We start from the raw sequence: 57,671 nt of genomic DNA, 5'->3' as shown, positions 1-57,671 counted from the left end.
GGAAACGACGCCCGGGGAGGAACGTCGCCGCATGCTCAGAGCGATCGGTCTGGACGAGACGGACGAGTCGGCGTACCGGGCACTGGTGTCCGTGGGCGCCGCCGACGTACCCGATCTCGCGCGGCGGCTCACGCTCGGGGAGTACGACACGGAGCGGGTCCTGCGCCGGCTGGAGCGGCACGGTCTCGCGGCCCGGTCCCCGGCCCGGCCCGGCCGCTGGGTGGCCGCACCGCCCGGAGCGGCCCTGGGCGCGCTGCTCGCCCGGCAGCGGCACGAACTGGACAATGCCGAGCTCGCGGCCAAGCTCCTCGCCGACGAGTACCGGGCTGCCGCCACCGAGCCCGCCGTGCACGACCTGGTCGAGGTGGTGACCGGCGCGGCGGCGGTCACGCAGCGGTGCCTGCAACTCCGGCTGGGCGCGAGCGAGGAGGTGTGCGCGCTGGTCACCGGGAACCCGGCGGTCGTCCCCGGGGTGGAGACCGACGCCGAAGAGCAGACCGTGGACCGAGGCGTGCGCTACCGCGCGGTCGTCGAGCGGGCCGTCCTCGACCTGCCCCACGGGGTCACCGAGCTGTCCGCCGCGCTCGGCCGGGACGAGCGGGTGCGGGTGGCGGACCGGGTACCGACGAAGCTGGTGATCGCCGACCGGACGCTCGCCATGGTCCCGCTCACCTCGCGCACCGCCGAGCCCGCCGCCCTGGTGGTACACGCGAGCGGGCTCCTGGAGCTGCTGTCGGGCCTGTTCGAGTCGGTGTGGCGGGACGCGCTGCCCCTCCGCCTCGGCGGCGGCCCGATCACGGAGGACATACCGGACGGCCCCGACGCCACCGACCTGGAGATCCTCTCCCTGCTGCTCGTCGGCCTGACCGACACGAGCGTCGCCAAACAGCTCGACCTGGGCCTGAGGACCGTACAGCGCCGGGTGAAGCGCCTGATGGAGCTGACCGGCGTGACGACCCGGCTGCAGCTGGGCTGGCACGCGTACGAGCGGGGCTGGGTGACCCGGGAGGAGCAGCGCTGACCCGCGCGTTCTCCCGTGCTCCGGCACCCTGGGCAGATGGGAGCGTGGGAACTCCTGCTGGTCGGCGTGGTCATCCTGGTCGGCCTGTGCGGAGTGCTGGTGCCCGGGGTGCCGGGGTCCTGGTTCGTGTGGGCCGGGGTCCTGTGGTGGGCGCTGACCGACGCGCGGACGGCCGCCTGGATCGTGCTCGTCGGCGCCACCGTGGTGCTGCTCCTCTCCCAGGCGGTCCGCTGGGGCCTGCCGCCCAGACGGTTCCGCGAGGGCGAGGCCACCCCCCGAATGGGGGTGTACGCCGGAACCGGCGCACTCCTCGGCTTCCTCCTGATCCCGGTGATCGGCGCGATCCCCGGCTTCGTCGCCGGCCTCTACCTCGCCGAACGGCTCCGCCTCGGCCGCCACGGCGAGGCCTGGGCCGCCGTGCGCACGGTGATGCGCTCGGGCGGCTCCAGCGTGCTGGCGGAGCTGCTCGCCTGCCTGATCGTGGCGGCCGCGTGGGTGGGGGCGGTGATCTGGACGTAGTACGCGCAGCAGCCCTCCTGCGTCACCTGCGGGGAGCGGCCGCCGCGGTCACGTCGGCCAGGGCGACCGTGTCGGCCATCGCCTTCATGCCCGCGTCGTTGAAGTGGAGGTGGTCACCGGGGTCGTAGGCGGTGCGGATGCGGTCCGGCCGGCCGGGGTCACGGACGGCCCGGTCGAAGTCCGCGACCGCGTCGAAGATCCCGCCGGTGCGGATGAGGGTGTTGACCGCCTGACGGACCCGTTCGCGGGCCTCCGTGTAGGAGCGGTGGCCGCGGTACGGGGTGATCGTGCCGCCGATGACGTGGACCCCACGGGCGTGGGCGCGGCTCACGATCTGCCGGTACGCCGCCTCGAACACGGCCGGGTCGATGGCGTTCGGGGCGTCCTTGATGTCGTTGATGCCCACCATGACGACCAGCGTGCGCACCCCGGCGCGGGACAGGGCGTCGGCGTCCAGCCGTTCCAGGGCGCTCGGGCCCACGCCGGTGCGCAGGAGCCGGTTGCCGGAGATCCCGGCGTTCAGGACGCCGAGCCGGCGGTGCGCGGGCAGGGTGCGCAGGCGCTCGGCGAGGCGGTCGGGCCAGCGGCGGTTGGCGCTGAACGTGGAGCCGTTGCCGTCCGTGATCGAGTCGCCCAGTGCCACGACACTGCCCGCGGCGGGCGAGCCGAGCACGTCCACACCGGTCACGTAGTACCAGTTGCCGATGGTCTCCGTGTACGCCATGCCGTCCTCGTCGGCTGCCCGGTCGCCCGCCCTGGCGACGAAGTTGGCCTGGAGGGCGGTGCGGTGGTAGGTCGCCGGGCCGGAGTCGACCGGGGTGTGGAGGGTGACGAGGAGGTTGCTGTTCTCCGGGATGCGCAGCTCGACGGGGTCGGTGACCCTCTCCTCACCCGCCGGGATCGTAACCGTCCGGGCCCCGCCGAAGGTGGCCGTACGCATCGACCCGGGGACCGCGTCGGGGCTCTTGGGTGCCTCTTCCCACTGCAACGCGACGGTGACGCCGCCGAGTCGCAGGGGTTCGGACCCGAGCCGGTTCGACACCCGGACCCGGGCGGCCGTACCGCCGACGCTGACGTGCACGACGTTCCGGATGGAGGCGCCGGGGAGGGCGGGGGCCGTACCGGAGGCGGCGGCTGCCCAGGTGCCGGTCCAGCGCTGGGAGGCGGGGGTGGCGGGGGACGCGGAGGCTGTGGGGGTGGCGGGGGCGGTGCTCGCGGTGAGGGCGAGGGCCAGGCCGGCCACCAGGGTGACGAGGAGATGCCGGGCGGAGAACGCGCGGGTCATGTGGGCTTACCCTTCGCTCAGTTGAAGCGACGCAAGCCTCGCACCGCGCATCCCGCCACCCTCGCCTCTGCCGCGCGCCGTCACACCTTTGGGTGCACATGTTCTACTCCGGCCGCCCTACCGCCGCTCCCTCCAAGGTGAGCAACCGCACCTTCCGGTCGAGCCCGCCCGCGTAGCCCGTGAGCGACCCGTCCGCGCCGATGACCCGGTGACAGGGCCGGACGATGAGCAACGGGTTGGCGCCGATGGCACCGCCGACCGCCCGGACGGCGGCGCGGGACGCACCGATCCGCGCGCCGATCTCGCCGTACGTGGTGGTCCGCCCATACGGCACGTCGTCCAGCGCGGCCCAGACCCGCTCCCGGAAGTCGCTGCCGCGGGTGCTCAACTCCAGCTCGAAGTCCTTGAGTTCACCGGCGAAGTACGCGGCGAGCTGTTCCTCGGCCGCCCGGAAGAGGTGCGGGGCGTGCCGCCACTCGGGCTGCGGGGTCCGGCCGCCCTTCTGGCCGGGCACGGAGAGGGAGGTCAGGGCGCCGGACTCGTCGGCGGTGAGGAGGAGTCGGCCGACGGGGCTGTCGACGTGGGTGTAGGAGGTGGTGGCGTGGTGGGTGTTCACGGTCGGCCTTCTTCCCGTTCCGGTTCTCGTTCTTGTGCCCGGTCGCCCGCTGCCCCGAGGTGTTGGAGGGCGTAGGAGCGCCAGGGACGCCAGTTGTCGGGGATGTCCTCGTCGGGCGGTGCGACGTCCGGGTCGCCGAGGGCGCGGGTGCGGATCACGGCGACGGCGCGGGCGTCCATGCCGGGCAGCGCGAGGAGCGCGGCTCGGGCGTCGTCCCGGTCGGCACCCGGGTCGAGGCGCAGGGTGCCGTCGGCGAGGGCGGTGGTGAGGGCGCCGAGGGTGCCGCCGGTGTGGGCGAGGGCGGACGGTTCGGGGAACACATGGGTGAGCGTGCCGCACGGGGCGTCCAGCGTCTTGCCGTACGCCTGTACCAGGCGCTCGGCCTGTGCCGTGCCCACGAGGGCGCGTACCGCCAGTTCGTCCGGATCGGCGGCGCCGGGCGACCGCAGGCCGGGCCTGGCCGCGACCAGCGGGGCGAGGCGCGGATCGGCGCCGAGACGCTCGTCGACGGCGTACGGATCGGCGTCGAGGTCGAACAGGCGCCGTAGCCGCTGGACGGCGGTGGTGAGGTCGCGGGGGTCGGTGAGGTGGAGCCGGGCGTCGAGCCAGCCACCGGGGTGGCCCTTCGCGCCGGTCCCCCGCCCCGGCCCGCCCGCCCGTTCGTCGACCGCGGCGACCGCGGTGCCGTACGGCAGCCGCAGGGTGCGCCGGTAGGTGCGGGCGCCCCGGGCGCCGCTCAGCTCCTCGATGCCCAAGGCCGCCTCCTCGGCCAGCAGGTCGAAGACGGCGGTGGACTGGTACGGGCCCCGATACGCGAGCCGCAGCTGGATGCCCGCGGCCGGGATGCCCGCGGCCGGGATGCCCGCGGCCGGGGTGGCCGCCCGCCGCCGGGTGGACCCGCGGCGGGGTGCGGCGGCGCGCAGCTCGGTGGGTGTGGCGTCGTACACGGCCCGGATCGTGTCGTTGAACTGCCGCACACTGGCGAACCCGGACGCGAAGGCGGTCTCCGTGACCGGCAGCTCGGTGGTCTGCAACAGCACCCGCGCGGTGTGCGCCCGCTGCGCCCGGGCCAGCGCGACGGGCCCGGCGCCGAGTTCGGCGGTGAGCTGCCGCTGGACCTGCCGTGCGCTGTACCCCAGCCGCACGGCGAGCCCGGCGACACCCTCCCGGTCGACGACGCCGTCCCCGATCAGCCGCATCGCCCGGCCCACGACGTCCGCCCGTACGTTCCACTCGGCCGACCCCGGCACCGAGTCCGGCCGGCACCGCCGGCACGCCCGGAACCCCGAGCTCTGCGCGGCGGCGGCCGTCGCGTAGAACCGCACGTTCTGCCGCTTGGGCGTCACCGCCGGGCAGCTCGGCCGGCAGTAGATCCCCGTCGTCTCGACGGCGAAGAAGAACTGCCCGTCGAACCGGGCATCCCTGCTCCGCACCGCCTCGTACCTGGTCTCTTCGTCGATCACGCCTTCCAGTCTGCGCGACCGCCGGGGACGGGGGCTGGCGGAAATCGGACAGGGCATCCAGCCCGTCCGGCGTTTGAGGACGAGGCCGAAGGCCGACAGTGGGGGTCTGGGGGCGGCAGCCCCCCAGGGAGGGGAACAGGTAAGGGCGGCGGGGGCGAAACCACCCGACGCCCACCCCAGGCACCGGGTGCCCTACCGCCGATGCCCCCTCTTCGCCTCCATCGCCGCGCGCCCCTCCGCCCCCCTCCGCTTCCACTCGCGCCGCATCTCGGCGCGCATCCGCGCATCGCTCTTGGACACGATCCACTGGTTCTCGCGCAGCAGCTTGCGATAGCTGTCGAGCCGCCGCTGCGGCAGCTCACCGGACTCGACGGCGCCCAGCACCGCACACCCCGGCTCGGCCGCGTGGGCGCAGTCGTGGAACCGGCACTCCGCCGCCAGTTCCTCGATCTCGGAGAACACCTGGCCGACCCCGGTCTCGGCGTCCCAGAGCCCCACGCCCCGCAGCCCCGGCGTGTCGATGAGGACACCGCCGCCCGGGAGTACGAGCAGGTTGCGCGTGGTCGTCGTATGGCGGCCCTTGCCGTCCATGTCCCGCGTGGCCTGTACGTCCATGACGTCCTCGCCGAGCAGCGCGTTGGCGAGGGTCGACTTGCCCGCGCCGGACTGACCGAGCAGGACGGACGTACCGCCGGAGACGACGGCGGCGAGGACGTCGACGCCGTCCCCGGACGTGGCACTGACCGACAGCACCTCCACGCCCGGCGCTGTCGTCTCCACGTCCCGCACGAGGTGCGCGAGGGTCACCGGGTCCGGCACCAGGTCGGCCTTGGTGAGCACGACCACCGGCTGCGCGCCGGACTCCCAGGCGAGCGCCAGGAAGCGTTCGACCCGGCCGAGGTCGAGTTCCACGGCGAGCGATACGGCGACGAGGGCGTGGTCGACGTTGGCCGCGAGGACCTGTCCCTCTGAGCGCTTGGACGACGTGGACCGTACGAACGCCGTGCGCCGGGGCAGCAGCGTGCGTACGTAGCGCGGATCGCCGCCTTCGGGATCGACGGCGCCCCAGTCCCCCGTGCACACGACCTTCATCGGGTCGCGCGGCACGACGAACTCGGTGTCGGCCCGCGCGGTGCCGGCCGGCGTGACGACATCGCACTGGCCCCGGTCGACCCGTACGACACGGCCGGGCAGGAGACCCCGCTCGGCATAGGGGGCGAACTCGGCCTCCCAGCCCTCGTCCCAGCCGTACGGGGCGAGCGGGTGCGACGAAACAGAGGAAGCCGAAAGAGAGGAGAAATTCAAGGGAAACCCTTCACAAGGGCGGCCCCGGCCGCGCGCTCGACGAGCGCGCCGATCAAAGACGATCAAAGAGAGGAGGTCAGCCGGCGGCCACGGAGGTGGAGTGGACGAACTTCTGGATGCGGGCAGCGCCCATCACGGAGACAGCCATCGGTCACACCTCCCGTTCTTCGAACTCGTGGCTCTTCACTCGGCCGACCTCGGCGGCAGCCGACGGTCGCCGCGAGATTCGCACTCACCTTAAGGAGTGCGTGCGGCCGTGCGCCACTGAATTTCCCGTGCCTTGCGACAACTCGCCTTACGAGAACGCGCCTTACGAGAGTCTGACGCGGTCCCTGTTACCCACCCGCCGCATCACTCCCACTGGTCACTCTTGTCCCGTCGGCCGCACAGAGAGCGCAGACAGCGAGAGAGCAGCGAGAGAGCAGCGAGAGAGCAAGGAGCCAGATGTGAACACCCACAGCGCCCGCCGAGGCCACCGCGCGAAGTCCAAGTCGCGCCGCATCATGATCGGCGGCGGTGCCCTCGCCACCGCCGTGGCGGCCACGGTGGCCGTGTCCGTGGCGTCGGCCGACCAGTACGCCGGTACCGCGGCCGGGGCCGATCACGCCGTGTTCGTGCAGGGCAACGAGTTGGACGGCAACACCATCCATGTGTTCGCACGGGACGACCACGGCAGGCTGAAACCGGCGGGTACCTACGAGACCGGCGGCCAGGGCGGTGACCAGATCGACGCCCCCACCGACTCACTGGCCTCGCAGGGCTCGCTCGTCTACGACGACCGTTCGGGGATGCTGCTCGCGGTCAACGCGGGCAGCGGCACGGTGACGTCGTTCCGGGTCGAGGGGCAGGAGCTGAAGGACCGCCAGGTCGTGGACTCCGGTGGGGAGTTCCCGGCCAGCATCGCGGTGCGCGGGAGGGTCGCGTACGTCATGAACGCGGGCGGTGAGGGCAGCGTCCAGGGCTTCCGGATCACCGAGGAGGGGCTCAGGCCGTTGCGCGGGTCCCACCGCTCACTGGGGCTGGACAACGAGGACATACCCCGCTTCGACACCTCGCCCGGCGAGGTCGAGTTCACTCCGGACGGACGCAATCTGGTGGTCACCACCAAGGGCAACAACACCGTCGAGGTGTTCCCGATGAAGCGCAACGGTCTCCCGGCCGTCGCCGAGCCGGTCGTCAACGAGTCCGTGGGCGGGGTGCCGTTCGCGATCTCCTTCGACGGGACCGGAAAGCGGATGCTGGTCGCCGAGGCCGAGAAGTCCACGGTCACCACGTACAAGGTGAAGCGCGACGGCAAACTGAAGGTCCTTCAGCAGCCGCTGGCCAACGGCCAGGAGACCCTGTGCTGGCTGGAGCGCGCCGGCAACTACTTCTACGGCGGAAACACCGGCAACTCCACCGTCACCGGCTACCGCATGGACGAACACGGCAGGCTGGCGCTGACCAACGACGTCGGCATCGCGACCCCGCCCTCCGCCAACTCCCAGGGCGTGATCGACCTCGCCGTGACGGAGGACGAGAGGTTCGTCTACGTCCAGAACGCCGTCTCCGGCACCGTCGACGGCTTCCGCGTCGAGGCCGACGGCTCCCTCACCAAGGTGACGACGGCCGAGGGCCTGCCCGTCTTCGAGGAGTCCGGCATGGAGGGCATCGCCGCGGTGTGAGCCGGGCGAGCCGCTCCGGCCACGCCCCATGCCCGGGTGGCAGCCCCGCGCCCCTTCGTGGGACCGGCTGCCACCCGGGCAGTGCCGATCCTGGCGATGAGACGCAACTCACATGAACCGATGCGGTTTTTACCCGCAGCGGTGATTGTTTCCCGTGTTGCATCCGTATTCCCACCCGACCGATGTACCGCCCCGACACACATGGTCCGCCCAGGCGCGGCGGCCGCCGGGGCGGCCCACCCCTGCAAGGAGGCCCGATGCCCATCTCGCGGAACATGGGAACCGTCCTCGTCAGCGGCGCCCTGCTGCTGACCGTCGGCGCGCTCGCCTACCCCGCGACGCTCGGGATCGTGAACAGCGCGACGGACTCGGAACGCATCGTCGACCACGACAACCCCTACGGGCCCCTGACCGAGGCCGACCGCGACTTCGTCGTCCAGGTGCGCGCCGCCGGGCTGTGGGAGTACCCCCTGGGCGAGATGGCCATGGAACGCGGCACCACCCCGGAGATGAGGGAAGCAGGCGAGCACCTCGTCGTCGGGCACGCCGGCCTCGACGAGATGTGCCGCAGGATCGCCCCCGAGCTGGAGATCACCCTGCCCAACCAGGCCAGCCCGCAGCAGGAGCAGTTCGTGGCGAGCGTCGGCGCCGAGTCCGGCATCCAGTTCGACTCCTCCGCCGTCAACATCATGCGCGTCACCCACGGCAAGATCTTCCCCGCCATCGCCAAGATCCGCGCCACCACCAAGAACACGCTGGTCCGCGAGCTCGCCAACCTCGCCAACGACACCGTCCTGGACCACATCACCGTCCTGGAGAAGACCGGCATGGTCAACTTCGACCAGGCCAACTTCCAGCAGACCGCCGCGCCCAAGCTCCCCGAGGACATGACCACCCCGCCCCCGCCCCAGCGCGGGGCCCCCGTCGTCGTCCTCACGCCCCGCCCCGATCTGGACGTCAACACCAGGAACCCGTCGCCGCCCACCCCCACAGCCGCCTCGACGAACGCCGGATGACCGGCCCCCGGCCCGCCCACGGCGACCCGGCACCCACCACGGGTTCAGCCGCGGGCCACGGCGCGGCCGAGCCTGAAGGCGCGTACGACCGCGAGCGCGCACCCGGCGGCGAGGGCTGCGGCCGTCGCGGAGAGGTCGCGCAGCGGCTTCGTCCTGGCCGCCCCGGTCTCCACGCCCCGCGGCGGCACCCGGCCCTCCGGGTCGTACACGACCGCGAGCGCGTCGCCCGGCTGGGTGCCACGGCCGCAGCCGCGCCAGATGCGGACCCCCAGCGGTACTCCGTGGCGGTCGGCCACCGAGCAGAGATAGCGGTCGCGCCCGGTGGGTGTCAGTCGGCCGCCCTCGACCGACGTGACCACCACGGACTGCACCTGGCCCCGCTCCGCCAGGACCACACCCGCGGCGACCTGCGGAGCCTGGGTCGCCAGGGCCACACCGAGCACGGCGACGATGCCGATCAGCGCCCGTCCGGCCCGTACGACGGCGAGATGGAGGGCGAGCGCGGCGACGCAGAGCAGGCCCGCCTCACCACTGGCGAGCGCGGGCACGCCGGTCCAGGCACCGGCGACCGCCGCGCCGACGATCGTCGCGGCGCCCAGGGCGCCCGTGAGGAGCCCTTTTCCGGCCAGCCGCCACGGGGGCAGGCCGACGAACTCCGCGGGACCCCAGACCGTGGCCCTCAGGTGGGCCATCAGGTCCGGCTCCACCGCCGGTGACGGTGGGCGCAGCCGCTGTATGCGCATCTCCACCCCCAGCGTTCGTCCGTGTTCGAGAGCCTTCGCGTCCTGATGCTCCCGGCGGTCGCCCGCGCCGCTCGTTTCCCTTGCATTATGCAAAACGCGCCGGGGTCATCAGGGTGCTGCCGTCGCATTCGTCGCACTCGTCGACCTGATCGCCCAGCCGTCCCCCCTGGCCTCCCCCGCCTCAACACCATCGCCCTGCTGGAAAGGGGCAGACGATGCCGGATTCCGGCAGTGAAGGGTGCGTCCACGTGCGCGGAGCTGGCATATCAATGCCGCGTCAGCAACGTGTAGGGTGCCAACCGGTGTGCCGGGAAGCCTGGTCGGCGGTCTTGAGACAAGTCTCTCAGGACTCTTTTTTCTCTCCACCTCATCGCCGATCGGGGGTTGTGGTCATGGTGCTCGTCGTGGTCTTCGGAGTGGCACTGCTCATAGCGGTGCTTTTGTCCGGTCTCGCGGCCCGAACCGTGCTGTCCACCTCGTTCCTCTTCCTGGTCGGCGGTGCGCTCGTCAGCGACGGGTTCCTCGGGCTGATCCACATCACGGCGGACAGCGAGATGGTGTCCGTGACGGCCGACCTGGCCCTGTTCGCGGTGCTGTTCACCGACGGTATGCACGTCTCCTTCCCCGCGCTGCGCGCCAACTGGAAGAACCCGGCGCGCGCCCTCGGGCTCGGCATGCCGCTCGCGTTCGTCGGTATGGCGCTGATCACGCACTTCCTGGTCGGCCTGGACTGGACGACGTCGTTCCTGGTCGGCGCGGTTCTGGCGCCGACCGACCCGGTGTTCGCCTCGGCAATCGTGGGCCGCAAGGAGGTCCCGGCGAAGCTGCGCCAGTTGCTGAACGTGGAGAGCGGCATCAACGACGGGCTCGCGCTGCCGGTGGTCCTCATCTTCATCGCCGCGGCCGGGCCGACCCGTGGGCACGTCGAGTCCTCGCTGCCGATGATCCTGCTGGAGCTGGTCCTCGGGCTGGTCTTCGGTGTCGCCATTCCGCTGGCCGTCATCGCGCTCGTACGGTTCCGGTTGCTGGGCGCCGAGCCCAAGCTTCAGCCGCTGCTGCCGCTGGCGATCGGTGTGACCCTCTACGCGACCTGCCACCTCACGCACGCCAACCCCTACCTGGCGGCGTTCTCCGCGGGTGCCATCCTCACCGCCTACTCGCCGGAGGCGAAGGAGGCGTTCGAGCCGCTCGGTGAGGCGCTGGCCGAGCTGGCCAAGTTCGCGGCGCTGCTGGTCTTCGGCGCGCTGCTGACCCCGTCGCTCTTCGGTGACCTGTCCTTCGGCGGCTATGTCGTGGTCGTCCTCGCCATCCTGCTGATCCGCCCGGCCTCGCTGCTGCTCTCCCTGATCGGGACCCGGTTCACCCGGCAGGAGAAGCTGGTGGGGGCCTGGTTCGGCCCGAAGGGCTTCGCGTCGGTGGTGTACGGGCTGCTGGTGCTGCAGGCCGGGATCCCGCAGGGCCAGGAGGCGTTCACTCTCATCGCCGTGTGCATCGCTTTCTCGATCATCGCGCACAGCAGCACCGACGTACCCATCGCCCGCCTCTTCCACGTCGACGAACTGGTCGCCGCGGACGAGAACGGCGACAAGGGCGAGAAGGGCGAGAAGGATGACACGGGCGATAACGAACCCCGTAACGCCACGAAGGAGACCGGCCCTGTCGGCGCGTGACCTTCGTCGGGTCCCCGCCCGTCCCTGTCCGATGACAGCGGCGGGGCCCTGCAGACGGGCGGCGGCCTGACAGCCGCCCGTCTGCAGGAACGACTCATCGAACGACGCATCGGAGAAACGTGAACGGCTGGGAGAGTTGGGCGGCTATCGCCGTCTTCGTGGCGACGTACGCCCTGATCATCAGCGAGAAGATCCACCGTGTGGCCGCCGCGCTGGGCGGCGCCGCGCTGATGCTGGCGATCGGGGCGACCGACGACGAATCGGCGTTCTACTCCGAGCACAGCGGTGTCGACTGGAACGTCATCTTCCTGCTCATGGGCATGATGATGATCGTCGGTGTGCTGAAGACGACCGGCATGTTCGAATACCTGGCGATCTGGGCCGTGAAACGGGCGCAGGCCAAACCCTTCCGGGTGATGGTCATGCTCGTCGTCATCACCGCCGTGGCCTCGGCGCTGCTCGACAACGTCACCACGGTCCTGCTGATCGCCCCGGTCACCCTGCTGGTCTGCGAGCGGCTCTCGCTGCCCGCCGCCCCGTTCCTGATCGCCGAGGTGCTGGCCTCGAACATCGGCGGCATGGCGACCCTGGTCGGTGACCCGCCCAACATCATCATCGCCAGCCGCGCGGACCTGAGCTTCAACGACTTCCTGATCCACCTGGCACCGCTGTCCGTGATCCTGATCGTGGTGCTCGTGGCGCTGTGCCGCTTCCTGTTCCGCAAGGCCTTCGTCTACGACGAGAACCGCGCCGCCGAGGTCATGGCGCTGGAGGAGCGCGAGGCCATCGAGAACCCGCGCCTGCTCGTCCAGGGCCTCGTCATCCTCGCCCTGGTCGTCGCCGGGTTCGTGCTCCACCCGGTGCTGCACTACGAGCCCAGCGTCGTCGCCCTGCTCGGCGCCGGCCTGCTCGTCGCGGTCTCCACCGCGGAGACCGGTGAGGTCCTCCGCGAGGTCGAGTGGCCCACTCTGGCCTTCTTCGCCGGTCTGTTCATCATGATCGGCGGTCTGATCGAGACCGGCGTCATCGGTGAGATCTCCCAGTCCCTGGCCGGCGCGATCGGCGACAACGAGATGGGGGGGCTCGATGCTCCTGCTCGGCGCCTCTGCGGCGCTGTCCGGCATCGTGGACAACATCCCGTACGTCGCCACGATGGCCCCGATCACCAGCGACCTCGTGGGCGCGATGAGCGGGGACGGCACCCACGTCATGTGGTGGGCGCTGGCCATCGGCGCCGACCTCGGCGGCAACGCCACCGCCATCGGCGCCAGCGCCAACGTCGTCGTGCTCGGCATCGCCGAGCGCAACCGCCAGCCCATCTCCTTCTGGCAGTTCACCAAGTACGGCCTGATCGTCACCGCCGTCACCGTCGGGCTCTCCATCGTGTACGTCTGGCTGCGCTACTTCGCCCTGGCCTGACGGGGAAGAACCCGGCAAGGAAGTAAAGGGAAGCAGAAGACGACGACGAGGACGTGAGGGGCGGCATGGCCGTGTTTCCTCTTCAGGCACGCGAGGCCCCGCGGCCGGGGCACATGATCGTGTGCGGTGACGACGCGCTCGCCGAGCGACTGGCCGCCGAGCTGCGCGCGGTGTACCGGGAGCGGGTCACCCTGGTCGTGCCGTCCGCCCGGCGGGCCGACCCCGCCGCCGGGCCTGCCGCCCGGGCCTCCGCCCTGCTCGGCCGGGTGCAGGCCGCCGTGAACCGCTCGTCGGGCACCCTCCCCGACGGGGAACCTCAGGCCCCACGGCTCCTGGAGGCGCCCGACCTCGACGAGGAGACCCTCGCCGAGGCGGGCGCACGGGAGGCCGCCGCGCTGGCGCTGGTGTACGACGACGACGAGGTCAACATCCGTGCCGCGCTGGCCGCCCGCCGGCTCAACCCCCGGCTGCGCCTGGTGATCCGGCTCTACAACCGCAAGCTCGGCCAGCACCTGGAGGAACTGCTCGACCAGGCCGCCGCGCTCGCCGTACCCGGCTTGGACCCGGAGGCCCTGGACACCTCCACCACGGTCCTGTCGGACGCGGACACGGCGGCGCCCGCGCTGGCGGCCACGGCGGTCGCGGGCACCAGCAAGGTCGTACAGGCCGACGGGTTGCTGCTGCGTGCCGTGGAGCGCACCCCGCCCGGCCCCGGCGAGACGGCCGACCCCGGTCTGTGCACGCTGGCCCTGCTGTCGTCGACCACCAACGACCCGGCGGGCGCGGAGGGTTCGGACGCCAGCGGGCAGGAGGGGCCGACGCTGCTGCCCGACGACCGTACGGTGGCCGCCGCCACCGACCGCGGCACGGTGGTCCTGGAGACCGTCGCCCACACGGGGTCCACTCCCCCGCCCGGCCGCCTCGTGGGCCGGGGGCTGCCGTTCGGACGCCTGTTCTCACCCCGGCTGCGCTGGTCGCTGGCCGGGCTCGTGACGGCCGTACTGGGGCTGGCCGTGGCGACCTGGCTGACCACCGGCGGGCATCCGCTGCACGCCGGGTACGTCACCCTGCTCGACCTGTTCGCCATCAACGACCCGGCGCTCGACGATCCCACGGCCCGCCAGGTGCTCCAACTACTCTCCGGGCTGGCCGGGTTGCTGCTCCTGCCCGTTCTGCTCGCCGCCGTCCTGGAGGCGCTCGGCACCTTCCGTACCGTCTCGGCGCTGCGCCGCCCGCCCCGCGGACTGTCCGGCCACGTCGTGCTGCTCGGCCTCGGCAAGGTCGGCACCCGGGTGCTGGGCCGGCTCCAGGAACTCGGCATCCCCGTGGTGTGCGTCGAGGAGGAACCGGAGGCGCGCGGCATCCCGCTCGCCCGGCGGCTGCGCGTGCCCACCGTCATAGGCGATGTCACCCAGGAAGGCGTCCTGGAGTCCGCCCGGATCGAGCACGCCCACTCCCTGCTCGCGCTCACCAGCAGCGACACCACGAACCTGGAGGCGGCGCTCTACGCGCGCTCGGTCAAGCCGGAGCTGCGCGTGGCGCTGCGGCTGTACGACGACGACTTCGCCGCGGCGGTCTACCGCACCCTGCGCGCCGCCCACCCCCATGCCCTCACCCGCAGCCGCAGCGTCTCCACCCTCGCCGCGCCCGCCTTCGCCGGGGCCATGATGGGCCGGCAGATCCTGGGGGCCATCCCCGTCGAACGCCGTGTGCTGCTCTTCGCGGCCCTCGCCGTCGGCGGGCACCCTCAGCTGGAGGGGCGCACGGTCGCCGAGTCGTTCCGCGCCGGGTCCTGGCGTGTCCTCGCCCTGGACTCCTCGGCACCGGACGAACGCCTGCCCGACCTCGCCGCCACCCCGGTCCCCGACGGGGCCGTCCAGTCGGCCGGTCTGCTCTGGGACCTGCACCCCGGCTACGTCCTGCGCCCCCAGGACCGGGTGGTCCTCGCCGCCACCCGCCAGGGCCTGGCGGAACTGCTCGGCCGGCACCCCCGGCTGCGGTCGCGGCCGACCGACGCGTAGGCCACCGTGGGGGTCCTCGGGGTTCCTCCCCTGTGCTCTCGGCCGCGGTGACCATGGCGTATGTTTCGTGTCCATGGCCTGGCACGTACACGTTTTTCCGTACGACGCCGAGCACAGGAAGTTTCTTCACAGATGACGTACGGATGAGGAGCCTGTCGTGCGCGCTCGGGACCTGGCGGTCGGGTATGAAGCGGTGAGCGTCGACAGTGACGCCATGGAGGCGGCCCGGCTGCTGGCCGAGCACAAGCTGCCCGGCCTGCTGGTTCTCGACGAGGACGGCGAGCCGCAGGCGATTCTGCCCGCCTCGCAGATGATCAAGGTGCTGGTGCCCACGTACGTGCTGGAGGATCCGACGCTCGCCGCGGTCGTCGACGAGAAGCACGCCGACCGGCTGTGCCAGGCGCTGGCCGGACGCCGGGTCGGGGACGTGCTGTCCAGCGAGGCGACCAAGCCGCCGACCGCGGACGCCGACGACACGGCGCTGGAGGTGGCCGTGCTGATGGCACAGGTACGCAGCCCGCTGGTGGCGGTGACGGAGAAGGCCAAGGACGGCACTCATCTGCTGGGCGTGATCACCGCGTCGCATCTGCTGCACGAGCTGCTGGGCCGGACGGGCGCGACCAGCACCAGCAACGGCTGAGCACGGCCGCGCCGAGCACGGCGGCGAGGGCATTCGATCGGGCTCGGCCGCGGGGGCGTTCGGTCACGGTCGCTAGGCATCGGGCTCCGCCGCGAGGACACTCGATCGATCACGGCCGCAGGGGCATTCGGTCACGGTCGCTAGGCATCGGGCTCCGCCGCGGGTTCATTCGAGCTCGGCGGCCCTGGCGATCCCGCGCCAGGCCTCGGCGTCGACGCGGTGCCCCAGCCGCTCCAGCACCGGCGCGCCGCTCCGCAGGGTGCCGCGCTCCAGGGAGCGGCGGGCGCCCTGGTCGAGTGCGTGCCACAGGAGCGGGTTGGCGACCAGGACCCGGGGGTCCAGCACCAGCCGTGCGCCGGAGGTGTCGCTCAGGACCAGCCGCTGGGCGACGCCCTCGGATATCTGCACGGTCACCAGCTGGTCGGTGCGCACCCGGTGGTGGGTCAGGAAGCCGCGCGCGTCGAGACCGTCGTCCGTCGCGCTCACCCTTGGTGGCGTCAGGATCACCAGGAGCAGCAGGGCGAGCGCGGCCCACAGCGCGGTACGGGCGCCGGTCAGCCCCACCAGCAGCCCCCAGTCGAGCAGCGCCAGCAGCCCGAAGAGCAGCGCCCCGCAGAGCACCGCGCTGCGCAACTCCCGCTCCCAGTAACGGTCGTGCACCACTCGGGCGGTACCCACAGGCCGGGCGCCACCGACCGAGGCACCCTTCTTCGCGTGCCGTTCCATGGAAGCCACATTAGGCACGGCACGGGCTCATGTCTCCGGTTGCGACAACTGACCGCGCCTACGGACCGGGGCTCAACTCACCGCTCTCCCGCGCCGGGTGCCGGGCGCACCGCGTGGCGGGCCGCCGGGTTGGCCATGAGGTGGCGCGGGTCGGCGGCCCGGGTGATCGCCGACTCGACGGCGGCGATCCGGTCGCCGAGCAGGCCGAGGGCGGCGACGGCCCGGACGAGCGGGTCCTCCTCCGGGCCGCCGAGCGTCTGCGCGCGGACGTACGCCGACTTCAACTCGGCCCAGCGTACGGCCTGTTCGGCGGTGAGCGTGCCGCGCAGCTCGGCCAGCTTGAGCAGGTTCGCCTCGGCTCCGGTGGTGAGGGTCTGGGCCTCGGCCGTGTAGTGGTCGTCGAGGACGGCGGCGAGTTCGGCGTCGTTCATGACCGGCTGGACGCGCTGGGCGATCTTGTTCATGTTGCGGTAGGAGCCCTGGAGTTGGAACGGCGGCTCCGTGCGGGTGGCGTCGGTCTGCGCGGCGGAGGCGATGTACGCGGCGTTGACCGCGAGGACCGTCGCGCGGGCCGTGAGCAGATGGCGCAGCACGGCGAGGACGCGCTCCAGCTCGGCGGGCGCGTACGGGTGGGCCAGCCGGTCGGCGCGGGCCGTGGAGTCGCCCTCGGCGAGGCGGATCAGCAGGTCGAGGTCGGCGCGGTCGCGGCCGGCGAGCGGGGCGAGGACCGGGTTGGCGGTCAGCGCGTTCTCGATGAAGCTCAGCGCGAAGACGTCCTCCTTGCCGGTCAGTACGTCGCCGAGGTTCCACACGTCGGCCCGGTTGGCGAGCATGTCGGGCACCCGGAAGCGGCTGCCGGACTCGGTGTAGGGGTTGCCGGCCATGCACACCGCGAAGCGCTTGCCGCGCAGGTCGTACGTGCGCGGCTCGCCGTCCCGTACGCCGTCGATACGGCGCGTGGCGTCGCACAGCGGGATGAACTTCTGCAGCAGTTCGGGCGAGGTGTGCTGGATGTCGTCGAGGTAGAGGAGGGTGTTGTTGCCGGTCTCCAGCGCGAAGTTGATCTTCTCGATCTCCTGGCGCGCTGTGGCGTTCGGCGCCTCGGCGGGGTCGAGCGAGGTCACAGCATGCCCGAGCGCCGGCCCGCTGATCTTGACCAGGACGAGGCCGAGCCGGTCGGCGACGTACTCCAGGAGCGTCGTCTTGCCGTAGCCGGGCGGCGAGACGAGCAGGAGCAGGCCTCCGGTGTCGGTGCGCTTGTCGTCCCCCGTCGTGCCGAGCTGCTTGGCGAGGTTGTCGCCGATGAGTGGCAGGTACACCTCGTCGATGAGCCTGCCGCGCACGAACGCCGACATGACCCGGGGTCGGTGGTCGTCCAGGCGCAGCCGGGAGCGCTCGGCGGCCACCAGGGCGGTGCGGCGGCGCTGGTAGGCGCGGTGGCCGGGTACGTCGTGGGCGCGGAAGTCACGGGTACGGGCGAGGAGTTCGTCGACGCGGACCGTGAGCGTGCGGCCGGTGATCCGGGGGTGGCTGCCGAGCAGCCCCGTGACCGTCTCGGTCAGCGGCGCGTCGGACTCGTGGCGCGCCAGCTCCGGGCAGAGCTCGGCCGCCACCGCCTCGGCCAGGTCGCCGGGCGCGATGTCCGTACCGGTGGACGCGGTGTACGAGGACAGCCACGCCTCGACGAGCTGTCGCCGTGCGGCCAGGTCACCGAGGGCGGCGAGGTCCTCGTCGTACGCCGAAGTCCCCACCGTACGGCGGAACTTGTCGAGCAGGGTGCGGGCACCGGCGCTGATGACGAACCCGTCGGGGCCGCTGGTGAGCTCCTCGAAGAGGTATGCGGCGGCCGCGGCGCATCGAGCGGGTGCCCCCGCGGTTGCGCCGCCCGGGAGCGCGGATGCGGCCTCCGCCCGGATCACCGCCCCGGACACACCGACCGCCCCATCCGCGACACCGGCCTCCGCGACGGGCACGGCCCCGGGCGCACCTCCCGCGCCCGGGGACCCGGCCGCGGCACCGACCGCTCCGCCGACGGGCCCGGCCGACGCACTGGTCGTCGTGCCACCGGTCACCGCTCCGGACGGACCCCAGGCGGCCCCGTCGGCGCCGGGACCACTCCTCGAAAGCCCCCCGGCGGCGGTGCCGCCCCAGTGCGCGATCGCCTCCGCCATCTCCCCCTGCAGGTCCGCGATCGCGGGCGCGAGCCCGAACGTGTCCCGTGCCCGTGCGAGCGACACCGCGCGCCGCTGCCAGCCCTCGCGGGCTTCGGCCGTCGTGGCGTGGGCCCAGAAGAGCTGGGCGGCGGCGCGGGCGGCTGGCTCGTGGCGGAGCGGGCCCACGCCCTCGTGCAGACGCAGGAGAGCCGTGAGGATCAGGACCGCGTCGTGGTCGTGGACGCCGCGCTCGTACCCCTCGTCGTACGCCTCCTCCGCCGCCCGGCGCACGAGCGCGGGCAGGTCCTCCGCCTCGGCCAGCGCCGCGACCCCGTGCTCGTCGAGGAGCCGGGCCGCGAGGTGCTCGGCGCGGTAGACCGACGGGGACTCGGAGGGCAGGGGGCGGTCCCAGTAGGGGCGGGTCGCGGCGAAGTCGGGGTCGGTCACCGGGGCGCGGTAGTCCGTGCCGGTCAGGGCGAAGACGAGGCCGTCGGCGCCCGGGACCAGGGTGAGGTCGAGGGGCTGGGTGTTGACGGCGAAGCGGTGGTTGCCGAAGCGGAGGGTGCGGCCGCCGTCGGTGTAGAGGTCGGTGCGGTCGCGCAGGGCGCGGGTCGCCTCCTGCCGGGCGGACTTGAGGCGGCCCTGAAGCTCCTCCGCCCGTACCTGGTCGCCGAGTTCGCGCAGCTCGTCGGCGATACGGCGGACCTTGGCGGTCATCGGGTCCGAGGTGAAGTACGTGGCGACGGCGTCCGGGTCGGCGAGCGTGGCCGTGCGCCGGGTCACCGTCTCAAGGACGCGGTTCGCCGAGTCCGCGAGGCGCTCGGCGCGGCGGGAGCGGGCGTCGGCGAGGGTCTGCTTGCGGGCGGAGAATGCCTCGTAGACCTCGGTGCGCTTGTCGGTGAGCTCGCCGAGGAAGTCGTCGAACTCGGCGAAGCGGGACTCCAGGTTCTCCAGCCGCACCAGCATGCCGGCCAGTTGGTCGTCGCACGCCTCAGGGCTGTCGGCGGCGGCGAGGGCGCCGGTGACGGCCTGGCCGAGCAGCGCGAACTCGGCGGCGAACTCGGCGCGCCCCTCGTGGTCGAGGAGTTCGCGGCGGTGGCCATCGAGGGTGGCGCGGGCGCGGTTGGCGCCGCCGAGGACCTCGGCGATGCGCTCCAGGATGGAGGTGCGCACGGTGGCGTCGCCGATGTCGAGCCCGCCGACGACATCGGTCACCGTGCGCAGTCCGTCGGCGAGTTCGTCGAGGCGGGCCGCGACGGGGGCGGCCTCGGCGACGGTGGCGATCTGCTCGGCGTCCGCGACGAGCCGATCGACGTCCTCGTGGTGGCCGGCGAAGGCGTCCTCGCGGGCCAGGAAGGCGACGGCGCGCTGCCCGAAGGAGGCGAGGTCGGCCTCGACGTCCGCGGCGAGTTCGTCGATGCGGTCGGTGTCCGCGTACCGCATCTCCTTCAGGGTCAGCAAGTGGCCCTGGGCGTGGCGGAGTTCGGTCAGTCCCGTCACCCAGGCGGCGGCCTCGCGCGGGGCCTCGCCACGCAGCCTGCGTACCACCGTGGCGATGCGGGCCGCCGTCTCGCCGAGCGCCTCGGCGGCCTGCCGGGTGAGCGCCTGGACGGTCTCGAACTCGCCGAGCACCTGCTCGGCGGTGACCCGCACCTGCTCCAACGGGTCCAGCAGGTCCCCGAGTTCGGGCTCGCCCAGCCAGTGGTACGAGTCCGCCGCTCGCACGCACGCGGCGGCCAGCGCCTCGTACACCTCGCCCGTCGGGGTGGTCTCGGCGACCGCGCGGGTGACGGACAGGCAGTCGGAGATCCCGCGTACGAGGTCGGCGTTGCCGACGCGGGCGAGTGGGCCCTCGCCGGTGGGCTGGGCGGCGGCGTGGGTGTCGGAGACGTACGGGGAGCGCCACAGCTGGAGCGGGTGCACACGTGCCGGTTCGTCGGTGTCCGCCCGCAGCACCATGAGCGTGCCGTCGTCGAACAGGGCCCAGCCGTGGCAGGACAGCGGGGTCGCGACCTCCTTGCGGATCATGTTGTAGGGCAGAAGGAGACTGCGGCCCTCGACGCGCGCGTGGAAGGCGTACAGCACGTCCTCGCCGTTGGGCGAGCGCACCTCGCGCTCGAACTCCAGGTCCGTCGTGTCGAGTTCGTACGTCTTGTACGCGCCCGTGGCGAGGCAGTAGCCGCCGGGGAAGACGATGCCCTGGTCCTCGGGCAGCCGGCGGCAGGCCTGCCCGATGCCGTCGAGGCGGACGACCGACTTGGTGAGGGTGTTGAACACCAGGTACCGGTCGGTCTCCTCCTTGTAGGGGCGGATCCGGAGCAGGATCAGGGCGCCCACGCGTGCGTGCGCGATGTCGGCGTCGGCGAGGGACTGGAGCGGCTCGTCGACGGGCTCGGCGTAGATCCCCTCCCCCGTCTCGGTGTTGTTCTCGACCTTGACGGTCAGCGTGCCGCCGACGGTCTCGACGAACAGCTCGCCCTGGACGGAGACGTGCGGGTGGCGCCCGAGGACGTGGTCCTCACGGCCGGCCCCCGTCCACTCGAAGTCGTGGGAGGGCGGGAAGACGTGATCGCGGTCGCCGCGCGCGTCGAGGAAGCGGGCCCGGCCGTCGTCGGACAGGGCCCAGCGCAGGACGCGGATGTCCCCGGCCTTCTCCCCGGTCTGGAAGACGGCCAGCACCTTGCCGTCGACGCGGCGCAGCTGGAGCAGGTGGGCCTGGCGGTAGTAGCGGTAGAGGGCCGCGAACTCCCGTACGAAGGCGGGATCGTCGAGCAGGCCAGGGACGGCGTCCTCGGGCAGCCGGTTCAGGTCGCGGTCGTGCAGCGCGAAGACGTCGCCGACGGCCGTCTCGGGCCCCCGGCCGAGGAAGACGTTGTGCCCGAAGAGCAGGGCGTCGCCGACGGAGACGATGTCGCGGGGCACGCAGTTGTGCTCGGTGCGCAGCCGCTCGGTGCCGGTGAGTTCGAGCCGCAGCGAGCCGAACTCCTCGGTGCGGCGGTCGTTGAGCGCCTCGGCGCGGCGGGCGAGTTCGGCGGCCTGCGCGGTGAGCCGGTCGCGCAGCACCTCGTACGTGCCGGTGTCCAGGCCGGTGGTCATGGGATACCTCTCGAAGAATGGTGGTCCGGAGCCGCCGTCCCCTGTGCGGCAGCTCCGGACCGGTCTGTGTCAGACCCTCATCGGGACTTCAGCCCGTCGGGGTCAGTTCCTCGTGCTGCCGTTGAGGGCGGTCAGCGAGGTGTCGGCGAGTCCCAGTTCGCCCGCCTTCTCCAGCAGTTGCTGAAGCTGCCCGGCGTGCGCGCCGTCCGACTTCATGAGCTTCATCAGCAGCGCGGAGACGGTCAGGTTCTGCACGTCGGACGTGGAGACCGAGCCGAGCACGCGGCCGAGGTCGTCGGTGAAGCTCGACGTGCCGTCCAGCCAGGGCCCCGCCAGCGCCTGCGCGGTCTCGGAGTGCTGGACGAAGGAGTCGACGCTCTTGCCGAGCGCGATCGAGGACATCAGCCGGTCGAAGAAGACGGACTCCCCGCCGACGATGTTGATGTCGGCGTGCTCCAGGCCGGTGGCGAGCACGGTGGCCTGGGCCTCGGCGACCTGGCGCTGCACGTCGAGGCCCGCGAGCCGTACGTCCTTCTCGGCCTCCAGACGCAGCCGGTACTCCTCGTGCGTGCGGGACGCCTCGTCGAGCGCGGCCATCGCCGCCGCCTTCTCGGTGAGGCCGGCGGCCTCGGCCTTCAGCTTCTCGCCGATCGCCGCGGCCTCCGCCTCGGCCTGTGCCTTGGCGCCCTCGGCCTGTGCGAGTGCCTTCACCCGTGCCCCCTCGGCCTCGGCGCGCAGCCGTGCCTGGGTGGCCTCGGCCTCGGCGCGGCCCGCCTTCTCGATGACCTCGGCCTCCTTGTCGCGGACCTGCACGGCGGCCAGTCCCTCGGCGGCCGACTCGGCCTGGATGCCCTCGGCGAGGCGCAGCTTGGCCTGGGCGTCGAGGTCGGCGGACTTCAGCCGGGCCTCGGCCAGGGTGAGTTCCTCGGCGGCGCGGTGGGTGGCGGCCTGCTCGGCGGCCTCCGCGGCCTTGATGTCCTTGACCAGCTTCTCCTGCGCCTGAGCCTCGGCGGCGATGATGACGGCCTGCCGCTCCCGCTCGGCCTCCTCGACGGCGCGGAGCTTCTTGATGGACTCCTCCTGCTCGGCGACGGTGCGGTCCACGGCGACGCGCTCGCGGATGACCTCGGCGATCTCCCGCTTCTCCGCCTCGACCTCCTTCTCGGCGGAGATCTTCGTCAGTTCGGTCTCCCGCTCGCGGGCGATGACTTCGAGGAGGCGGTCCTTCTCGATGCGCTCGTTCTCGATGGCGATGACCCGCTCGCGGTTCTTCGCGGCGACGGCGACCTCGCGGGCCTGGTTCTCGCGCTGGACGCCGAGCTGCTCCTCGGTGCGCAGGAAGGCGCCCTGCGCGCGCAGCCGCTCCTCCTCCACCACCCGCGCGGTCTCGGCCTCCTCGCGGGCCCGTACGGTCTCGATCTCCCGCCTCTGCTTGATCTCGGCATCGGCCTGGCGGCGCTCCAGTTCGAGGATGGCCTCGCGGGCGTCGACGTTCTGCCGGGTGATCTCCTTCTCCTCGTGGCGCTGGAACTCGTTGGTGCGCACGTGCTCGACGGCCGTCAGTTCGGTGATCTTGCGGATGCCCTGGGCGTCGAGGACGTTGGCCGGGTCGAGCTGGCTCAGCGGCGTCTGCTCCAGGTAGTCGATCGCCGCGTCCTCCAGGTGGTAGCCGTTGAGGTCGACGCCGATGACCTCGATGATGCGGAAGCGCAGTTCCTCGCGCTTGGTGTAGAGGTCGGTGAAGTCCATCTGCTTGCCGACGGTCTTCAGCGCCTCGGAGAACTTCGCGTGGAACAGCTCCTGCAGCGTGTCCCGGTCGCTGGCGCGTGCCGTGCCGACGGCCTGGGCGACCCTGATGACGTCCTCGGCGGTCTTGTTGACCCGTACGAAGAACGAGATGCGGATGTCCGCGCGGATGTTGTCCTGGCAGATCAGCCCCTCGCGGCCGGCCCGTGTGACCTCGATGGTCTTCACCGAGATGTCCATGACCTCGGCCTTGTGCAGCACGGGCAGCACGACCTGCCCGGTGAAGGTCACGTCGACCTTCCGCATCTTGGAGACGATCAGTGCCTTGCCCTGCTCCACCTTGCGGAAGAGCCGGGCGACGAACAGCATGACGACGGCGATGATCAGGACAGCGGCGACGAGCGCGCCGATGCCCCAGGTGATGGCATCCATGAAGAGACCTCGGTGAAGTGAGGAAGAAGAAGGCGAAGAAGAGGGTGAGGAAGCGGCGGGTCCTCGGTCAGGCGGCGGACCTGCGCGGGGCCGGCGCGGAGTCGTCCCGGCCGGGGACCTCGTCGGCCCGTCCCGTGCGCCGGGTGGGACTCAGCCCCACCACGTCGGGCCGGGACGGCCCGGGTTCGTCCGGGAAGAAGCGGCGCAGCGGCCGTACGGCCCAGCGGGTCAGACGCCAGGCGGCGAGCAGCGCGGCGACCGGTACGACCAGGCCGGTGAGTGCCCGGGGCACTCCCGAGGCGGCGACCGGCTCCAGCAGGACGGTCCCGCCGAGGCTGAGGAACCAGGCGAACGCCGTCAGCAGTGAGAAGGCCACCGCGACCGGCACCCCGCCCGTGCCCCAGGCATCGAGATCCGCGTCCTCGTCGAACAGACGGGAGCCGGTGGCGCCGACGGCGACCAGCAGCCAGAAGCCGACGACCACGACCAGCGCGGCGGTGAACAGGATCGTGGGAAGCCCGGTGGCCGCTTCGAGCAGCGTGTCCATCGTCCAACCCCCGATCCCTCAACGTCGTCGCGTCATGGCAGCGTGCGGGGGCGGTCCCGGTGCGCGGTACCTGCCGGTGTCCGGCACCGGGACCAGCCCCTCGGCTCCCCCGACGCCATGATGCCCGGATCGGTCACGCGCTCGCACTGCCGGATTCCGGCAATGTTCCCTGGCACCTGTATGCCGATTCCCGTTAAGAGCGCACCAGCGGAACGTCAGGCCTCGTCAGCCGTTGCCCGCCAGTTCCCTGAGCGCGATGTTGAGCTTCAGGACGTTGACGTGCGGCTCGCCCATGAAGCCGGCCGTGCGGCCCTCGGTGTGCTCGTCGACGAGCTGCCGCACCCGCTGGACGCTCAGCCCGTTGTGCTCGGCCACGCGCCCGACCTGGATGGCTGCGTACGCCGGGGAGATGTCCGGGTCGATCGCCGAGGCCGAGCCGGTGACCGCGTCCGCGGGGACCTCGGTCTCGGGAACACCGTTGAACGCGGCGACCTGGTCCTTGGCGGCCCGGACCGCCTCGACGAGCCTCGGATCACTCGCGCCGAGCTGGCCGGAGCCGGTGGCCAGCGGGTCGTAGCCGCTGTTCGAGGGGCGGCCCTGGAACCACTTCGGGTCGGGATCGTCCGTGCCCTTGATGTTCCAGCTCTGGCCGATCAGCGCGGAGCCGACCTCCTTGCCGTCGGCCGTGAGCATCGAGCCGTTCGCCTGGTCGTGGAAGGCGAGTTGGCCGATTCCGGTGACCGCCAGCGGATAGAGGACGCCGGTGACCACGGTGAGGACCAGCAGCATGCGCAGGGCGGCCCAGAGCGTCCGGGCGGTGTTGGTGACGGAGTTGTTCATGGCGGTCAGCACGCTTTCAAGGAATGAAGGAATTAAGGAGTTACAGCCCGGGGATCAGGGATATGAGTACGTCGATGATCTTGATGCCGATGAAGGGCGCGACCAGCCCGCCCAGCCCGTAGATCCCGAGGTTGCGGCGCAGCATCCGGTCCGCGCTCATCGGCCGGTAGCGCACGCCCTTCAGGGCCAGCGGCACCAGCGCGACGATGACCAGCGCGTTGAAGACGACCGCGGACAGGATCGCCGACTCCGGCGAGGACAGGCCCATGATGTTGAGCCTGTCGAGCGAGGGGTGGGCGACGGCGAACATCGCCGGGATGATCGCGAAGTACTTCGCCACGTCGTTGGCGATGGAGAACGTCGTCAACGCGCCCCGGGTGATGAGGAGTTGTTTGCCGATCTCGACGATCTCGATGAGCTTGGTCGGGTTGGAGTCGAGGTCGACCATGTTGCCGGCCTCCTTGGCGGCCGACGTACCGGTGTTCATGGCCACGCCGACGTCCGCCTGGGCCAGAGCGGGGGCGTCGTTCGTACCGTCACCGGTCATCGCGACCAGCTTGCCGCCCGCCTGCTCCCGCTTGATGAGCGCCATCTTGTCCTCGGGGGTGGCCTCGGCGAGGAAGTCGTCGACGCCGGCCTCGTCCGCTATGGCCTTGGCGGTCAGCGGGTTGTCGCCGGTGATCATGACCGTCTTGATGCCCATGCGGCGCAGCTCCTCGAACCGCTCCCGCATGCCCTCCTTGACGACGTCCTTGAGGTGGATCACGCCCAGCACCCGAGCACCGTCGGCGTCCTCGACCGCCACGAGCAACGGCGTACCTCCGGCTTCGGAGATCCGCTCGGTCGACTCGACCGCGTCCCCGGCGACCTCACCGCCCCGCTCCCGCACCCAGGCGAGAACCGAACCGGTCGCCCCCTTGCGGATCTTCCTGCCGTCCACGTCCACGCCCGACATCCGGGTCTGCGCGGTGAAGGCGATCCACTCGGCGTGCGCCAGCTCGCCCTGGTGCCGCTCGCGCAGCCCGTACCGCTCCTTGGCCAGTACGACGACGGAGCGGCCCTCGGGTGTCTCGTCGGCCAGCGACGACAGCTGGGCGGCGTCCGCGAGCTCGGCGGCCGTGGTCACCCGTACCGGCACGAACTCGGCGGCCTGCCGGTTGCCGAGGGTGATGGTGCCGGTCTTGTCGAGCAGCAGCGTGGAGACGTCACCGGCCGCCTCGACCGCCCTGCCGGACATGGCCAGTACGTTGCGCTGGACGAGCCGGTCCATGCCCGCGATGCCGATCGCCGAGAGCAGCGCGCCGATCGTCGTAGGGATCAGGCAGACGAGCAGCGCGGTGAGCACGATCAGGGAGGTCTGGTCGTCGGCGCCCGCGTAGATCGCGAACGGCTTGAGCGTCACGACCGCGAGCAGGAAGACGATGGTCAGCGAGGCGAGCAGGATGTTCAGCGCGACCTCGTTGGGCGTCTTCTGCCGTGCCGCGCCCTCGACCAGGTTGATCATCCGGTCGATGAAGGTCTCGCCGGGCTTCGTGGTGATCCTGATGACGATCCGGTCGGAGAGCACCTTCGTACCGCCGGTGACGGCGCTGCGGTCGCCGCCGGACTCGCGGATGACGGGGGCCGACTCACCCGTGATCGCCGATTCGTCGACCGAGGCGACCCCCTCGACGACGTCACCGTCGCCGGGGATGATGTCGCCCGCCTGGCAGACGACCAGGTCGCCGACGTTCAGCTCGGTGCCGGGGACCACGGTCCCGTCGGTCCTGCGCGCCACGGTGTCGGTCTTGGCCTTGCGCAGGGTGTCGGCCTGCGCCTTGCCGCGGCCCTCGGCGACCGCCTCCGCCAGGTTGGCGAAGAGCACGGTCAGCCAGAGCCAGACGGCGATGGTCCAGCCGAACCAGTCGCCCGCGTCCTCGACGGCCAGCACGGTGGTGAGCACCGAGCCGATCAGCACGACGAACATGACCGGCGACTTCACCATGACCCGCGGGTCGAGCTTGCGGAAGGCGTCCGGCAGCGACCGGATCAGTTGCTTCGGTTCGAACATCCCCCCGCCGACCCGCCCGGCGGGCCTGCGCCCGGTCGGTGCGTCCTGGTGGGGCGCGAGTGTCGGAGTGGACATCGAATCCTCGTGCTTCTTGATGTCGGTGGTCATGCCGCCAGCCCCTCGGCGAGCGGGCCCAGCGCGAGGGCCGGGAAGAAGGTCAGTCCGGCGATGATGAGGATCGCGCCCACCAGCAGGCCGGTGAACAGCGGCTTCTCCGTGCGGAGGGTGCCCGCCGTGGCCGGGACCGGCTTCTGCTGGGCGAGCGAGCCCGCCAGCGCCAGCACGAACACCACGGGCAGGAACCGGCCCAGCAGCATGCACAGGCCCAGCGCCGTGTTGTGGTACGGGGTGTCGGCGGCGAAGCCCGCGAAGGCGGAGCCGTTGTTGTTACTGGCCGAGGTGTAGGCGTACAGGACCTCGGAGAAGCCGTGCGCCCCCGCGTTGGTCATCGACGACTCGCCCGTGCCGAGTGCCATCGCCAGCGCCGTGCCGATCAGCACGAGCGCCGGGGTGATGAGGATGTAGCAGGCCGCCAGCTTGATCTCCCGGCTGCCGATCTTCTTGCCGAGGTACTCCGGTGTGCGGCCGACCATCAGACCGGCGAGGAACACCGCGATGACCGCCATGACGAGCATGCCGTAGAGACCGGAGCCGACCCCGCCGGGTGCGATCTCGCCGAGCATCATGCCCAGCAGCAGCACCCCGCCGGACAGTCCCTGGTACGAGTCGTGGAAGGAGTCGACCGAGCCGGTCGAGGTCATGGTCGTGGAGACCGCGAACAGGGAGGACGGGCCCTCGCCGAAGCGCTGCTCCTTGCCCTCCATCGAGCCGCCCGCGAGCTGCGAGGCGGTGCCCGGGTGGGCGTACTCGATCCAGGTCACCAGGACGACGGCGACGAGCCAGATGAGGCCCATCGCGCCGAGGATCGCGTAGCCCTGGCGCACGCTGCCGACCATCCTGCCGAAGGTGCGCGGCAGCGAGAACGGGATCACCAGCAGCAGGAAGATCTCGAATCCATTGGTCAAACCATTCGGGTTCTCAAAGGGATGGGAGGAGTTGGCGTTGAAGTAGCCGCCCCCGTTGGTGCCCAGGTCCTTGATGGCCTCCTGGGACGCCACCGCGCCGGGGCTGATGGCCTGCCTGTCCCCGGTCAGCGTGGTGACCGTGTGGATGTCGCCGAAGTTCTGGACGGCCCCCGCTGCGATCAGGATGACGGCCGCGACCGCGGACAGCGGGATCAGGATGCGGACGGTGCCGCGCACCAGGTCGGCCCAGAAGTTGCCCAGGTTCCCGGTGCGGGAGCGCGCGAAGCCCCGTACGAGCGCCACCGCGACGGCGATGCCGACCGCCGCGGAGACGAAGTTCTGCACAGCGAGCCCGGCGGTCTGGGTGACATGGCTCATGGCCGTCTCGCCCGAGTACGACTGCCAGTTGGTGTTGGAGACGAAGGACGCGGCGGTGTTGAACGCCTGGTCCGGGGTGATCGGCTTGAAGCCCAGTGACAGCGGCAGCCTGTCCTGCACACGCTGCGTCACATAGAGCAACAGCACGCTCACCGCGGAGAAGGCCAGCACCCCGCGCAGATAGGCGGGCCAGCGCATCTCCGCGTCGGGGTCGGCACCCACCGAGCGGTAGATCCACTTCTCGGCGCGGAGGTGTCTCGTGGAGCTGTAGACGGCGGCCATGTAGTCGCCGAGCGGGCGGTGCGCCAGGGCGAGCGCGCCGATCAGCGCGGTCACCAGGAGCACATCGGCAAGAGCGGGGCTCATGGGGGCGGCTCAGAACCTCTCCGGGAAGATCAGGGCGAGGACGAGGTAACCCAGCAGGGCGACGGCGATGACCAGGCCGACGGCGTTCTCGGCGGTCACAGCTTCGCCACCCCTTTCGCGATGAACGCCACCAGCGCGAAGACCGCGACCGCGGTGACGAGGAAGGCCACGTCGGCCATCGTGAGCTCCTGGTTGTGGAGAGGAGAGGTACGGACTCTTAGAGGAAACCCCTGTTTCGACCGCCCGCACCCTCCCTTGACACTCCTCATACGGCCATCGCCACGCCTTTGACGACTCTCTAACGGCCCCCTTCCGACCTGGGAAAACCGCACCGGAGGGCGGCTCGGGACCGGGCACGCGGGGTGACCTGCGGCGACAACCGCACCGGAGGCGTTCCCTCCGTCGTCACTCCGGGTAAGGTGTGCGGCCGGGATCTTGACGAGTCCCTCATGCCGGGCGCAAAGGGGGCACAGGTGCCGAGACGAGTGGGAAGTGGCAGGCGATGGCAGGACTGATGACGCGCCTACGGTCGCGGCCGTCGCTGTTGACCACCCACCCCGCCCGCGCGGGTGTGCTGGCGTTCGCCGTGGTGATCCTGATGGGTACGGCGCTGCTGTCGCTTCCCTTCGCCAGCGAGGACCGCGCGGCGGCCGGCTTCGTGACCGCGCTGTTCACGGCCACCTCCGCCGTGTGCGTCACCGGTCTGGTCGTCGTGGACACGGGAACGTACTGGAGCGGCTTCGGTGAAGGCGTGATCCTCGCCCTGTTCCAGCTCGGCGGTTTCGGCATCATGACGATGGCGTCGCTCCTCGCCCTCCTCGTCTCCGGGAAACTGCGCCTGCGCATGCAGCTGCACGCGCAGGCGGAGACCAAGAGCCTCGGCATCGGTGACGTACGCCGGGTGCTGCTCGGCGTGGCCGGCACCACGCTGATCGTCGAACTCACGGTCGGGGCCATCCTGGCGCTGCGCTTCCGATACGGATACGGCCAGAGCATCGGCGACGCCCTGTACCTCGGCTACTTCCACGCGGTGTCGGCGTTCAACAACGCCGGCTTCGGACTGCACGCCGACAGCCTCAGCGGCTACTCCCAGGACCCCTGGGTCACACTGCCGGTCGCGACCGCCGTGATTCTGGGCGGCATCGGCTTCCCGGTCCTGCTGGAGCTCCTGCGCCACCGCAACCGGCAGCGTACGACCGGGCGCCGCAACTGGAGCCTGCACACCAAGCTGACACTGATCACCACAGCCGTGCTGCTGACCGGCGGAACCGTGCTGACCTGTCTGCTGGAGTGGTCGAACCCCGGCACGCTCGGCCCGCACGCCGTGGCCGGGAAGATCCTCGACGGGTTCTTCCACTCCACGATGTCGCGCACGGCCGGCTTCAACGCCGTGGATGTCGGCTCGATGCACGCCTCGACGCTGCTGATGACGTGTGTGCTGATGTTCGTCGGCGGCGGCAGCGCCGGAACCGCGGGCGGCATCAAGGTGACGACGTTCGCGGTGCTGGCCGCGGCGATGCTCGCCGAGGTGCGCGGCGAACCGAACTCCGCGGTGCTGGGCCGCCGGCTCGCCCCGCACGCACTGCGCCAGGCGCTGACCGTCGCGCTGCTCGGCATCGGCCTCGTCATAGCCTCCACCATCGCCCTGCTCGTGCTCATGGACGAGCCGTTCGAGAGGGTACTGTTCGAGGTCGTCTCGGCCTTCGGCACCGTGGGCCTGTCCACCGGCATCACCGGAGATCTTCCGACGGCCGGCCAACTGCTGATCACCGGCCTGATGTTCGTCGGCCGTCTCGGCCCCATCACCCTCGTCTCGGCCCTCGCCCTGCGCGAGCGCACCCGACGCTACGAACTGCCCGAGGAGCGACCCGTCATTGGTTAACTACCTGCACTCCCTGCGCCACCGGCGCCGCAAGCGTCTCGCCGAGACCCAGACCCGGGGCGACGACCAGCGGGTCGCCGTCATCGGCCTGGGCCGTTTCGGCTCCTCCCTCGCCAGTGAGCTGATGCGGCGCGGCTGGGACGTACTCGGCATCGACACCGACCGGAACCTCGTGCAGAAGTACAGCGACGACTTCACCCACGCCGCCGTCGCCGACTGCACCGACGACCAGGCCCTGCGCCAGCTCGGCGTCCACGAGTTCACCAGCGCCGTGGTCGGCATCGGCACCGACATCGAGGCGAGCATCCTGGTCAGCTCCAACCTGCTGGAGGCCCGGGTGCCCAACATCTGGGCCAAGGCCATCAGCCGCCAGCACGGCCAGATCCTCGAACGCCTCGGCGTCCACCACGTCGTCCTGCCCGAGCACGAGATGGGCGAGCGCGTCGCCCACCTGGTCACCGGCCGGATGCTGGACTTCATCGAGTTCGACGACGACTACGCCCTGGTGAAGACCGTCGCCCCGGGCATCGCCACCGGTGTCCCCCTCGGCCAGAGCCAGGTCCGCAGCAAGTACGGCATCACGGTCGTCGGCATCAAACGCGCGGGCGAGGCCTTCACGTACGCGACCGCCGAGACCGTCGTGCAGAAGGACGACGTCATCGTCGTCACCGGCAAGACGCACGCCGTGGAGGCCTTCGCCGAGCTCAGCTGAGACACGCGGGACGGGCCACCGCCCGTGGCGGCAACCCGTCCTCCCCGTGTTTCAGCCAACCATCGTGCAGCTCTCCCCGTTCAGCGTGAAGTCGCTCGGGGTGGAGTTGTCGCCCGCCCAGGAGGCGAGGAAGCCCACGCCGAAGGTGTCACCCTCGGTGACGCTGCTGTTGTAGTGGGCGGCCGTGGCGACGACGCGGGAGCCGACCTGGTCGAAGTCGCCGTCCCACATCTGCGTGACGCGCTGGCCGTCGGTGAAGGTCCAGTCGATCCGCCAGCCGTCGAGCGCCGAGGCGGAGGTGACGGTGACCGCGGCCTGGAAGCCGTCCGGCCACTCGTTGACGATCTCGTAGCGCAGCCGGCAGGAGGCGTCCGTGGAGCCCGAGGGCTCGACCGGCCGGTACGTGACCTGGGCGGTGGACGAGGCGTCGCCCTGGGGCTCCGGCTCGGCCTGGGTGGTGGCGTCCGCGCGCGGCAGCTCCGACGGGTCGCCCGAGGTGTCGGTCGGCAGGGGTGCCACGGTCGGCGGCGGGGGCAGCTCCTGGTTGGCCACGGGCGTACGGCTGTCGGTGTCGCCCTGGGCCTGAGCCGTGTCGCCGCCCTCGGAGCCGAAGGGCATGAGGGAGACCGTGAGCGCGAGGACCGACACGATCGCGGCGGCGACCAGGATGCCGGTGCGCCCCACGCGCGGCTTGCGCTCCCTGCCCGGCGACAGCCCCCGGTCCATGCCCGAGGAGTCCGCGCGGCCGGGGCTCAGACCCGCCTCCGCGGCGCGGCGCCGCCGTTCGAGGTAGGCGAGGCCGCCCCAGCCGATCACTCCGCCCGCCAGCGCGGCGGGCAGTCCACCGCCGTGCAGCCGCAGACAGGCCGCGGCCTCGGCGCACTCCACACAGGTGGCGAGGTGCCTCGACAGATCCTCGGGGGTCTCGGCACCGGGCGAGCGGGTGACCGCGTCCAGCAGCCGTGCATAACTGCGGCAGGCGGCGTCCATGGGCGTGTCGAGGTGGTCGCGGTGGCAACGGTCCCGGAACAGCGCCCGCACCTGGTCGAGTTCGGTCGCCGCGGACACCGGGTCGAGCCCGAGCCGCCGGGCCACCAGGGGCAGCGGTAATGCCTCCACCTCGGCCAGCCACAGCAGGGCGGCGTCCGGTTCCTGCATGTCCCGCAGGCCGCGCAGCGCGAGCGGGCGGTGCAGGGGCGGCCCGGTGTAGCGGGCGGCCTTGGCGGAGTTGAGCCACAGACGCAGGTCGGGGTCGAGGCGGTGGCCCTGCCCGTGGGTCTCCCAGGCGGCGGCCGTGGTGCGGACCGAGGCCAGCAGGAAGGGGATCCGGGGCAGCCGCAGCTCCCGCCGCCCCGCGCCCCGGACGGCCCGCTCCTCGGCCTCCCGCGCCTCACGGATACCGAGGGTGAACGACTCGGTCGCGAGCTGAGCGGCCGCGGACGAGCCGGACGTGCACAGGTCGGCGTACGACAGCACCGCGTCCCAGCACTCCGAGAGCAGCGCGGCCTCGGTCGCGTCCTGGGGCTTCGGCAGGTCGGGCATGGGGGGAACTCCTGCTTCAACGGCGTCCACGGATGCGTCAACTCACCAACTCACCCTCTTCGAGGGAGAGTTGGCGGAATGTCTCGCGACGAGGCCAGAGCTTTTCACGATTCCCACACAACTGACAAGCCACGTATTCACATGTGGTTACCGGCGGTTGCGCGCGACCACTCCTGCACGACCGCTCCTGGATCCACTCCTCCTTGCTACGAGAGTTATACGGAAGAAAGCGCCAGACGTATCGATCCCCGCCCGCCCGAATCGAATCGGGTACGGATCACGCCCCGGTGTGGATCACGCGCCGGTATGGATCACGCCCGGCTCGGCGCCGGCGTCTCCTCCCGCGCGGGCAGGCTGTCCATGAACGAGCTCACCGAGAAGACGGCGTGCCCCGGGCCGGGCGGGCCGTATCCGGGCGGGGACGACAGCCCGAAGTCGTCCATCGTCGCGCGGTACGCCTCAAGGAGCCGGATGTGGTACTTCAGCGGCGCACCCTGCGGATTGGCCTTGCCCAGCGGGGTCGTGGGCTCCGGGCACCAGGTGGTGAAGCGGGGCGTGATGCCGTGGGACATGAAGAACCGCAGCCCCTCGGTGGTCGACTCGATCGCCTCGTCGACGGTGGTGAAGCCGAAGGGCTCGGCCATCTCGACGCCCGCCACGAAGTTGGGGATCACATTGCGCGCGCCGAAGACCTCGGCCGAGTCGAGGATGCGCTTGTGCCACTCGTCACGGCCGACGTACCGCTCCTTGCCGGGGCAGTACAGCTCGAACAGCCGCCGGTCCCACACCTCGTAGTTGGGGTGGTAGATCTGCACGCCGTAGTCCTTGAACCGCTGCACGTCGTCCCGCGGCAGCGCCTGCGCGACCACCTTGCCGATCCACCGGCCCGGGAACCGCTCCTCGATGGCCTTGGCGTAGTGCCCGTAGAAGTCGGCCTCGTCCCGCCCGGCGACCGTCCTGGTGATCGCGCCGCCGGTCAGCGTGTACGCGGTGGACGCCCTGGCGGTGTCGTACCGGTCGATGATCTCCAGGGCTTCGAGGACCTCCTCGACGTCCTTCACGCCCGTGTAGGGCCGCCCGGCCGCCTTGTGCTGGCGCCAGTTGTGGTTGATGTCGCAGTACTGGCACTCCTCCTTGGCGCCGAAGTACTGGCAGACGCGGAAGACGGTGAGGTAGATCAGATAACCCCACTGGATCGTCGGGGCCACCTCCATCACGGACTTCCCGTTGGAGAGGGTGTGCCGGTAGTACTCCGGCATCGGCGGCACCCCGACGTCCGCGATCCGCTTCCTGTCGAGATACAGCCCCAGCATCCCGTCCTCGTTCGCCGCCACACGATACGGCGACGAGGGGTTCACACGTACGGAGACGACGGTCCGCCGCAGGTCGTACGGCCCCCCGGTGAGGATGATCTCCTCGGGCGGGCGCCTGAGCGCGGCCTCGCCCAGCTCGGGCAGGGTGCCGTGGTCGAAGGAGAAGATGAAGTACGACTTCGGCTTGACCTCGCCACCCTCATTGTCACTCAGCGCGGACGGGTCGAAGGCCACACCGCCGCGCAGCAGGTCCTCCTTGAAGACGGCTTCCCGCGGCACATGCGGAAAGCGCTCCATCAGATCCTCGACCAGCGCGGTGCGGCTGCCCATCCCGTATCTCCTCCCGGCTCAGGCGTACGACTCCTCACGGTATGCCCACGCCGGGGCGCCCTCGGCGCCGGGTCCCCTTCGGGGCCCGCACGTGTCGGCGGTGGTAGGCGCTGGTACCGCGACCAGCACCACCCCGCGCGGGCCGCTCACCATCCGCTCCTCGCCCGGCACCGTCCGCTCACGGTCCGCTCCTCGCCCGGCAGCCTCACCCGCCCAGCGCCTCCCGTACGAACTCGTTGCGGAACTTCCCCGCCGGATCCAGCTCGTCCGCCAGCCCCCGGAACGCCCCCAGCCGCGGGTACAGTCCCCGCACCAAGGCCGTCGGCACCGCGAACACCTTGCCCCAGTGCGGCCGCGCGGCGAAGGGCTCCAGCGCGTCCTCGACCCGCCGCACCACCGGCAGCACGGCGTCCCGGTCGTCCACCCACGTGAAGTGCAGCGCGACCGAGTCCCGCCCGTACGCGGGGCTGAGCCACTGCGCGTCGGCGGCGACCGTCCGCACCTCGCAGATCTGGAGGACGGGCGCGACCACGGAACGGATCGCGTCTAGGGCGTGCAGCGCGTCGACAGCGTACGACCTCGGCACCAGGTACTCCGACTGGAGCTCGGCCCCGGCGCTCGGCGTGAACTCCGCCCGGAAGTGCGGGAGTCGCTCGTGCCACAGCCCCGGCACGCCGAACTGCTCGGTGCAGTGGACCGCGGACATTCCCGGTACGGGGTGTACCGCCTCGGTCGCGGGCGCGGCCCAGGGGAAGTCGGGCGGCGGCTGGTCGGTGCGCCGCTTGAGCCAGACGTGGTTGAACCCCGGCTGCTTCCAGTCGGTGAACAGGCTCACGCTGTACGCCGTCGCCGCCACCGCCGCGAAGTCGAGCCCGGTGAGGGGGAGTTCGACGTACACGTGCTGGCTCACCTCGTAGCCGGGCTCCAGGTCGAGGGTCAGCGCGGTGACGACCCCGAGGGCGCCCAGAGAGGTGACGGCGCCGTCGAAACGGGCGTCCCCGCGCGCGATGGTCAGGGCGGAGCCCTCGGCCGTGACCAGTTCGACCTCGCGCACGGCGGCGGCGAGCGGCCCGTTGCCGTCCCCCGAACCATGCGTGCCGGTCGCCACCGAGCCCGCCACCGAGATGTGCGGCAACGAGGCCATGTTGTGCAGGGCCAGCCCGTGCCGGTGCACCGTGGCGGCGAGTTCCGCGTACCGGACGCCGCCCCCGACCCGTACCGTACGGGCCGCCGTGTCCACGTCGATGGCCGGCGGCAGCCTCGTCAGCGAGAGCAGCACGCCCTCGCTCCCCGGCTCGGCGATCTCGTTGAAGGAGTGCCCGCTGCCGAGGACCCGCACCTTCGCGCTGTCCGCCACCAGGGCCTTCAACGCGGCGATCGAGTGCGGTCGGTGCAGTTCCTTGGCCGTGTACGTGATGTTGCCGGCCCAATTGGTCAAGGTCTCGGTCATGCGGCTCGTCCTTCCCGGTGAGGTGATGCCATCCTGCCCTCCGCCGGACGGGCCGCTCGCCGCCCCTCTCCCCTCCCGTTGCCGCTCTCGCGCGCCGACACCTACCGTAGAGACCGGTTGCTGTCCCCAATTCGCCGATGCGGAAGGTCACTTCCTTGACCGAGCGCCCCCTGGCTCTCTTCGCCATGACCGCCGAGAACGTTCCCCAGATCTTCCCGCCGGATGTCCTGGCGAGCCTGTGTGGCGCCGTAGAAATCGATCCCGCTGTGGTGGCCGAGGACTTCGCCGACCCCCGTGTGCGGAAGGTGCTCGCAGAGGTGGAAGTCCTCGTCACCGGCTGGGGCTGCCCGGCCCTCGACGAGACGGTTCTCGACGCGGCGCCCAGGCTGCGCACGGTCCTGCACTCGGCGGGCTCGGTGAAGAGCTTCACCACACCCGCGGTCTGGGAGCGGGGGATCACCGTCTCCTCCGCGGCGGGCGCCAACGCGCGGCCCGTCGCCGAGTACACGCTCGCCATGATCCTGCTCGCGGGCAAGGACCTCTTCGCGTACCGCGAGCGGCTGAGGGCCGAACGTACCTTCCCCGGCTGGGGACTCGTCCCCGGCATCGGGAACTACGGCCGACGCGTCGGCGTCATCGGCGCCTCCCGCATCGGCCGCCGCCTGATCGAGTTACTGCGCCCCTTCGACCTGCGGGTGAGCCTCGCCGACCCGTACGTCGACGAGGAGGAGGCCGCCGCGCTCGGCGTCCGGCTCCTGCCGCTGGACGAACTGCTGCGCACCTCCGACATCGTCACCGTCCACGCCCCGGACACCCCGGAGACCCGCCACCTCGTCGGCCGCCGCGAACTCGCCCTGATGCCCGACGGATCGGCCCTCATCAACACCGCCCGCGGCGCCCTCATCGACCACGACGCCCTCATCGAGGAGCTGCGCGCCGGGCGGATCAGCGCGATCCTCGACGTGACCGACCCCGAGCCGCTGCCCTCCGACTCCCCGCTCTTCGACCTGCCGAACGTCTTCATGACCCCGCATCTCGCCGGTTCCCAGGGCAACGAGCTGGCCCGGCTCGGGCGTGCGATCGCGGAGGAGGCCGAACGGCTGCTCACCGGACGGGAGTTGGCGCACGCGATCGACCGTGCCGTACTGGAGCGCATGGCATGACCGGCGCAGCCGCCGCCCACGCGCCGGAGCGCGAGCGGGAGTCGGCGCCGTGATCTGTGGTGATGCTCGTACGACGGGAGATGTGGCAGGAGACCACGGCGCGGGGCTTCCGGGCCGTCTCGTAAGGTGACCTGCGCGATCCCGGGAAGGGGAGCCGGCCGGTGGCGAAGAAGACGGACTCCGAAGCGGGCAGGGACGCCTCGACGGTACGGGACGTCGCCGCACGGGCCGGCGTCTCCGCCTCGACCGTCTCCCGCGTCCTCGGCGGCACCTACCCGGTCGCCGCCACCACCCGCGCCAAGGTCCTCAAGGCCATGCGCGAACTGGACTACGTGACCGGCGCAGCAGCACCGTTCCGGCACCCCGATCAGCCTCTTCGCCTGAGGCCCACGACGAAGCCGCTTACTCACGCGTCGCGCCCTCCGGCCACAACACGCGCACCGGGACCCCAATCCGCTGGGCGTAGGACACCACGTCGGCAGTACCGCCGTATCCCCACGCCGGGTTCCCGTCCCACACGGCGAACAGTTCGTCGGCCAGTCCGACAAGGATCTCACTGCCCGCCATGTGCGCCTGAGAGTCCGACGCTTTCATACCGGTGTGGTGCACTTCTGCCGCATGACGCATCAGCTCGTCATAGACCGGCCAGTGGCTTTCCGAGAGGCTCTCGCGGTACTGCTCGGCGGGAACGACGATTTCGAGGCTTCCCCCGTGCTTGAGTACGGCCTCAGCGAACCACGCATCCGGACCGTCCGCGATGCACGAGATGCCGACCAACTCGGTTGCATCGAACTCGCGAATGGCCCCTTCGAGAAGCTGCCGAACCTGCTGCTCAACGTCTCGGCTCAGCCCCCGGTGCCCGGTGATCCCGACGCGCATGGACGCTTCCTCCTACAGGTAGACGCCGTGAAAGCGTTCATCGAAGTCACGCACCACCTTGGGCGGTGACGTCAGCGACAGTGACCGGCGCACCGCGCGTGAGCGCTCTACGATCCGGCCGGAACGGTACTGGAGTCCTGTATCCAATGCCCTGGATGCAAGGGCGAATACGGCCTCGACTCTCCCGGCCGCGAGATGGCCGACTGCCGGGTCCAAGACGACCAACGCCCGCTGTTTCGCATGTCCGGAGGCCAGCGCTTCGACATCATCGCCGAGGGCCCATTCCGCGAGGCGGGTGGAGGCGGCACTGGAGTCCTTGGAGGCACGGCCGCATTGGGGGAAGGTCGCGGTACCGGCGGGGGTGGTGCGGGGCGGTATCCGCGGCTGGGGGCGTTCCGGGGGCTGGCGGATGAGCTGGATCCGGTGGAGAAGTTCCGGAACGCGTTCGTGCGCGGCGTGCTCGGGGGCTGAGGCGAACTTCAGCCTGGTGGCATCGGGCGTCTCGTACGGGAGTTGTTCGCCCCCGCCGTCCCACAACCTTTGGCGGATCCGCCGGGCAGGAGTACGCAGCGGGAGTGTGACAGTCTTCGGAAGACTGTCACACTCCCGCTGCCGTGTGCTCGGCACCTACCCGGCGGCGAGCTTCACCAGGAAGTCGGCGTTCGCGGCCACGTCGTGCCCCAGGACCATGGCGTGGTGGGGCAGCTCGACCAGGCGCTGGGTGACTGCCTGGCGGGCCTCGGCGGTGCCGCCGCCATCGACGCGTACGAGCCCGAACACGTCGGGGTAGCGGTCCTCGGTCTTCCCGTTCATGAAGTCGCCTTCACCCAGTCTCCGACCCTCCTCGTCCAGGGTCGGCGCTGCGCCGGGCTCGATACGCGGGAACAGCAGCGCGGCCGCCTGCCCGCCGATGGCAAGGTCCAGGCCGAACCAGGCCGGGAACTGATCGGGGAAGACCTGCGCTTTCAGCTCCCGCTTGCCGTCCCACAGCGGTTCGCGCCGACCGGCCAGCAACGCGTCCGTCACCCGCTGGTCCTGGGTGGGATGCAAGGACTCCCCGGCCTCCAGCCGTTCCCTGGTCACGTCGAACCACCCCAAAGCATCCAGCAGCCCCAAGCCCAGGGCGGCGGCTGCGGGCCAAGGCAGCACGTCCACGCCTCCGGCAGAGTTGGGGCGGACGAAAACGCGGTCGTTGGCCAGCAGCTCCCAGGCATGGCGGGCGGCCAGCGCCACGGCGGTGCTGGTCTTGCCCGCGCCCTTGGACCCGAACGTCAGGATCACCCGCCCGTCCAGGGCGACGGCGGAGGCATGGAGCACGGCCCAACCGGAGCGCAGGAGCAGCCCGCGCATGGTCTCCCGCGCCAGGCGGGCGGTGGCCGTGGCCACCGGTTCGGTATCGCACCCGTAGATGGTCAGCCGCCCGGTGACGGTCTCCCACCTGTATGCCAGGCACTGTTCCGGGGAAACGGCTGTGATGACGCTCTCGGCCTCGTCGCAGGCCACCAGAGTGTGCGTCCTGGCATACGTGGTGCTCGTGTGGGGGGATTGGCTCACCGCCAGCGCCAGGTCCGCGTACTGCTGGGGGGCCACGTCGGCGACGACCAGCGGGGACGCGCAGACACTCCCGGGTGGCACCTCCATGGCGTTCCACCACGGCCCGACGTAGCGGCGGCACCAGTCGGTGACGGCCTGGGTGGAGGAGACGATGGACACGGACACATCGGCGGCGTCCAGACGGGTGGCGTAGGTGGTCACAGGCTCCTCACGGTCGGAAGCGGACTGGATGGGGTGCCGCGCAACATCCTGTAGGCGGCGCGGAGTTTGTTGTGGGCGGCCTCCAGTTGGCGGGCCTCTGTGGCGTCCAGGGCAGGTAGGCACGGTAGGGGACGCCCCGTGGTGAACCGCAACGGAATTCCCAGCCACCCGTCCCGGTACGGCGCGGACAACTCGGTCAGGCCGTCGTCCACGCCGAGCGTCAGGCGCAGCGTGGAGACGACGGCGCCGGCCGGGCCGGACCGTGTTCGGCCGATTCCGGCGTTGATCCGTTTCGGTCGGGTGGTCAGCTCGTCGCGTACCTCCTGGAGGGGGACGGGCAGAGGCCGCCCGTTGACCGTGGTGGCCGAGACGCACACCACGGCGGCGTCCCCGTGCTCGCCCATCACATGGCCATGCACCGCGTCCAGCGGTACGTCCAACAGGCGGGCCAGGGTGAGGCGGTAGCGGGCGCTGTCCAGATGGGAGCCGATGCCGAACACCCGGTTGCAGCCGGAGGCTTCGGCGAACAGGCGGGTCATCAGGTCCACCGGGTTGGTGACCATCAGCACTGTGCCGGTGTAGCGCGCAGCGCGGTGCCGAGGGCGCGGATCACGGGTGCGTTGGACTGTGCTCCGGCCATGCGTACGTCCGTGGTGTGGGTGTTGGTGAAGCGGGCGCGCACGGCGATCACCACGGCCTGGCAGTCCCCAGCAAGACGGCCGCTCTAGCGGGCCGCGAGGCCGGACACCCGGCGGTGGCGGCACTGGCCATGGGCTACGCCTCCTACGCGGTGGAAGGGGACAAGGCCCGGGAGATGCTTGCCGCCGCGCAGGAGCATGTACGTGGGCTCGGATACGCCACCGCACGTGCCTGGCTCGCCGGGCGTGATGCCGAAGAAGCCGCCGCCCTTGGTGACCGGGAAGGCTCGGTGCGGTCCCTCGACCGGGCCACCACGGCGTTCGACTACGCCAACCCCGATGACGAACAGGCATGGGTCCGCTTCTGCCAACGCCCCCGTATGTACTCCCTGATGGTCTCCACCTACGCGCGGCTGCACCACCGCGACCTTGAGCAGACCGCACAGGACGCCCTCGCCCACCTCGGCGACGACGACTCGATGCTGTCGATCGCAGCCTTGTCGGACGCGGCCACCGGCTACGTGGTGTCGGGTGACGTGGACCAGGGCGTCGAAGTGGGGCGCCGCTTCGTGGATGCCGCGACGACCGCGCCAACAACCCCGGGACGGAAGCGCCTGGCCTCATTCGCCGAACTCCTGCCCCCGCAGCACAGCGAGGCACGAGACCTCGCCGACGACATCCGCACCGCACTCGCCGCCTGATCAGCCCTTGGCCGTCTCCTCCGTCACCCACGACAGGTACGCGTCGCTCCCGTGAGTGACCGGCGTCGCGATGATCTCCGGGGTGTCGTAGTCGTGGACGCTCTTGATGTGCGCCTCCAGCTCCGCGTACCGCTCGGCGGTTGTCTTGTACAGCACTCGCCACTCCTGGTCGGTCTGTACCTCGCCCTCCCACCGGTAGACGCTGGTGATCGGCCCGTCGATCTGCGCACAGGCCGCCACGCCGGCGTCAACGGCGCTGGTGGCCAGCGTCTGAGCCCTCTCGGCGCTGTCCGTCGTCGTGAGTACGGTCAGGTGGTCAGCCACAGGTGTTCTCCTCGGAATGCGGATGCCAGGAACGTACCCGCAACGCCCGCCGGCCAACTGCCCCAGCCACCGCCGCGGTCGCCCCGACTTTATAAACCCCCTTTCCTAACCCCTTGTCGAAACCCCCACCAGGCCATAGCCTTGCGCCGCGCCGGGGCCGAAGGGCCTCGTCATGGCCTGAGAGGGGTCGGGGAACGTGTCGTCGGTGAAGCGCACCTCACGGGATATCCGCACCGCGAACCGCTACGAGGTGCTGCGCCAGATCATCGCCGAGTCGCCCACGTCCCGGCAGGAGCTCGCGGCTGCGACGGGGCTGAGCCTCGCCACGGTAGCCACGCTCGTCGGTGAGCTGCTCGACCTCCGGATGATCACCGAGGTCGGGTTCGAGGACTCGGCGGGTGGCCGCCCACGGGGTCTCGTGGCCGTCAACACGTCGGGCGGCGCGCTGATCGGCGTGGACATCGCGGAGACTTACGTCAGGGTCGAGCTGTTCGACCTGGCGCTGAACGTGCTGGCCCGGGCCGACGAGGACATGCGCCCCGGTGAGAGCCGCCCGGAGCAGGTAGTCGGCCATGTCGCCGCGGCCGTCGGGGCGGTGGTCACGCAGGCCGGGGTCGAGGGCGCGCGCGTGCTCGGCGTCGGGGTGAGCGTGCCGGGTCAGGTGGACCGGGCCACCGGCATCTCCGAGTACGCGCCGAACTGGGACTGGCACGAGGTGCCGTTGCTCGACCTGCTCGCCGAGCACATCGCGTACCCGCTGTACATGGACAATCCGCTGCGCGCCTGCGCGGTCGCCGAGATGTGGTTCGGTGCCGCCCGTGGGCGCGGGGACACGGTCGTGGTCAACCTCGGCACGGGGGTCGGAGCCGGGCTCGTGCTCGGCGGCGGGCTGCACCGCGGGGTCAGCAACAGCGCCGGTGAGTGGGGGCACACCACCCTCGTACTCGACGGGCGGCTGTGTCACTGCGGCAACCACGGGTGTGTGGAGACGTACGTCGGCGCGCCCGGAATCATGCTGAACCTGCGGGAGTTGAGCCCCCGGAGCAGCCTGCTGCACCCCGAGGACCAGACCGCCACCATCGACGCGCTGGCCCGCGGGGTCGCCGCGCGGGACCCGGTGGCCCTCAAGGTCGTCCGCGACACGGCCCGCTATCTGGGCGCCGGCATCGCGGACCTGGTGAATCTCCTGAACCCCGAGGTGGTCGTGCTCAGCAGCTGGGTCGCGGCCACGCTCGGCGAGCCGCTGCTGGGCGAGGTCCGTGAAGCGGTCGCCCGGCACGCGCTCGGACGTCCGCTGGCCGCCACCGAGATCGTCCTGTCCGCCATTCCCACCGACCCGGTGTGCCTGGGAGCCGCGACCTTCGCCCTGGAAGGCGCGCTCTCCTCGATCAGCCAGCGGCCCACCCGACGCGCGACCCCCACGAGGAGCCGTACCGCACCATCCGCGTAAGGCGCCTCCGCAACGACGCACGAGCCGTACCGCACCACCTTCATGACGACGGAAGGGATGCACATGCCACGCCCGCGCACCAACTCCCCCACCCCCACCAGGAGATCCCTCCGCCTGACGCTGACGGCCGCCGCCACGCTCGCCGTCACGGTTCCTCTCCTGTCCGCCCCGCCCGCGAGCGCCGCCGACCCCGTGGCCGCCGAGGTCTCCCCGCACGCGGCCCAGACCATCGAGAACATCGGCGCGTCCGGTGCCTGGTGGGTCAACGACCTCACGAAATTCCACCCGAGGGTCCAGGCCCGGGTGGCGAAGCTGCTGTTCTCCCGGAAGGGCCTGGATCTCAGCTCCTACCGCTACAACATCGGCGGTGGCGGTACGGCCGTCACCACTCCGTCCCGCGCGCCCGAGGACTTCCTCGACGACGACGGCACGTACGACTGGCGCAGGGACAAGGGCGGCCGTACGTTCCTGAAGTACGCGGCCGCGTACGGTGTCGAGGATCTGATCGCGTTCGTGAACAGCGCGCCCGCCGAGTGGAAGACCAACGGGCAGAGCTGCGGCGGGTATCTGAAGGCGGAGAACACGGAGGACTTCGCCGGCTACATCGCCGACGTGACCGACCACTTCGCCGAGCGGGGCGCGAAGTTCGCCTACATCAGCCCCTTCAACGAGCCGACGAACAGCTTCGAGGAGTGCGGCCAGGAGGGCATGCTCGTCCCCGTCGACCAGCGCGACGACATCGTGCGGGCGCTCGGCGCCGAGCAGCGGGCGCGCGGGCAGAAGACCGGCATCATCGCCGACGAGTCCAGCAGCACGGTGCAGTTCAACACCGAGCTCCCGGAGTGGATCACGCAGCCGGGCACGGCCCAGTACGTCGACAGGCTCGCCCACCACACGTACAACAACCCCGGTGACGACCAGCGGGCGAAGATCCACGAGACGTCGAAGGCGATCGGCAAGCCGTCCTGGTCCACCGAGATCTGCTGCTTCGGGCAGGGTGGCACGGGCTGGGCCAAGGAGTACGACCCGACCATCGACGGTGGTCTGAACCTGTCCCGGATCATGTACAGGGACTTCGCGACCGCGCACGACTCGGCGTTCCAGTGGTGGGTCGCCCTCTCCGAGATGATCGGCACCGACCCGTACGCGCGGAACGACGACGGCTGGAACGACGGGCTGATCTACTACGACCCCGACTACGCCACCAACGGCAACCAGACCCTGTACTTCACCAAGCGGTACTACGCGCTCGGCCAGTACAGCAAGTTCGTGAAGCCGGGCTCGGTCGCGCACAACGTGACGGGCGCGCCGGAGGGCGTCGAGGTCTCGACGTACGACAGCAAGGGCAAGTGGGTCGTCGTGGTGAACAACCACAACTCCACCGAGACGCCGCTCAGTCTGCACTTCAACAGCAAGTCCCCGGTGAGGGCCGGGCAGGCCGTGCGCACCTCCGCCACCGAGGACTGGGCGAAGGTCGCCAAGCCGGCGGTGCGGCGCGGTTCGACGGCCACCGCGACGCTGGCCCCGCGCTCCATCACGACGTACGTCTTCGACCAGAAGGGCCGTGACACCTCGGCCGTGACGGGTGCCTGGCAGGGCGAGCAGTCCGGCAAGTGCCTGACGGCGGACGCGTCGGGCACCGCGATCGCCACCTGCACGGGTGAGGACGCGCAGGACTGGTCGTACGCGGCGAACGGTACCCTCAAGGGCGCGAACGGGTGCCTGACGGCGGGGACTTCGGGTCTCGCCACGGCCGACTGCACGGCCGCCGCCGACCAGCGGTGGCTGCTGAACGCCAACGGGCAGATCGTCAGTGAGGCGTCCGGGAAGTGCCTGGACGTGGGCGGTCAGGCCACGGCCGACGGCAGCCGGGTGGGCCTGTGGACCTGCAACGCGGGGGCCAACCAGGCCTGGTCCAGGCGGTAGCCACCCCCAGGGCGTCCATGCACGGGGCGCCCCCATGAGCGAGGGCCGTCGGCCCCTGACCCGGCGGCCCTCTTCCCCCCTCCCCCGCCCCTCACTCCTCTTCCGTCTCACAACTCCCTTGCCTTGCACCGTTGTTCGTCATTCCGAACCGGACACAACGCTTCGAGCAGACTTCGTCCAACCCCTTGCCGAAGCCTTAGCCGAAGGTTAACGTCCCGCACCGCACCGCCGTTTCAGCCAACCGGCGCCGAGCCGTAGAGCCGTAGCCGTACTCAGGGACAAGGACGTCAGCATGTCGGCAATGAGCAGCAGTAACTGGAACCGCCGAACCCTCCTGCGCACCGCGCTGGGCCTGGCCGCCATGGGCCCGCTGGCCGCGTGCGGCAGCAACAACGGGCGTGGAGGCGGCAGTTCGGGTGACACCCTGGTGCAGTACTTCCACGCGTACGGAGAGGCCGGGACCGAGCAGGCCATCAAGAAGTACGCGGCCGCCTACGACGGGGCCAACGTGTCCACGCAGTGGATCACCGGCGACAACTTCGAGAGCAAGCTGTTTTCCTCGCTGCTGACGGACAAGGCCCCGGACCTGTTCGAGTTCCATCCGCAGATCCAGCTGGTCCAGAGCGGCCAGGTGGCGGACCTGACCGACATCATCGACCCGGTCAAGGACGACTTCAACCCGGCCGACATCACCTCGCACACGGTCGACGGGAAGATATACGGCGTCCGGATGATCGACGACCCGCAGTTCTTCTTCTACCGGAAGTCGCTGCTGGAGGACGCCGGCGTCGACGTCCCGACCACGCTCGACGAGCTGATCGAGGCCGCCGCCAAGCTCGCCACCGACGACATGAAGGGTGTCTTCCTCGGCAACGAACTGCACCAGATCGTCCGTCCGATGATCTGGGCGGCCGGCGCCGACACGCTCGACGAGAACAACGAGATCGCCTACCACACCGAGGGGGTCAAGGAAGGTCTGGTCAAGCTGCGCGGGCTGTTCACCAGCGGCGACCTCCTCGTCGGCGCCCCGGCCGACGCCTGGGACCCGTCCTCGCTCATCCAGGGCCTGACCGCCATCCAGTGGTGCGGCATGTGGGCGATGCCGCAGATGCTGGAGGCGTTCGGTGACGACCTCGGGATCTTCCCGTTCCCGAAGGTCACGGACGACGGCAAGCCCTCGGTCTACAACGGCGGCTGGTCGATGTTCGTCAACGCCAAGGGCGACAGAGTCGACGAGGCCAAGGAATACGTGAAGTGGCTGTGGATCGACCAGAAGGAGTACCAGGAGGACTGGGCGCTCTCCTACGGTTTCCACATCCCGCCGCGCACCTCGATCGCCGAGTCCGCCGACGCGCTCAAGTCGGGTCTGCCGGCCGAGGGCGTGCAGCTCTTCAGTGAGTACGGCCACTTCGACAACATCGGCTTCACCCAGGGCATGATCGACGCGACCGAGGACGTCATCGCCGACTGCGTCCGCCAGGAGGGGGACCCGGAGGCCGCGCTCGACAAGGCCGACGGCAAGATCAACCGCGAGCTCAAGAAGCTCTTCGGTTAGGCCGTCGGACAGGTAACCACGACATGTCGACCACCACCGAGCGCGGTGTCACGAGCCCCGCCCCGGCCGAGGCCCCCCAGGCCCGGCCGCGGCGGCGGCTGCGGGGCAATCCCACCGCCAACTTCTGGCTCTTCACCGGCCCGTTCCTCATCGGACTGGCCGTCTTCGTCTACATCCCGATCGGCTGGAGCCTCTGGCTCTCCTTCTTCGACGCCCGGTTCACGGTCACGCCGAGCGAGTTCATCGGCTTCGACAACTACCGGTTCATGCTGAGCGACGAGGGCTTCACCGACTCGCTGGTCACCTTCACCGTCTTCGCCGCGTTCATCGTGCCCACCACCTGGGCCCTCTCGCTGGGGCTGGCACTGATGGTGAACCGGCTGCGGTTCATGCGGGCCTTCTTCCGCTCGGTCTTCTTCCTGCCCACCGCCGTGAGCTATGTCGCCGCCGCGCTCATCTGGAAGATGTCGCTCTTCAGCGGCGTCCGCTTCGGCCTGATGAACACCGTCCTCGGCTGGTTCGGCATCGACAGCATCGCCTGGCTGGCCAGCCCCAGTCCGCCCTGGTACTGGCTGGTCATCGTGACCGTACGGCTGTGGCTCCAGGCCGGGTTCTTCATGATCCTGTTCCTGGCGGCCCTGCAGAACATCCCGCAGAACCTGTACGAGGCCGCCGCCATCGACGGGGCGAAGCCGGGCCGGCAGACCTTCTGGTACATCACGCTGCCACAGCTGCGTGCCACGTCGACGGCCGTGATCCTGCTGCTCCTGGTGCAGGCGTTCCAGGCCTTCGACGAGTTCTTCAACCTGCTGTCGAGAACCACATGGGGCCGTCCACCGCTGGTCGAGCTGTACGAGACGGCCCTCGGCGAGAACCAGGACTACGGCGCCGGAAGCGCGGGCGCGATGATCCTGACCCTGCTGATCTGCGTCGTCACCCTGCTCCAGGGCAGGATCATGGGCTTCGGAAGGGGTGAGCAGACCAAGTGACCACCACCACTGGCGAGGTACGGAAAACTCCCGAGGTACGGAAACCCGCCAAGCCCCGTCGCGTCCGCCGCGGCGGCGTCATCGGCTCGGCCGGTCTCTACTGCGCCACCGCCGTCGCGGCCGTCCTCTTCCTCGTCCCCTTCTACCTGATCCTCCGCAACGCTCTCTCCACCGACGCCGAGATCACGGGCGCGGACTGGCAGTTCTTCCCCACCGACATCCAGTGGGGCAACATCACCGAGCCGTTCAGCGACACGACCGTCGACTTCGCCCGCTCCCTGTGGAACTCGGCGATCATCGGCGTCCTGCACACCATCGGCACCCTGCTGGTCGCCTCCCTCGCCGGATACGGCCTGGCTCGCATCCCCTACAAGCACGCCAACAAGGTCTTCTACGCCGTCCTGGGGACCCTGATGGTCCCGACCGCCGTCACCTTCGTCCCCAGCTTCGTGCTGGTCTCGTCGCTGGGCTGGGTGGACACCTACCGGGGTCTCATCATCCCGGGGCTCTTCAGTGGTTTCACCTGCTTCCTGTTCCGGCAGTACTTCCTGGGGTTCCCGAAGGAGCTGGAGGAGGCGGCACGGGTGGACGGACTCGGCTACTGGGGTGCGTACTGGCGTGTCGTCGTGCCGAACTCCCTGAACTTCTTCGCCGCGATCGCCACGATCACCTTCATCAGCGGCTGGAACGCCTTCCTCTGGCCACTGGTGATCGGCCAGGACCCGAGCGCGTGGACCGTTCAGGTGGCGCTCTCCTCGTACATGACCAACCAGACCGTCAACTTCCATCTGATGTTCATGGCCACGGCCATTTCCATCCTGCCCCTGGTGTTCGTGTTCCTGTTCCTGCAGCGCTGGCTGGTGCAGGGGATCGCACAGACCGGCATCAAGGGCTGACGCCTTCTTTCAAGACCTGGAGACCGATGTCTTTCCGCACCACCACCATCGTCGATTACGTCGAGGACGTCTCACCCGGGAGCGGTGCGCTGCCGCCACGCGCGTGGTACGCAGCCTCCGACGCCGTATCGCTGTCGCTGAACGGCAGCTGGCGCTTCCGGCTGTCCGCGACCGCCGACGCCGAGGACGACTCCTTCGCCGCGGAGGGGTACGACGCCGGGGGCTGGGCGGAGATCCCGGTCCCGGGTCACTGGGTGCTCCAGGGGCACGGTGCGCCCATCTACACCAACCACCTCTACCCCTTTCCGGTGGACCCGCCCCGGGTGCCGACGGAGAACCCGACCGGTGACCACCTGCGGGTCTTCGACCTGCCGTCCGACTGGCCCTCGGACGGCGGGGCCGTCATCCGCTTCGACGGGGTCGAGTCCTGTGCCCGCGTCTGGCTCAACGGCAGGGACATCGGCGAGTTCAAGGGCTCCCGGCTGCCGCACGAGTTCACGGTGGGGCATCTGCTGAAGCCGGCCGGGAACGTGCTCGCCGTCCGGGTCCACCAGTGGTCGGCGGGCTCGTACCTGGAGGACCAGGACCAGTGGTGGCTGCCCGGCATCTTCCGTGACGTGACGCTGCTGCACCGCCCGGCAAGCAGCGCCCTCGACTTCTTCGTGCACGCCTCGTACGACCACGTCGCCGGTGAGGGCACCCTGCGCGTCGACTCCGACGTCGACGGCCGGGTCACCGTGCCCGCCCTGGACATCGATGTCGCGACCGGCGAGTCCGTGACCGTGCCGGTGCGGCCGTGGACCGCCGAGACGCCGCAGCTGTACGACGGTGTGCTGGCCACGGAGGGCGAGCGGGTGCCGTTGCGCATCGGCTTCCGGACCGTGGAACTGTCGGACGGCCTGATCAAGGTCAACGGCAGGCCGATCCTGTTCAAGGGGGTCAACCGCCACGAGTGGCACCCGGAGCAGGGCCGCGCCCTGGACCTGGAGACCATGGAGCAGGACGTGCTGCTGATGAAGCGGCACAACATCAACGCGGTCCGCACCTCGCACTACCCGCCGCACCCCGCCTTCCTGGACCTGTGCGACGAGTACGGCCTGTGGGTCATCGACGAGTGCGACCTGGAGACCCACGGCTTCACCGAGCAGGCCTGGCGCGACAACCCCGTCGACGACGACCGCTGGACCCCGGCGCTGCTCGACCGGGCGGCCCGCATGGTCGAGCGGGACAAGAACCACCCGTCGGTCGTCATCTGGTCCCTCGGCAACGAAGCCGGCTCCGGACGCGGCCTGACGGCCATGGCGGAATGGATCCACGGCCGGGACGGCTCACGCCTCGTGCACTACGAGGGCGACTGGGACTGCCGCGACAGCGACATGTACTCGCGGATGTACCCCGACCACGCCGAGACCGAGCGCATCGGCCAGGGCCTCGACGGCGGCACGCTCAAACGGCGCCAACTCCCCCTGATCCTCTGCGAGTACGGCCACGCCATGGGCAACGGTCCCGGCGGACTCGCCGACTACCAGCGGCTCTTCGAGTCGTACGACCGGCTCCAGGGCGGCTTCATCTGGGAGTGGATCGACCACGGCATCAAGGACGAGCGGTACGGCTTCGCGTACGGCGGCGACTTCGGCGAGGAACTGCACGACGGGAACTTCGTCTGCGACGGCCTGATCTTCCCGGACCGTACGCCCTCGCCGGGCCTGGTCGAGTACAAGAAGGTCATCGAGCCGGTCCGCATCGAGGGCGACGGCGCGGACGGCACCGTACGGGTGACGAACGCGTACGACTTCGCCGACCTCTCCGCGCTGGCATTCGAGTGGTCGTACCAAGTGGACGGTGACACGGTCGAGGCGGGCGCGCTGTCGGTGCCCGCGCTCGCGCCGGGCGAGTCGGCGGAGGTGAAGCTGCCGGAGCCGCCGGCGTCGTACGGGCGGGGCGGTGAGACGCAGTGGACGGTACGGGCGCTGCTGGCGGACGACACGCCCTGGGGGAAGAAGGACCACCAGGTGGCCTGGGCCCAACTCCCGGTCATTGAACGGCCGTTGCCGTCCGTCGCGCCGAGTGACCGGCCCACGGCGAGCGAGCGGCTGATCTACCTCGGCCCGGCCACCTTCGACGTGCGCACGGGCGCGCTGAAGACCATCGGCCCACGTGATGTGACCGGGCCGCGCCTGGACGTGTGGCGAGCCCCGACCGACAACGACGCCGGCGCCCCCTGGCAGCCCGACGCCCGCTACGGCCTGCTCTGGCGCAAGCTCGGCCTGCACCGGATGCGACACCGGCTGGACGCGGTGGAGTTGGGCGAGGACGCGCTGACGGTACGGACCCGAGTGGCGCCCGCCGCCTGGGAGGTGGGCCTGCGCACGGTGTACCGGTGGACGTCGGACGGGACGCGGCTGAAGCTGACGGTGTCCGTGGCGCCCGAGGGCGACTGGACGCTGCCGCTGCCGAGGCTCGGCATCCGCTTCGGGCTGTCCTCCGCCGGTGAGGTGAAGTGGTTCGGCGGCGGCCCCGGTGAGGGGTACCCGGACACCAAGTCGGCGTCGATGCTGGGCCTTTGGCGCTCCTCGGTGGATGAGCTCCAGACTCCGTACGTGCGCCCCCAGGAGAACGGCGCCCGGCCCGACGTCCGCTGGGCGGAGATCGGCGGGCTGCGTATCGAGGGCGACCCCGAGTTCTGGTTCACCGCCCGGCGCTGGACGAGCGAACAGCTCGACGCGGCCGAGCACCTGACGGACCTGAAGCCCGGCGGTACGACCTGGGTCAACCTCGACCACGGCCAGATGGGCATCGGCTCCCAGTCCTGCGGCCCCGGCGCGCTGCCGCAGTACCACCTGCGCGCACAGCCCGCCGAATTCTCCTTCATCTTCTCGGAGGCCAATTGAGCGGCAGTATCGAGGTCCGGGACCTGTCCCGGACCTTCCACACCACGATGCGGCGCCCCGGTTTCGCCGGGGCGCTGCGCTCCCTCGTCAACCCGGAACGGGTGGCCAAGCACGCCGTCTCCGGCATCACCTTCGACGTGGCCCCCGGCGAACTCCTCGCCCTGCTCGGCCCGAACGGCGCCGGCAAGTCCACCACCATCAAGATGCTCACCGGCATCCTCACCCCGACCTCCGGCGAGGCCCGGGTCGCGGGCGTCGTCCCGTACCGGGAGCGCGAGCGCAACGCCCGCAACATCGGCGCGGTGTTCGGGCAGCGCACCCAGCTGTGGTGGGATCTGCCCGTGCGCGAGTCGTTCGCGATCCTGCGGGACATCTACGAGGTGCCGAAGGCCGAACACGCGGCGCGGCTGCGGGAGTTCGACGATCTCCTGGACCTCTCCTCCTTCTGGGACACCCGAGTACGCCACCTCTCCCTCGGCCAGCGCGTGCGCTGCGACCTGGCGGCGGCCCTGCTGCACGACCCGCCGGTCGTCTTCCTCGACGAACCGACGATCGGCATGGACGTGGTGGTGAAGGAGCAGGTGCGGGAGTTCCTGCGCCACCAGGTGGAACAACGCGGCCGCACGGTCCTCCTCACCACCCACGACATGACGGAGGTCGAGCGGCTGGCGGAGCGGGTCGTCCTCATCAACCACGGGCGGCTCATGCTGGACGGCACGCTGGAGGAGATCCGCCGCAAGTTCGGCTCGACCTGGCAGGTGCGGGCGACACTGACCGATCCGCACGCCGAGGTCGAGCCGTGGCCCGGGATCGCGGTCGTACGACGGGAGGGGCGGCAGCTGGTCCTCGGCCCGGACGGCCCCGACGCCCCGACGGTCCACCAGGCGCTGAAGCAGGTGATCGAGCGGTACGAGGTGACCGACATCGCCCTCGACGAGGCGGAGCTGGAGGACGTGATGCGAGCCGCGTACGCCCAGGCGGGGCAGGTCTGATGGCCGTCCTGCACGCCTGGCGGGCCGCCCGCGTCACCCCCCTCGGCGAACTGCACAACCCGCCCCGCATGACCGCCGCGCTCCTCCGCCTGACCGTGCAGGTGGTGCTGGTGTGGTCGCTGTGGCGCGGCCTGTACGCGAACACCGGCACCACCGCCGGACTCGACCGCGACCAGGCGGTCACGTACGCCGTGCTCGCCGTACTGGCCACCCGAATACGGGAGTTGGACCAGTACGCGGGCCGGGACACCGTGCTCCAGCACATGCACTTCGGCACCATCGTGTACTGGTACCTGCGCCCCCTGTCACCCCAGCGGTACTACGCGCTGCGGGCGCTGGGCGAGCAGCTGTACGGGCTGGTGTGGGTGCTGGTGGGATACGGGATGTGCCTGGCCACGGGGATCGTGGAGCCTCCGAAGTCGGCAGCGGTGGCGGGGGTGTTCGCGCTGAGCGCCCTGCTCGGCCAGTGGGTCCTGTACTACGTCATGCTCATCATCGACCAACTGTGCTTCTTCACACTCCGCAACGGCGCCGCGGTGCTGATCCTGATCTTCGCGCAGAACCTGCTGGCCGGGGTGTACGCGCCGCTGTGGTTCTTCCCCGACTGGTTCATCACCCTCAGCAGCCTCCTCCCCTTCCAGGCGACGCTGAGTGTGCCGTTGTCGCTGTACGTGGGCCGCATCGAACTATCCGACGCGGGCGCGCAGTTGGCGATCCAGGCGGCCTGGATTCTGCTGCTGGCCCTGTTCACCCGACTGCTGTGGCGGCGGGCCGCCCAACGCGTGATCTCGCAGGGGGGTTGAGCATGTCGCTGAAACCATGGCTGATCGCCTGGCGCATCACTCGCCTCAACTTCCGTGCCCAGATCGAGTACCGCTCCGAGTTCCTGATGATGATCGCCATCGGCGCGGTCTGGCAGGTCTCCGTGATCGTGTTCGCGACGGTCCTGCTGACCCGGTTCACCGGCATGGGCGGCTGGGACAGCTCGGACGTACTCCTGATCCCGGCGACCCGGATGCTGGCGCACGGCCTGTTCGTACTGTTCCTGGGGCGGGTGCACGGGCTGGGCCGCCACATCCAGGAGGGCGTGATCGAGACGTACCTCGTCCGCCCCATGCCGGTGTACCGCCAGATCCAGCTGTCCTACTTCCCCACCAACGCGATCGGTGACCTGACGGTGGCGGCGGGGCTGATGGCGGGCGCCCTGTCGCGCAGCCAACTGGACTGGACGGCGGGCCGGATCACGTATCTGATCGCTTGCGTGCTCGGCGGCATGCTCCTGGAGGCGGCCTTGTTCACGGTGGTGGCGTGCGCGTCGCTGCGCTTCCCGGCCGCCGACTACTGGGGCCGGTGGCTGGAGGAGTTGCTCGGCACGTTCGGCAGCTATCCGCTCAACGTCCTGCCGAGGGCGGTGGGCACCTTCCTGACGTTCGGGCTGCCACTCGCGTTCGTGGCGTACTTTCCGGCGGCGGTCCTGACCGGGCATGGGGACGACACGGGGGTGCCGTACTGGCTGGCGGCGGTTTCGCCGGTGCTGGGGGTGGCGGCTTATCTGGGGACGCGGGTTTTGTGGCGGTGGAGTTTGCGGCACTACAGCGGGGTGAACGGTTAGCTTGCTCTTCATCCTCCCGTTCCGCCGTCTGTGATCACGGAGAGGTTCCGTCGGAAGGGACGGTGTACGCATGCTTTCCGGACTTGGCTCCCATCCGTTGGTTCTCGGGGTGCGGTTCGTTCTGGAGCTGGTGGCTCTGGTGTGCTTCGGGGTCTGGGCTTGGCGTGAGTCGCCCGCTGCTCTGCGGTACATCGCTGTGGTCGTCGTTCCGCTGACCGTCGCCGTGTTGTGGGGAGTCTTCGCAACCCCGGGCGATGAGTCCCGGTCCGGAGGGACGGTGGTCGCGACCCCCGGTCCGTTGCGACTCCTGCTGGAACTGGCCGTCTTCTTCGGCGGAGCCGCGGTGTTGTACGCGGCGGGAGCACGCACCCCTGCCGCGGTGTTCGCCGGAGTGTTGGTGGGCTACCACGTTCTGTCCTGGGACCGGATGCTGTGGCTGCTCAGGCACTGAGTCCGCGGGACCTCGTCCGGTTCCGAACAGTGCGTCGAACGTGACCGTCGGGCGCCCGAGGACGGTTGGGGGCGCCTTGCCGCATGCCCGATCCCGGGCAGCCACAGACACGGCATCCTCACGGCGGAGACATCAGTGGTCCGCGCAGCACGGGGTCGGGTCCGGGAACTCGAAGGGGACCAGGACACCGCCCGCCGCGGGCATGGCGGTCAGGACGAGATCGCCGTCGTGCCACTGCGGGCGTACGTGGTCCCGCGTCACCAGTCGTGTGTCCGGGGCCAGTTGCCCCGGCGCACCCAGGACGGCCACGCTGTCGATCGCGGAGCCGGACAGCAGCTCCGCGATCGACAGCGTGCCGGTGAGTGACGCGACGCCCGGGTACAGGACGGCCCGGCCGGTCGTGTCCGGGGTGCCGTCCGACACCTCGTAGCCCTTGGCCGCGAGGTGCGCGCGGGCGGCGCGGTAGCACGTCTGCGAGTCGAGCGTGAACGAGAGGGCGACGTGCGGCCGGTCGCCGCGCACCAGGTGCGTGCAGCCGAACACGCCCTCGGGGAGGGCGAGTTCGGCCGCGAGCGTGTGGATCAGGTGGTCGGCCGCGCGCAGGTCGCGCAGGTCCGCGTCCACCGTGAGGGCGCACGGCCTCACGAGGGGAGGACCCACACGGGGTTCGAGTAGAACCAGAGGTCGCGCCACGGGTCCGCGTCGCCGACGACGTCGATCGCCGGGCCCGCCGGGTCGACGGCCGCGCCCATCGCGCCCACGGCGGACCGGTTGCCGTCGCTGCCGCGCAGACGGACGTACAACGGGCGGTCGACGCGACCGAGTCGGTACGTCAGCCGGACCGTGCCGGTCGACCTGTTCACGTCGTACGACTTCACGACCTTCGCCGTCGGCGCGGTGAACGTGTCCTTGTCCGCGACCGTGCCGGTGACATCGCCCTGGATGACGTCGACGCGGGCCAGCGTCGGTACAAAACCGGCCCAGTTGGGGCCGCCGGCCAGGGCCACGTCCACGGTCAGCGTGACGTTCGTGCCCTTCCTGACGTGCAGGGCGCCGCCGAGGGTGGCCCAGCGGCCGCCGCCCGAGACACGGACGTCGAGGCCGCTGATGAGCTGGCCGTGGTCGACCCAGACGCGGCCGGCGCGGATGCCGTCCATGACGGCGGCGTAGTTGAAGCAGTCGGCGCCGACGTGAGTGCGGCTGTACTGGCCCGGCCAGTAGTCGCCCTCGGACAGGTCGATCTTCCCCCCGTACACCGGGTCCGCGTACTTGCCGTTCGCCGCGAAGTCGCCGTTCGGGCCGCGGACCGCGGTGTCCGTGTAGACGTTGTGGGAGTCGGAGTTGGCGGTGATCCACCAGGGCTTGCCCTCGGCGAGGAGGCTGTCCCACAGGCCGCCCACGGTGGCGGTCATCCAGTCGAAGCCGCCCCAGGTGCGGTAGCTCTCCAGCGGGTAGTCCGGGAAGGAGTTGGCACCCGGGCTGCCGTCGTACAGACCGCGGGCCCGGCCCATGCCGAGGTCCGCGTGGATCCCGCCGGCCTGGTGGCCGGGGGCGCCCTCCATGCCGACGGCGATGCGACGGCCCCGGGTGGCGTCGCGCCAGGCGCGCATCTCGTGCGGCGAGTCGATGCCCTTGCGCGCGGGGTGGTTGGCGAGCATGAGGGCGTCCCTGATCTTGCGGCGACGCACCTGTTCGGCGAGAAAGGTCAGGCCTGCGACGGCGAGCCTCTCGTTGGCGGGCGTGGAGTCGCCGGCGCCCTTGACGCGGCCGTCGTAGTCGGTCTCGAACTGCTTGAGGACCGAGACCTCGTTCCTGCCCGGGTGCACGAAGACGGTGCCGTGCTCGGCGGCCGGGATGTTCCACTCCAGGCCCTGGAAGACGAGGGTGTCCCGGTGGGAGGCCCGTGCCTCCTTGATGTCCGGGTTGACCTTCTCCACGCCGATCCTGGCATGGGTCTCGTTGCCGTGGTCGGTGATGACCAGCCAGTCCATGCCGTGCCGGGCGCCCTGGCGGACCTGGTCGGCGACGCGGTACTTGCCGTCGTTGCTGTACTGGGTGTGGATGTGGTGGTCGCCGGCCAGCCACAGGAAGCCCTTCCTCCGGCGGCCGTTCGTGGCGGCGGCGTACGCGGGAGCGGTCGCGCCGGCGCTCAGCACGCTCCCGGCGGCCAGGCCCGCGCCGAGGAGGCCCGCTCGGCGCAGCAGCGAGCGGCGCGACTGCTGCTCGGGGGTCAGGGCCTCGTCGGGGACGGACGTGTCGAAGGCGGCGGGCAGGGCGCCCGCCGCCTCGTGCTCGTGGCCGTGTCCGTGGTGGTGATGGCCATGCGCGTGCCCGTGTCCCATGAAACGCCTCCTGTTGCCGCTGCCTTCTGCGGCTGCCTTCTACGACGCCGCTGCGCCGCCTGAGGAGAATCGAGGCAGAACGTGAACATTGAACGAGCAGCGGGTGATCGGCGGGTGCCCCGGACACGGCGGGTAGTCACGTCGCTCACTGTTTCCCCAACTGCCCTTGTACGTCACACTGCTTGGGATCGAATCTGAACAGCGTTCACCTTTCCCGCCTCCGGAGACCCCCCATGAGAAGACTGATCGGCACCCTCACGGCCGCCGCACTGGCCCTCACCGGCCTCGCCACCACCGGCTCCACACCCGCCGCGGCCGCCACCACCGGTTCCTTCAACGTCCTGACGTACAACATCGCCGGCCTCCCGCTCGGCCTCGGCGACAGCGACCCGGAGACGAACACCCCGCTGATCGGTCAGCGGCTCGGCCCGTACGACCTCGTGAACGTGCAGGAGGACTTCAACTACCACGCCTCGCTGTACGCCAACGACACCCACCCGCACCGCACGGCGACCAGCGGCGGAGCCCTCTTCGGCGACGGCATGAACACCCTGTCCGACTACGCCTTCGAGGACTTCCAGCGGGTGAAGTGGAACGACTGCACCGGCACCAACTGCCTGACCCCGAAGGGCTTTTCGCTGGCGCGGGTGCGGCTCGCCGAGGGCATCTTCGTGGACCTCTACAACGTGCACACGAACGCCGACGCGTCGGACGACGCCCTCGCCGCCCGGCGCGCCAACGTCCAGCAGCTCTCCGACTTCATCCGGGCGAACTCCGCGGGCAACGCCGTGATCGTCATGGGTGACACCAACACCCGCTACACCCGCTCCGGCGACAACATCCGCACGCTCGTCGCCGAGAACGGCCTCACCGACCCCTGGGTGGAGCTGGTCAAGGGCGGTACGCCCCCGGCCCAGGGCAGCGACGCGCTGGTCTGCGACGCGGCGGCCCCGACCAACGACTGCGAGGTCGTGGACAAGGTCCTCTACCGCGGCAGCGAGCTCCTCACCCTCGACGCCACCCGCTACAACAACGACTGGAAGTCCTTCCTGCGCTCCGACGGCGAGCACCTCTCCGACCACTTCCCGCACACGGTCGACTTCTCCTACACCCTCAACTCGTCCCTGAGGGCGAGCG

The 57,671-nt window shown here is 70.8% G+C and carries 47 protein-coding genes and 2 pseudogenes (1 of these 49 only partly in view); 25 read left to right on the top strand and 24 right to left on the bottom strand.

All coding sequences use genetic code 11. From position 1 onward, the window contains the following. The first annotated feature begins 31 nt into the window (after window positions 1-31). Both ACWD3C_RS02990 and ACWD3C_RS02985 read left to right on the top strand, forming a co-directional pair. On the top strand, window positions 32-1,021 hold the full coding sequence (locus tag ACWD3C_RS02990; protein ID WP_451139396.1) for a helix-turn-helix domain-containing protein: 990 nt from the start codon (window positions 32-34) through the stop codon (window positions 1,019-1,021). Between the two features lie 36 nt (window positions 1,022-1,057). Continuing rightward, the gene (locus ACWD3C_RS02985; protein WP_451139394.1) at window positions 1,058-1,540 is read left to right on the top strand and encodes a DUF456 domain-containing protein; all 483 of its coding nucleotides are present in this window, start codon (window positions 1,058-1,060) and stop codon (window positions 1,538-1,540) included. 22 nt (window positions 1,541-1,562) lie between these two features. On the opposite strand, the gene ACWD3C_RS02980 is transcribed toward ACWD3C_RS02985, so the two are convergent. The 4 genes from ACWD3C_RS02980 to rsgA form a co-directional block, all read right to left on the bottom strand. Then, window positions 1,563-2,825, bottom strand: coding sequence for an SGNH/GDSL hydrolase family protein (locus ACWD3C_RS02980; RefSeq protein WP_451139392.1), 1,263 nt, complete (start codon window positions 2,823-2,825; stop codon window positions 1,563-1,565). 103 nt (window positions 2,826-2,928) lie between these two features. Further along, entirely contained in the window at window positions 2,929-3,441 is a 513-nt protein-coding gene (locus ACWD3C_RS02975) for a methylated-DNA--[protein]-cysteine S-methyltransferase (RefSeq protein ID WP_451139390.1), read from the bottom strand. Next, complete coding sequence (locus tag ACWD3C_RS02970) at window positions 3,438-4,901, bottom strand: DNA-3-methyladenine glycosylase 2 family protein (RefSeq protein WP_451139617.1); 1,464 nt, start codon at window positions 4,899-4,901, stop codon at window positions 3,438-3,440. Before ACWD3C_RS02970 ends, ACWD3C_RS02975 begins: the two co-directional genes overlap by 4 nt. A gap of 195 nt (window positions 4,902-5,096) precedes the next feature. Next, on the bottom strand, window positions 5,097-6,209 hold the full coding sequence (gene rsgA / locus ACWD3C_RS02965; RefSeq protein ID WP_451139388.1) for a ribosome small subunit-dependent GTPase A: 1,113 nt from the start codon (window positions 6,207-6,209) through the stop codon (window positions 5,097-5,099). Window positions 6,210-6,655: 446 nt separating this feature from the next. Here rsgA and ACWD3C_RS02960 point away from each other — a divergent pair, with 446 nt between their 5' ends. Both ACWD3C_RS02960 and ACWD3C_RS02955 read left to right on the top strand, forming a co-directional pair. Beyond that, window positions 6,656-7,873: a lactonase family protein gene (locus ACWD3C_RS02960; RefSeq protein ID WP_451139386.1), complete on the top strand. Its 1,218-nt coding sequence runs from the start codon at window positions 6,656-6,658 to the stop codon at window positions 7,871-7,873. A gap of 257 nt (window positions 7,874-8,130) precedes the next feature. Beyond that, a complete protein-coding gene (locus ACWD3C_RS02955) occupies window positions 8,131-8,889 on the top strand; it encodes a DUF4142 domain-containing protein (RefSeq protein WP_451139384.1) in 759 nt (252 codons plus the stop codon). Between the two features lie 44 nt (window positions 8,890-8,933). Here ACWD3C_RS02955 and ACWD3C_RS02950 read toward each other — a convergent pair whose 3' ends face one another. Beyond that, complete coding sequence (locus ACWD3C_RS02950; protein ID WP_451139382.1) at window positions 8,934-9,632, bottom strand: hypothetical protein; 699 nt, start codon at window positions 9,630-9,632, stop codon at window positions 8,934-8,936. A gap of 392 nt (window positions 9,633-10,024) precedes the next feature. Between ACWD3C_RS02950 and ACWD3C_RS02945 the strand changes: the two genes are divergently transcribed. From ACWD3C_RS02945 to ACWD3C_RS02930, 4 genes and pseudogenes are all read left to right on the top strand, one after another. Then, a complete protein-coding gene (locus tag ACWD3C_RS02945; RefSeq protein ID WP_451139380.1) occupies window positions 10,025-11,302 on the top strand; it encodes a cation:proton antiporter in 1,278 nt (425 codons plus the stop codon). 119 nt (window positions 11,303-11,421) lie between these two features. Further along, window positions 11,422-12,721: pseudogene (locus ACWD3C_RS02940) on the top strand (ArsB/NhaD family transporter). A gap of 65 nt (window positions 12,722-12,786) precedes the next feature. Next, window positions 12,787-14,742, top strand: a complete 1,956-nt coding sequence (locus ACWD3C_RS02935) for an NAD-binding protein (protein WP_451139378.1) — start codon at window positions 12,787-12,789, stop codon at window positions 14,740-14,742. A gap of 157 nt (window positions 14,743-14,899) precedes the next feature. Further along, the gene (locus ACWD3C_RS02930; protein ID WP_451139376.1) at window positions 14,900-15,382 is read left to right on the top strand and encodes a CBS domain-containing protein; all 483 of its coding nucleotides are present in this window, start codon (window positions 14,900-14,902) and stop codon (window positions 15,380-15,382) included. 165 nt (window positions 15,383-15,547) lie between these two features. Here ACWD3C_RS02930 and ACWD3C_RS02925 read toward each other — a convergent pair whose 3' ends face one another. The 9 genes from ACWD3C_RS02925 to ACWD3C_RS02885 form a co-directional block, all read right to left on the bottom strand. Further along, window positions 15,548-16,108 carry a hypothetical protein gene (locus tag ACWD3C_RS02925; protein WP_451139374.1) on the bottom strand — a complete coding sequence of 187 codons (561 nt, stop codon included), beginning with the start codon at window positions 16,106-16,108 and terminating at the stop codon, window positions 15,548-15,550. A 77-nt stretch (window positions 16,109-16,185) separates the two neighbouring features. Then, complete coding sequence (locus tag ACWD3C_RS02920; protein ID WP_451139372.1) at window positions 16,186-21,357, bottom strand: DNA repair ATPase; 5,172 nt, start codon at window positions 21,355-21,357, stop codon at window positions 16,186-16,188. Between the two features lie 102 nt (window positions 21,358-21,459). Continuing rightward, window positions 21,460-23,535: a flotillin family protein gene (locus ACWD3C_RS02915; protein ID WP_451139370.1), complete on the bottom strand. Its 2,076-nt coding sequence runs from the start codon at window positions 23,533-23,535 to the stop codon at window positions 21,460-21,462. Between the two features lie 67 nt (window positions 23,536-23,602). Further along, the gene (locus ACWD3C_RS02910) at window positions 23,603-24,082 is read right to left on the bottom strand and encodes a hypothetical protein (RefSeq protein WP_451139368.1); all 480 of its coding nucleotides are present in this window, start codon (window positions 24,080-24,082) and stop codon (window positions 23,603-23,605) included. 225 nt (window positions 24,083-24,307) lie between these two features. Next, a complete protein-coding gene (gene kdpC / locus ACWD3C_RS02905) occupies window positions 24,308-24,922 on the bottom strand; it encodes a potassium-transporting ATPase subunit KdpC (RefSeq protein ID WP_451139615.1) in 615 nt (204 codons plus the stop codon). A 40-nt stretch (window positions 24,923-24,962) separates the two neighbouring features. Continuing rightward, window positions 24,963-27,080: a potassium-transporting ATPase subunit KdpB gene (kdpB, locus tag ACWD3C_RS02900; RefSeq protein WP_451139366.1), complete on the bottom strand. Its 2,118-nt coding sequence runs from the start codon at window positions 27,078-27,080 to the stop codon at window positions 24,963-24,965. Then, window positions 27,077-28,741 (bottom strand): potassium-transporting ATPase subunit KdpA, encoded by a 1,665-nt coding sequence (kdpA, locus tag ACWD3C_RS02895; RefSeq protein WP_451139364.1) that lies wholly within the window; start codon window positions 28,739-28,741, stop codon window positions 27,077-27,079. The genes kdpB and kdpA overlap by 4 nt, the downstream gene beginning before the upstream one ends. A gap of 9 nt (window positions 28,742-28,750) precedes the next feature. Continuing rightward, complete coding sequence (gene kdpF, locus ACWD3C_RS02890; protein ID WP_451139362.1) at window positions 28,751-28,840, bottom strand: K(+)-transporting ATPase subunit F; 90 nt, start codon at window positions 28,838-28,840, stop codon at window positions 28,751-28,753. After that, entirely contained in the window at window positions 28,837-29,010 is a 174-nt protein-coding gene (locus tag ACWD3C_RS02885) for a hypothetical protein (RefSeq protein WP_451139360.1), read from the bottom strand. Before ACWD3C_RS02885 ends, kdpF begins: the two co-directional genes overlap by 4 nt. Window positions 29,011-29,285: 275 nt before the next feature. On the opposite strand from ACWD3C_RS02885, the gene ACWD3C_RS02880 reads away from it, so the two are divergent. After that, window positions 29,286-30,623, top strand: a complete 1,338-nt coding sequence (locus tag ACWD3C_RS02880; protein ID WP_451139358.1) for a TrkH family potassium uptake protein — start codon at window positions 29,286-29,288, stop codon at window positions 30,621-30,623. Then, window positions 30,616-31,335 (top strand): potassium channel family protein, encoded by a 720-nt coding sequence (locus tag ACWD3C_RS02875; protein WP_451139356.1) that lies wholly within the window; start codon window positions 30,616-30,618, stop codon window positions 31,333-31,335. The genes ACWD3C_RS02880 and ACWD3C_RS02875 overlap by 8 nt, the downstream gene beginning before the upstream one ends. Before the next feature lie 51 nt (window positions 31,336-31,386). On the opposite strand, the gene ACWD3C_RS02870 is transcribed toward ACWD3C_RS02875, so the two are convergent. The 3 genes from ACWD3C_RS02870 to ACWD3C_RS02860 form a co-directional block, all read right to left on the bottom strand. After that, window positions 31,387-32,877, bottom strand: coding sequence for a cellulose binding domain-containing protein (locus ACWD3C_RS02870; RefSeq protein WP_451139354.1), 1,491 nt, complete (start codon window positions 32,875-32,877; stop codon window positions 31,387-31,389). Between the two features lie 311 nt (window positions 32,878-33,188). Then, window positions 33,189-34,520, bottom strand: coding sequence for a radical SAM protein (locus ACWD3C_RS02865; RefSeq protein WP_451139352.1), 1,332 nt, complete (start codon window positions 34,518-34,520; stop codon window positions 33,189-33,191). A gap of 205 nt (window positions 34,521-34,725) precedes the next feature. Then, complete coding sequence (locus tag ACWD3C_RS02860) at window positions 34,726-35,970, bottom strand: FAD-binding protein (protein ID WP_451139350.1); 1,245 nt, start codon at window positions 35,968-35,970, stop codon at window positions 34,726-34,728. A 155-nt stretch (window positions 35,971-36,125) separates the two neighbouring features. Between ACWD3C_RS02860 and ACWD3C_RS02855 the strand changes: the two genes are divergently transcribed. Continuing rightward, the gene (locus ACWD3C_RS02855; RefSeq protein ID WP_451139348.1) at window positions 36,126-37,133 is read left to right on the top strand and encodes a hydroxyacid dehydrogenase; all 1,008 of its coding nucleotides are present in this window, start codon (window positions 36,126-36,128) and stop codon (window positions 37,131-37,133) included. Window positions 37,134-37,294: 161 nt separating this feature from the next. Then, window positions 37,295-37,483, top strand: a pseudogene (locus ACWD3C_RS02850) (LacI family DNA-binding transcriptional regulator); the annotation flags it as partial. A 52-nt stretch (window positions 37,484-37,535) separates the two neighbouring features. On the opposite strand, the gene ACWD3C_RS02845 reads toward ACWD3C_RS02850, so the two are convergent. Further along, window positions 37,536-38,012, bottom strand: a complete 477-nt coding sequence (locus ACWD3C_RS02845) for a hypothetical protein (protein WP_451139346.1) — start codon at window positions 38,010-38,012, stop codon at window positions 37,536-37,538. A 240-nt stretch (window positions 38,013-38,252) separates the two neighbouring features. Here ACWD3C_RS02845 and ACWD3C_RS02840 point away from each other — a divergent pair, with 240 nt between their 5' ends. Beyond that, window positions 38,253-38,483, top strand: a complete 231-nt coding sequence (locus tag ACWD3C_RS02840; RefSeq protein ID WP_451139344.1) for a hypothetical protein — start codon at window positions 38,253-38,255, stop codon at window positions 38,481-38,483. Window positions 38,484-38,639: 156 nt separating this feature from the next. Here the strand turns inward: ACWD3C_RS02840 and ACWD3C_RS02835 are convergent, their stop codons facing one another. The 3 genes from ACWD3C_RS02835 to ACWD3C_RS02825 are packed head-to-tail and all read right to left on the bottom strand — an operon-like array spanning window position 38,640 to window position 40,461. Beyond that, on the bottom strand, window positions 38,640-39,767 hold the full coding sequence (locus tag ACWD3C_RS02835) for a hypothetical protein (protein WP_451139342.1): 1,128 nt from the start codon (window positions 39,765-39,767) through the stop codon (window positions 38,640-38,642). Continuing rightward, window positions 39,764-40,330, bottom strand: a complete 567-nt coding sequence (locus tag ACWD3C_RS02830) for a hypothetical protein (protein ID WP_451139613.1) — start codon at window positions 40,328-40,330, stop codon at window positions 39,764-39,766. Before ACWD3C_RS02830 ends, ACWD3C_RS02835 begins: the two co-directional genes overlap by 4 nt. Further along, window positions 40,330-40,461, bottom strand: a complete 132-nt coding sequence (locus ACWD3C_RS02825) for a hypothetical protein (RefSeq protein WP_451139340.1) — start codon at window positions 40,459-40,461, stop codon at window positions 40,330-40,332. The genes ACWD3C_RS02830 and ACWD3C_RS02825 overlap by 1 nt, the downstream gene beginning before the upstream one ends. A 60-nt stretch (window positions 40,462-40,521) precedes the next feature. Between ACWD3C_RS02825 and ACWD3C_RS02820 the strand changes: the two genes are divergently transcribed. Next, entirely contained in the window at window positions 40,522-41,106 is a 585-nt protein-coding gene (locus tag ACWD3C_RS02820) for a hypothetical protein (protein ID WP_451139338.1), read from the top strand. Here the strand turns inward: ACWD3C_RS02820 and cutA are convergent, their stop codons facing one another. Further along, the gene (gene cutA / locus ACWD3C_RS02815; protein ID WP_451139336.1) at window positions 41,107-41,430 is read right to left on the bottom strand and encodes a divalent-cation tolerance protein CutA; all 324 of its coding nucleotides are present in this window, start codon (window positions 41,428-41,430) and stop codon (window positions 41,107-41,109) included. 205 nt (window positions 41,431-41,635) lie between these two features. Here cutA and ACWD3C_RS02810 point away from each other — a divergent pair, with 205 nt between their 5' ends. From ACWD3C_RS02810 to ACWD3C_RS02765, 10 genes are all read left to right on the top strand, one after another. Continuing rightward, window positions 41,636-42,880, top strand: a complete 1,245-nt coding sequence (locus ACWD3C_RS02810; RefSeq protein ID WP_451139334.1) for an ROK family transcriptional regulator — start codon at window positions 41,636-41,638, stop codon at window positions 42,878-42,880. Between the two features lie 57 nt (window positions 42,881-42,937). Continuing rightward, window positions 42,938-44,806: a glycoside hydrolase gene (locus ACWD3C_RS02805; RefSeq protein WP_451139611.1), complete on the top strand. Its 1,869-nt coding sequence runs from the start codon at window positions 42,938-42,940 to the stop codon at window positions 44,804-44,806. 292 nt (window positions 44,807-45,098) lie between these two features. Then, the gene (locus tag ACWD3C_RS02800) at window positions 45,099-46,361 is read left to right on the top strand and encodes an ABC transporter substrate-binding protein (protein WP_451139332.1); all 1,263 of its coding nucleotides are present in this window, start codon (window positions 45,099-45,101) and stop codon (window positions 46,359-46,361) included. Window positions 46,362-46,384: 23 nt separating this feature from the next. Further along, complete coding sequence (locus tag ACWD3C_RS02795; protein WP_451139330.1) at window positions 46,385-47,350, top strand: carbohydrate ABC transporter permease; 966 nt, start codon at window positions 46,385-46,387, stop codon at window positions 47,348-47,350. Next, a complete protein-coding gene (locus ACWD3C_RS02790) occupies window positions 47,347-48,246 on the top strand; it encodes a carbohydrate ABC transporter permease (protein ID WP_451139328.1) in 900 nt (299 codons plus the stop codon). The genes ACWD3C_RS02795 and ACWD3C_RS02790 overlap by 4 nt, the downstream gene beginning before the upstream one ends. A 26-nt stretch (window positions 48,247-48,272) precedes the next feature. Then, window positions 48,273-51,137 (top strand): glycoside hydrolase family 2 TIM barrel-domain containing protein, encoded by a 2,865-nt coding sequence (locus tag ACWD3C_RS02785; RefSeq protein WP_451139326.1) that lies wholly within the window; start codon window positions 48,273-48,275, stop codon window positions 51,135-51,137. Continuing rightward, window positions 51,134-52,129 (top strand): ABC transporter ATP-binding protein, encoded by a 996-nt coding sequence (locus tag ACWD3C_RS02780; protein ID WP_451139324.1) that lies wholly within the window; start codon window positions 51,134-51,136, stop codon window positions 52,127-52,129. The genes ACWD3C_RS02785 and ACWD3C_RS02780 overlap by 4 nt, the downstream gene beginning before the upstream one ends. Continuing rightward, the gene (locus ACWD3C_RS02775) at window positions 52,129-52,932 is read left to right on the top strand and encodes an ABC-2 family transporter protein (RefSeq protein ID WP_451139322.1); all 804 of its coding nucleotides are present in this window, start codon (window positions 52,129-52,131) and stop codon (window positions 52,930-52,932) included. Before ACWD3C_RS02780 ends, ACWD3C_RS02775 begins: the two co-directional genes overlap by 1 nt. 2 nt (window positions 52,933-52,934) lie before the next feature. Beyond that, on the top strand, window positions 52,935-53,741 hold the full coding sequence (locus ACWD3C_RS02770) for an ABC transporter permease (RefSeq protein WP_451139320.1): 807 nt from the start codon (window positions 52,935-52,937) through the stop codon (window positions 53,739-53,741). Between the two features lie 70 nt (window positions 53,742-53,811). After that, complete coding sequence (locus ACWD3C_RS02765; RefSeq protein ID WP_451139318.1) at window positions 53,812-54,192, top strand: YrdB family protein; 381 nt, start codon at window positions 53,812-53,814, stop codon at window positions 54,190-54,192. A 132-nt stretch (window positions 54,193-54,324) separates the two neighbouring features. Here the strand turns inward: ACWD3C_RS02765 and ACWD3C_RS02760 are convergent, their stop codons facing one another. Together ACWD3C_RS02760 and ACWD3C_RS02755 are read right to left on the bottom strand one after the other, a co-directional pair. Continuing rightward, window positions 54,325-54,837, bottom strand: coding sequence for a hypothetical protein (locus ACWD3C_RS02760; protein WP_451139316.1), 513 nt, complete (start codon window positions 54,835-54,837; stop codon window positions 54,325-54,327). Continuing rightward, window positions 54,834-56,534 carry a PHP domain-containing protein gene (locus ACWD3C_RS02755; protein WP_451139314.1) on the bottom strand — a complete coding sequence of 567 codons (1,701 nt, stop codon included), beginning with the start codon at window positions 56,532-56,534 and terminating at the stop codon, window positions 54,834-54,836. Before ACWD3C_RS02755 ends, ACWD3C_RS02760 begins: the two co-directional genes overlap by 4 nt. Before the next feature lie 233 nt (window positions 56,535-56,767). Here ACWD3C_RS02755 and ACWD3C_RS02750 point away from each other — a divergent pair, with 233 nt between their 5' ends. Beyond that, window positions 56,768-57,671, top strand: partial view of a jacalin-like lectin gene (locus tag ACWD3C_RS02750; RefSeq protein ID WP_451139312.1) — the 5' portion only. 416 nt of this gene lie beyond the right edge of the window; only the first 904 of its 1,320 coding nucleotides appear in the window; it begins with the start codon at window positions 56,768-56,770; its stop codon lies off the right edge, out of view.

The organism is Streptomyces sp. NPDC002845 (genome assembly GCF_053591955.1).
The sequence above is the reverse complement of the archived record's forward strand: the minus strand, read 5'-3'. Positions and strand labels throughout refer to the sequence as shown.

What these genes read in the sequence shown, in the direction of transcription:
- ACWD3C_RS02885 (WP_451139360.1), bottom strand. Translation starts at nt 29,010, where the DNA reads ATGAGGAGTGTCAAGGGAGGGTGCGGGCGGTCGAAACAGGGGTTTCCT.
- ACWD3C_RS02830 (WP_451139613.1), bottom strand. Translation starts at nt 40,330, where the DNA reads ATGGTCACCAACCCGGTGGACCTGATGACCCGCCTGTTCGCCGAAGCC.
- ACWD3C_RS02845 (WP_451139346.1), bottom strand. Translation starts at nt 38,012, where the DNA reads ATGCGCGTCGGGATCACCGGGCACCGGGGGCTGAGCCGAGACGTTGAG.
- kdpC (WP_451139615.1), bottom strand. Translation starts at nt 24,922, where the DNA reads ATGAACAACTCCGTCACCAACACCGCCCGGACGCTCTGGGCCGCCCTG.
- ACWD3C_RS02920 (WP_451139372.1), bottom strand. Translation starts at nt 21,357, where the DNA reads ATGACCACCGGCCTGGACACCGGCACGTACGAGGTGCTGCGCGACCGG.
- ACWD3C_RS02865 (WP_451139352.1), bottom strand. Translation starts at nt 34,520, where the DNA reads ATGGGCAGCCGCACCGCGCTGGTCGAGGATCTGATGGAGCGCTTTCCG.
- ACWD3C_RS02985 (WP_451139394.1), top strand. Translation starts at nt 1,058, where the DNA reads ATGGGAGCGTGGGAACTCCTGCTGGTCGGCGTGGTCATCCTGGTCGGC.
- ACWD3C_RS02935 (WP_451139378.1), top strand. Translation starts at nt 12,787, where the DNA reads ATGGCCGTGTTTCCTCTTCAGGCACGCGAGGCCCCGCGGCCGGGGCAC.
- ACWD3C_RS02805 (WP_451139611.1), top strand. Translation starts at nt 42,938, where the DNA reads ATGCACATGCCACGCCCGCGCACCAACTCCCCCACCCCCACCAGGAGA.
- ACWD3C_RS02980 (WP_451139392.1), bottom strand. Translation starts at nt 2,825, where the DNA reads ATGACCCGCGCGTTCTCCGCCCGGCATCTCCTCGTCACCCTGGTGGCC.
- ACWD3C_RS02755 (WP_451139314.1), bottom strand. Translation starts at nt 56,534, where the DNA reads ATGGGACACGGGCACGCGCATGGCCATCACCACCACGGACACGGCCAC.
- kdpA (WP_451139364.1), bottom strand. Translation starts at nt 28,741, where the DNA reads ATGAGCCCCGCTCTTGCCGATGTGCTCCTGGTGACCGCGCTGATCGGC.
- ACWD3C_RS02870 (WP_451139354.1), bottom strand. Translation starts at nt 32,877, where the DNA reads ATGCCCGACCTGCCGAAGCCCCAGGACGCGACCGAGGCCGCGCTGCTC.
- ACWD3C_RS02775 (WP_451139322.1), top strand. Translation starts at nt 52,129, where the DNA reads ATGGCCGTCCTGCACGCCTGGCGGGCCGCCCGCGTCACCCCCCTCGGC.
- ACWD3C_RS02955 (WP_451139384.1), top strand. Translation starts at nt 8,131, where the DNA reads ATGCCCATCTCGCGGAACATGGGAACCGTCCTCGTCAGCGGCGCCCTG.
- ACWD3C_RS02945 (WP_451139380.1), top strand. Translation starts at nt 10,025, where the DNA reads ATGGTGCTCGTCGTGGTCTTCGGAGTGGCACTGCTCATAGCGGTGCTT.
- ACWD3C_RS02770 (WP_451139320.1), top strand. Translation starts at nt 52,935, where the DNA reads ATGTCGCTGAAACCATGGCTGATCGCCTGGCGCATCACTCGCCTCAAC.
- ACWD3C_RS02950 (WP_451139382.1), bottom strand. Translation starts at nt 9,632, where the DNA reads ATGCGCATACAGCGGCTGCGCCCACCGTCACCGGCGGTGGAGCCGGAC.
- kdpB (WP_451139366.1), bottom strand. Translation starts at nt 27,080, where the DNA reads ATGACCACCGACATCAAGAAGCACGAGGATTCGATGTCCACTCCGACA.
- ACWD3C_RS02785 (WP_451139326.1), top strand. Translation starts at nt 48,273, where the DNA reads ATGTCTTTCCGCACCACCACCATCGTCGATTACGTCGAGGACGTCTCA.
- ACWD3C_RS02795 (WP_451139330.1), top strand. Translation starts at nt 46,385, where the DNA reads ATGTCGACCACCACCGAGCGCGGTGTCACGAGCCCCGCCCCGGCCGAG.
- ACWD3C_RS02860 (WP_451139350.1), bottom strand. Translation starts at nt 35,970, where the DNA reads ATGACCGAGACCTTGACCAATTGGGCCGGCAACATCACGTACACGGCC.
- ACWD3C_RS02990 (WP_451139396.1), top strand. Translation starts at nt 32, where the DNA reads ATGCTCAGAGCGATCGGTCTGGACGAGACGGACGAGTCGGCGTACCGG.
- ACWD3C_RS02910 (WP_451139368.1), bottom strand. Translation starts at nt 24,082, where the DNA reads ATGGACACGCTGCTCGAAGCGGCCACCGGGCTTCCCACGATCCTGTTC.
- ACWD3C_RS02840 (WP_451139344.1), top strand. Translation starts at nt 38,253, where the DNA reads ATGTCCGGAGGCCAGCGCTTCGACATCATCGCCGAGGGCCCATTCCGC.
- ACWD3C_RS02925 (WP_451139374.1), bottom strand. Translation starts at nt 16,108, where the DNA reads ATGGAACGGCACGCGAAGAAGGGTGCCTCGGTCGGTGGCGCCCGGCCT.
- ACWD3C_RS02800 (WP_451139332.1), top strand. Translation starts at nt 45,099, where the DNA reads ATGTCGGCAATGAGCAGCAGTAACTGGAACCGCCGAACCCTCCTGCGC.
- ACWD3C_RS02765 (WP_451139318.1), top strand. Translation starts at nt 53,812, where the DNA reads ATGCTTTCCGGACTTGGCTCCCATCCGTTGGTTCTCGGGGTGCGGTTC.
- ACWD3C_RS02915 (WP_451139370.1), bottom strand. Translation starts at nt 23,535, where the DNA reads ATGGATGCCATCACCTGGGGCATCGGCGCGCTCGTCGCCGCTGTCCTG.